Annotated in this window: 60 protein-coding genes and 1 pseudogene (1 of these 61 running past the window's edge); 13 read left to right on the plus strand and 48 right to left on the minus strand. The window is 44.6% G+C overall.

Annotated elements, in window-relative coordinates:
* The first annotated feature begins 361 nt into the window (after window positions 1-361).
* Window positions 362-736 (plus strand): DnaJ family domain-containing protein, encoded by a 375-nt coding sequence (locus BUA78_RS16445; RefSeq protein ID WP_072916734.1) that lies wholly within the window; start codon window positions 362-364, stop codon window positions 734-736.
* Window positions 737-738: 2 nt separating this feature from the next.
* Here BUA78_RS16445 and BUA78_RS16450 read toward each other — a convergent pair whose 3' ends face one another.
* Together BUA78_RS16450 and BUA78_RS16455 are read right to left on the minus strand one after the other, a co-directional pair.
* Window positions 739-1182, minus strand: a complete 444-nt coding sequence (locus BUA78_RS16450; protein WP_072916737.1) for a DUF3795 domain-containing protein — start codon at window positions 1180-1182, stop codon at window positions 739-741.
* Window positions 1183-1217: 35 nt separating this feature from the next.
* Window positions 1218-2750 (minus strand): YifB family Mg chelatase-like AAA ATPase, encoded by a 1533-nt coding sequence (locus BUA78_RS16455; protein WP_072916739.1) that lies wholly within the window; start codon window positions 2748-2750, stop codon window positions 1218-1220.
* A gap of 658 nt (window positions 2751-3408) precedes the next feature.
* On the opposite strand from BUA78_RS16455, the gene BUA78_RS16460 reads away from it, so the two are divergent.
* The gene (locus tag BUA78_RS16460) at window positions 3409-4116 is read left to right on the plus strand and encodes a vWA domain-containing protein (protein WP_207650513.1); all 708 of its coding nucleotides are present in this window, start codon (window positions 3409-3411) and stop codon (window positions 4114-4116) included.
* A gap of 124 nt (window positions 4117-4240) precedes the next feature.
* On the opposite strand, the gene BUA78_RS16465 is transcribed toward BUA78_RS16460, so the two are convergent.
* The gene (locus BUA78_RS16465) at window positions 4241-5680 is read right to left on the minus strand and encodes a polysaccharide deacetylase family protein (RefSeq protein ID WP_072916741.1); all 1440 of its coding nucleotides are present in this window, start codon (window positions 5678-5680) and stop codon (window positions 4241-4243) included.
* 159 nt (window positions 5681-5839) lie between these two features.
* Here BUA78_RS16465 and BUA78_RS16470 point away from each other — a divergent pair, with 159 nt between their 5' ends.
* The gene (locus BUA78_RS16470; RefSeq protein ID WP_072916744.1) at window positions 5840-6610 is read left to right on the plus strand and encodes a stalk domain-containing protein; all 771 of its coding nucleotides are present in this window, start codon (window positions 5840-5842) and stop codon (window positions 6608-6610) included.
* 302 nt (window positions 6611-6912) lie between these two features.
* Complete coding sequence (locus BUA78_RS16475; RefSeq protein ID WP_072916746.1) at window positions 6913-7260, plus strand: cupin domain-containing protein; 348 nt, start codon at window positions 6913-6915, stop codon at window positions 7258-7260.
* Between the two features lie 726 nt (window positions 7261-7986).
* Here the strand turns inward: BUA78_RS16475 and BUA78_RS16480 are convergent.
* Both BUA78_RS16480 and BUA78_RS16490 read right to left on the minus strand, forming a co-directional pair.
* Window positions 7987-9092, minus strand: a protein-coding gene (locus tag BUA78_RS16480) for an IS3 family transposase (protein ID WP_139257433.1) whose coding sequence is annotated in 2 segments (ribosomal slippage) — window positions 7987-8843 and window positions 8843-9092 — 1107 coding nt in all. Because the reading frame shifts where the segments join, the coding sequence is not laid out codon by codon here.
* Window positions 9093-9165: 73 nt separating this feature from the next.
* A complete protein-coding gene (locus BUA78_RS16490) occupies window positions 9166-10131 on the minus strand; it encodes a copper amine oxidase N-terminal domain-containing protein (RefSeq protein WP_072916754.1) in 966 nt (321 codons plus the stop codon).
* Window positions 10132-10312: 181 nt separating this feature from the next.
* Between BUA78_RS16490 and BUA78_RS20310 the strand changes: the two genes are divergently transcribed.
* Together BUA78_RS20310 and BUA78_RS16495 are read left to right on the plus strand one after the other, a co-directional pair.
* Window positions 10313-10480 (plus strand): hypothetical protein, encoded by a 168-nt coding sequence (locus BUA78_RS20310; protein WP_175549054.1) that lies wholly within the window; start codon window positions 10313-10315, stop codon window positions 10478-10480.
* An 82-nt stretch (window positions 10481-10562) separates the two neighbouring features.
* Window positions 10563-10664, plus strand: a pseudogene (locus tag BUA78_RS16495) (transposase); the annotation flags it as partial.
* 120 nt (window positions 10665-10784) lie between these two features.
* Here the strand turns inward: BUA78_RS16495 and BUA78_RS16500 are convergent.
* The 4 genes from BUA78_RS16500 to BUA78_RS16515 all read right to left on the minus strand — a co-directional run bounded on the left by BUA78_RS16500 (window position 10785) and on the right by BUA78_RS16515 (window position 15817).
* Complete coding sequence (locus BUA78_RS16500) at window positions 10785-13442, minus strand: ABC transporter permease (RefSeq protein WP_072916757.1); 2658 nt, start codon at window positions 13440-13442, stop codon at window positions 10785-10787.
* 13 nt (window positions 13443-13455) lie between these two features.
* Window positions 13456-14124: an ABC transporter ATP-binding protein gene (locus tag BUA78_RS16505; protein WP_072916760.1), complete on the minus strand. Its 669-nt coding sequence runs from the start codon at window positions 14122-14124 to the stop codon at window positions 13456-13458.
* Between the two features lie 105 nt (window positions 14125-14229).
* The gene (locus tag BUA78_RS16510; protein ID WP_072916762.1) at window positions 14230-15147 is read right to left on the minus strand and encodes a sensor histidine kinase; all 918 of its coding nucleotides are present in this window, start codon (window positions 15145-15147) and stop codon (window positions 14230-14232) included.
* Window positions 15140-15817 carry a response regulator transcription factor gene (locus tag BUA78_RS16515; RefSeq protein ID WP_072916764.1) on the minus strand — a complete coding sequence of 226 codons (678 nt, stop codon included), beginning with the start codon at window positions 15815-15817 and terminating at the stop codon, window positions 15140-15142. The genes BUA78_RS16510 and BUA78_RS16515 overlap by 8 nt, the downstream gene beginning before the upstream one ends.
* A gap of 697 nt (window positions 15818-16514) precedes the next feature.
* Between BUA78_RS16515 and BUA78_RS16520 the strand changes: the two genes are divergently transcribed.
* From BUA78_RS16520 to BUA78_RS16530, 4 genes are all read left to right on the plus strand, one after another.
* Complete coding sequence (locus BUA78_RS16520) at window positions 16515-17648, plus strand: aminotransferase class I/II-fold pyridoxal phosphate-dependent enzyme (protein ID WP_072916766.1); 1134 nt, start codon at window positions 16515-16517, stop codon at window positions 17646-17648.
* Window positions 17635-18522, plus strand: coding sequence for an MBL fold metallo-hydrolase (locus BUA78_RS16525; protein ID WP_072916769.1), 888 nt, complete (start codon window positions 17635-17637; stop codon window positions 18520-18522). Before BUA78_RS16520 ends, BUA78_RS16525 begins: the two co-directional genes overlap by 14 nt.
* A 62-nt stretch (window positions 18523-18584) precedes the next feature.
* Window positions 18585-18743 (plus strand): hypothetical protein, encoded by a 159-nt coding sequence (locus BUA78_RS20315; RefSeq protein ID WP_175549055.1) that lies wholly within the window; start codon window positions 18585-18587, stop codon window positions 18741-18743.
* 19 nt (window positions 18744-18762) lie between these two features.
* Complete coding sequence (locus BUA78_RS16530) at window positions 18763-19017, plus strand: hypothetical protein (RefSeq protein ID WP_072916771.1); 255 nt, start codon at window positions 18763-18765, stop codon at window positions 19015-19017.
* A gap of 90 nt (window positions 19018-19107) precedes the next feature.
* Here the strand turns inward: BUA78_RS16530 and BUA78_RS16535 are convergent, their stop codons facing one another.
* The 12 genes from BUA78_RS16535 to BUA78_RS16590 all read right to left on the minus strand — a co-directional run bounded on the left by BUA78_RS16535 (window position 19108) and on the right by BUA78_RS16590 (window position 29378).
* Window positions 19108-19476 carry a YraN family protein gene (locus BUA78_RS16535; protein ID WP_072916773.1) on the minus strand — a complete coding sequence of 123 codons (369 nt, stop codon included), beginning with the start codon at window positions 19474-19476 and terminating at the stop codon, window positions 19108-19110.
* A gap of 134 nt (window positions 19477-19610) precedes the next feature.
* Window positions 19611-21041 carry an NADH-quinone oxidoreductase subunit N gene (locus tag BUA78_RS16540; RefSeq protein WP_072916775.1) on the minus strand — a complete coding sequence of 477 codons (1431 nt, stop codon included), beginning with the start codon at window positions 21039-21041 and terminating at the stop codon, window positions 19611-19613.
* Window positions 21042-22556: a complex I subunit 4 family protein gene (locus tag BUA78_RS16545; RefSeq protein ID WP_072916778.1), complete on the minus strand. Its 1515-nt coding sequence runs from the start codon at window positions 22554-22556 to the stop codon at window positions 21042-21044.
* The gene (gene nuoL, locus BUA78_RS16550) at window positions 22553-24490 is read right to left on the minus strand and encodes an NADH-quinone oxidoreductase subunit L (protein WP_072916780.1); all 1938 of its coding nucleotides are present in this window, start codon (window positions 24488-24490) and stop codon (window positions 22553-22555) included. Before nuoL ends, BUA78_RS16545 begins: the two co-directional genes overlap by 4 nt.
* Window positions 24491-24517: 27 nt before the next feature.
* Entirely contained in the window at window positions 24518-24835 is a 318-nt protein-coding gene (gene nuoK, locus BUA78_RS16555; protein ID WP_072916782.1) for an NADH-quinone oxidoreductase subunit NuoK, read from the minus strand.
* Window positions 24819-25337 carry an NADH-quinone oxidoreductase subunit J family protein gene (locus tag BUA78_RS16560; RefSeq protein ID WP_072916784.1) on the minus strand — a complete coding sequence of 173 codons (519 nt, stop codon included), beginning with the start codon at window positions 25335-25337 and terminating at the stop codon, window positions 24819-24821. Before BUA78_RS16560 ends, nuoK begins: the two co-directional genes overlap by 17 nt.
* A 3-nt stretch (window positions 25338-25340) precedes the next feature.
* A complete protein-coding gene (locus BUA78_RS16565; protein WP_072916882.1) occupies window positions 25341-25838 on the minus strand; it encodes a NuoI/complex I 23 kDa subunit family protein in 498 nt (165 codons plus the stop codon).
* Window positions 25839-25843: 5 nt separating this feature from the next.
* Window positions 25844-26893 carry an NADH-quinone oxidoreductase subunit NuoH gene (gene nuoH, locus BUA78_RS16570; RefSeq protein ID WP_072916787.1) on the minus strand — a complete coding sequence of 350 codons (1050 nt, stop codon included), beginning with the start codon at window positions 26891-26893 and terminating at the stop codon, window positions 25844-25846.
* A gap of 21 nt (window positions 26894-26914) precedes the next feature.
* Window positions 26915-28015, minus strand: a complete 1101-nt coding sequence (locus BUA78_RS16575; RefSeq protein ID WP_072916789.1) for an NADH-quinone oxidoreductase subunit D — start codon at window positions 28013-28015, stop codon at window positions 26915-26917.
* 21 nt (window positions 28016-28036) lie between these two features.
* Window positions 28037-28489: an NADH-quinone oxidoreductase subunit C gene (locus BUA78_RS16580; protein ID WP_072916791.1), complete on the minus strand. Its 453-nt coding sequence runs from the start codon at window positions 28487-28489 to the stop codon at window positions 28037-28039.
* Window positions 28489-29034 (minus strand): NADH-quinone oxidoreductase subunit B, encoded by a 546-nt coding sequence (locus BUA78_RS16585; protein WP_072916793.1) that lies wholly within the window; start codon window positions 29032-29034, stop codon window positions 28489-28491. The genes BUA78_RS16580 and BUA78_RS16585 overlap by 1 nt, the downstream gene beginning before the upstream one ends.
* A complete protein-coding gene (locus BUA78_RS16590; protein ID WP_072916795.1) occupies window positions 29025-29378 on the minus strand; it encodes an NADH-quinone oxidoreductase subunit A in 354 nt (117 codons plus the stop codon). The genes BUA78_RS16585 and BUA78_RS16590 overlap by 10 nt, the downstream gene beginning before the upstream one ends.
* A gap of 713 nt (window positions 29379-30091) precedes the next feature.
* On the opposite strand from BUA78_RS16590, the gene BUA78_RS16595 reads away from it, so the two are divergent.
* Entirely contained in the window at window positions 30092-30331 is a 240-nt protein-coding gene (locus BUA78_RS16595) for a SelT/SelW/SelH family protein (RefSeq protein WP_084082481.1), read from the plus strand.
* A gap of 84 nt (window positions 30332-30415) precedes the next feature.
* On the opposite strand, the gene BUA78_RS16600 is transcribed toward BUA78_RS16595, so the two are convergent.
* The 14 genes from BUA78_RS16600 to ylxM form a co-directional block, all read right to left on the minus strand.
* Window positions 30416-31132, minus strand: a complete 717-nt coding sequence (locus BUA78_RS16600) for a 2-phosphosulfolactate phosphatase (RefSeq protein ID WP_238456857.1) — start codon at window positions 31130-31132, stop codon at window positions 30416-30418.
* Window positions 31133-31273: 141 nt separating this feature from the next.
* The gene (locus tag BUA78_RS16605; protein ID WP_072916797.1) at window positions 31274-33649 is read right to left on the minus strand and encodes a heavy metal translocating P-type ATPase; all 2376 of its coding nucleotides are present in this window, start codon (window positions 33647-33649) and stop codon (window positions 31274-31276) included.
* A 24-nt stretch (window positions 33650-33673) separates the two neighbouring features.
* Window positions 33674-33997, minus strand: coding sequence for a metal-sensitive transcriptional regulator (locus BUA78_RS16610; protein WP_072916799.1), 324 nt, complete (start codon window positions 33995-33997; stop codon window positions 33674-33676).
* 73 nt (window positions 33998-34070) lie between these two features.
* Window positions 34071-34745 (minus strand): ribonuclease HII, encoded by a 675-nt coding sequence (locus BUA78_RS16615; protein ID WP_072916802.1) that lies wholly within the window; start codon window positions 34743-34745, stop codon window positions 34071-34073.
* 104 nt (window positions 34746-34849) lie between these two features.
* Window positions 34850-35698: a ribosome biogenesis GTPase YlqF gene (gene ylqF / locus BUA78_RS16620; protein WP_072916805.1), complete on the minus strand. Its 849-nt coding sequence runs from the start codon at window positions 35696-35698 to the stop codon at window positions 34850-34852.
* 138 nt (window positions 35699-35836) lie between these two features.
* Window positions 35837-36394 (minus strand): signal peptidase I, encoded by a 558-nt coding sequence (gene lepB / locus BUA78_RS16625; RefSeq protein WP_072916807.1) that lies wholly within the window; start codon window positions 36392-36394, stop codon window positions 35837-35839.
* A gap of 54 nt (window positions 36395-36448) precedes the next feature.
* Complete coding sequence (gene rplS / locus BUA78_RS16630) at window positions 36449-36796, minus strand: 50S ribosomal protein L19 (protein WP_072916810.1); 348 nt, start codon at window positions 36794-36796, stop codon at window positions 36449-36451.
* Between the two features lie 116 nt (window positions 36797-36912).
* A complete protein-coding gene (gene trmD / locus BUA78_RS16635) occupies window positions 36913-37674 on the minus strand; it encodes a tRNA (guanosine(37)-N1)-methyltransferase TrmD (protein WP_072916812.1) in 762 nt (253 codons plus the stop codon).
* Window positions 37675-37692: 18 nt separating this feature from the next.
* On the minus strand, window positions 37693-38202 hold the full coding sequence (gene rimM / locus BUA78_RS16640) for a ribosome maturation factor RimM (protein WP_072916814.1): 510 nt from the start codon (window positions 38200-38202) through the stop codon (window positions 37693-37695).
* The gene (locus BUA78_RS16645) at window positions 38199-38618 is read right to left on the minus strand and encodes a YlqD family protein (RefSeq protein WP_072916816.1); all 420 of its coding nucleotides are present in this window, start codon (window positions 38616-38618) and stop codon (window positions 38199-38201) included. The genes rimM and BUA78_RS16645 overlap by 4 nt, the downstream gene beginning before the upstream one ends.
* Window positions 38619-38702: 84 nt before the next feature.
* Complete coding sequence (locus BUA78_RS16650; protein WP_072916819.1) at window positions 38703-38930, minus strand: KH domain-containing protein; 228 nt, start codon at window positions 38928-38930, stop codon at window positions 38703-38705.
* Window positions 38931-38953: 23 nt separating this feature from the next.
* Window positions 38954-39223 carry a 30S ribosomal protein S16 gene (gene rpsP, locus BUA78_RS16655; protein WP_072916820.1) on the minus strand — a complete coding sequence of 90 codons (270 nt, stop codon included), beginning with the start codon at window positions 39221-39223 and terminating at the stop codon, window positions 38954-38956.
* A gap of 52 nt (window positions 39224-39275) precedes the next feature.
* The gene (gene ffh, locus BUA78_RS16660; protein ID WP_072916823.1) at window positions 39276-40616 is read right to left on the minus strand and encodes a signal recognition particle protein; all 1341 of its coding nucleotides are present in this window, start codon (window positions 40614-40616) and stop codon (window positions 39276-39278) included.
* Between the two features lie 51 nt (window positions 40617-40667).
* Window positions 40668-41021, minus strand: coding sequence for a YlxM family DNA-binding protein (gene ylxM, locus BUA78_RS16665; RefSeq protein WP_072916825.1), 354 nt, complete (start codon window positions 41019-41021; stop codon window positions 40668-40670).
* Window positions 41022-41258: 237 nt separating this feature from the next.
* Between ylxM and BUA78_RS16670 the strand changes: the two genes are divergently transcribed.
* Both BUA78_RS16670 and BUA78_RS16675 read left to right on the plus strand, forming a co-directional pair.
* Window positions 41259-42638, plus strand: coding sequence for an aspartate aminotransferase family protein (locus BUA78_RS16670; RefSeq protein WP_072916888.1), 1380 nt, complete (start codon window positions 41259-41261; stop codon window positions 42636-42638).
* A gap of 84 nt (window positions 42639-42722) precedes the next feature.
* Entirely contained in the window at window positions 42723-43883 is a 1161-nt protein-coding gene (locus tag BUA78_RS16675) for an AlbA family DNA-binding domain-containing protein (protein WP_072916827.1), read from the plus strand.
* 121 nt (window positions 43884-44004) lie between these two features.
* On the opposite strand, the gene BUA78_RS16680 is transcribed toward BUA78_RS16675, so the two are convergent.
* From BUA78_RS16680 to fabG, 13 genes are all read right to left on the minus strand, one after another.
* Window positions 44005-45309: an amidohydrolase gene (locus tag BUA78_RS16680; protein WP_072916829.1), complete on the minus strand. Its 1305-nt coding sequence runs from the start codon at window positions 45307-45309 to the stop codon at window positions 44005-44007.
* Window positions 45310-45346: 37 nt separating this feature from the next.
* Entirely contained in the window at window positions 45347-46006 is a 660-nt protein-coding gene (locus tag BUA78_RS16685) for a class II aldolase/adducin family protein (RefSeq protein ID WP_072916831.1), read from the minus strand.
* A gap of 14 nt (window positions 46007-46020) precedes the next feature.
* A complete protein-coding gene (locus BUA78_RS16690) occupies window positions 46021-47277 on the minus strand; it encodes an adenosylhomocysteinase (RefSeq protein WP_072916834.1) in 1257 nt (418 codons plus the stop codon).
* A 10-nt stretch (window positions 47278-47287) separates the two neighbouring features.
* Window positions 47288-48331: an S-methyl-5-thioribose-1-phosphate isomerase gene (gene mtnA / locus BUA78_RS16695; protein WP_072916836.1), complete on the minus strand. Its 1044-nt coding sequence runs from the start codon at window positions 48329-48331 to the stop codon at window positions 47288-47290.
* A 9-nt stretch (window positions 48332-48340) separates the two neighbouring features.
* Complete coding sequence (gene mtnP / locus BUA78_RS16700; RefSeq protein ID WP_072916838.1) at window positions 48341-49132, minus strand: S-methyl-5'-thioadenosine phosphorylase; 792 nt, start codon at window positions 49130-49132, stop codon at window positions 48341-48343.
* A gap of 202 nt (window positions 49133-49334) precedes the next feature.
* Window positions 49335-50045 carry a GntR family transcriptional regulator gene (locus tag BUA78_RS16705; RefSeq protein WP_072916841.1) on the minus strand — a complete coding sequence of 237 codons (711 nt, stop codon included), beginning with the start codon at window positions 50043-50045 and terminating at the stop codon, window positions 49335-49337.
* Window positions 50046-50174: 129 nt separating this feature from the next.
* Window positions 50175-50372, minus strand: coding sequence for a DUF1540 domain-containing protein (locus tag BUA78_RS16710; protein ID WP_072916842.1), 198 nt, complete (start codon window positions 50370-50372; stop codon window positions 50175-50177).
* A gap of 115 nt (window positions 50373-50487) precedes the next feature.
* On the minus strand, window positions 50488-51417 hold the full coding sequence (gene ftsY, locus BUA78_RS16715; protein ID WP_072916845.1) for a signal recognition particle-docking protein FtsY: 930 nt from the start codon (window positions 51415-51417) through the stop codon (window positions 50488-50490).
* 149 nt (window positions 51418-51566) lie between these two features.
* Window positions 51567-55127 (minus strand): chromosome segregation protein SMC, encoded by a 3561-nt coding sequence (gene smc, locus BUA78_RS16720; protein ID WP_072916846.1) that lies wholly within the window; start codon window positions 55125-55127, stop codon window positions 51567-51569.
* A gap of 27 nt (window positions 55128-55154) precedes the next feature.
* Complete coding sequence (gene rnc, locus BUA78_RS16725; RefSeq protein WP_072916849.1) at window positions 55155-55892, minus strand: ribonuclease III; 738 nt, start codon at window positions 55890-55892, stop codon at window positions 55155-55157.
* A gap of 16 nt (window positions 55893-55908) precedes the next feature.
* Window positions 55909-57150 (minus strand): beta-ketoacyl-ACP synthase II, encoded by a 1242-nt coding sequence (fabF, locus tag BUA78_RS16730; RefSeq protein WP_072916851.1) that lies wholly within the window; start codon window positions 57148-57150, stop codon window positions 55909-55911.
* 113 nt (window positions 57151-57263) lie between these two features.
* On the minus strand, window positions 57264-57494 hold the full coding sequence (gene acpP / locus BUA78_RS16735; protein ID WP_072916853.1) for an acyl carrier protein: 231 nt from the start codon (window positions 57492-57494) through the stop codon (window positions 57264-57266).
* Window positions 57495-57567: 73 nt separating this feature from the next.
* A protein-coding gene (gene fabG / locus BUA78_RS16740; protein WP_072916855.1) for a 3-oxoacyl-[acyl-carrier-protein] reductase crosses the window boundary here: on the minus strand, window positions 57568-57671 show its final stretch. It continues 640 nt past the right edge of the window; 104 of the gene's 744 nt are visible here — the last part of the coding sequence; its start codon lies off the right edge, out of view; its stop codon occupies window positions 57568-57570.

Genomic DNA, 57671 nt, shown 5'->3' on the forward strand with positions numbered 1-57671 from the left:
TTTATATAACGCTTGACGAGGATTCATTGTGGTCGTCTTAGTTTCAGCTTCCGCTGACTTTTGACTTGACCTTATGCATCCATCATCTTCTGTTTAGTTTTCAAAGACCATTTTGCTTTGGCCACTCTCGCGACCGGAATCTTATCTTACCATCTCTCTCACTTTCTTGCAAGTGAAATTTTTGGTAGTTTGTCTTTCTCGTTGCCACCGCTCAGCGGCGACATTTGTTATCTTACCACTATCATTTCGTTTATGCAAGAACTTTTTTTAAGAATATCAATCTTTTTGCAGGGAATACTTTTTCAATGTCAAAATTATCATAAGTCTTCTTATAGAATACTAAATGAACGTGGGTGGACGAATGGATATATTAGCAGCACTCGCAGAAAACAAAATACGCGAGGCAGTGGAAAAAGGGGAACTAAATAACCTACCTGGTAGTGGCAAGCCTCTGCCAGTGGAAGATCTGTCCCATATACCTGAGGAGTTAAGGGTTAGCTACCGGTTACTTAAAAACGCTAACGTTTTACCTGAAGAAATGGAACTAAAGAAAGAAATCATTACTCTACAAAAACTAATTGATTGTTGCCACGAAAATAAGGATAAAAGACAGTTGGTTAAAAAACTAAATGAAAAAATTCTTAGATTTGATATCATGATGGACCAAAGAAAGACCTACTCTTCAGCTCTCACCTATTATAGAGATAAAATATATACCAAGTTTATTGGAGATTAGTCCTAGTATCGAGGAATCCGTTTTTGTTCGTTGTAAAATTCAACAACCCCAATTTCTTTCATGCGATTATTTTTTTGTAGCCATCGTTCTCTTAGCATCGGGTTGTTTTGTCCGGAGCAAGGATACTCCTTACATTGAAAACAAAAGTCTACCTCTTTTTCCTTATGACAGGTCTTGGCAATACAATCTACAGGACAAGCTGACGCATCATTCCTGCAACCAGCACAGGAGGCTTGGGAAAAGGATGTCAGAATCTCTTTAAATGACTGATAATCGGAAAAGGCTGGATTATGATCACTCATTATTTTAGCCAATCTTTCATAATTCCCTAGTAAATTTAGCAATTTAGTACTATGTTCTTTAATCTCTCCCTGTGAATATCCGGCACATCTCCGGCAATCCAATCCACAAGGGGCAATTTCTTTGACGATCTGTTGATATTCCATTTTAGTATTCCCCTCACTATTGACGATCTAATAATTCAAACTCTAAACAACCGGTCCAATCCTCTATACTGTATTGCTTCTGCTATATGGTGGGGTAATATTGCTCCGCTGTTGTCAATATCCGCAATAGTTCGTGCTACTTTCAAAATTCTATTGTAAGAACGAGCGCTAAGAGACATCCTAGTAAAGGCTTCTTTGAGCAAGTTGGTCCCCGACTGATCCAGCTTGCAAAATAGTCGTACCTCCTTGGTACCCATGGCAGCATTGCAGCTTATAAGTCGCTCCTTAAATCTTTCCCGTTGGATTGCCCTAGCCTGTTCAACCCTCACTTTAATTTGCTGGGATGATTCACCGGGTGCTGTTTCATTTAACTCAGAATAGGATATTTTAGGCACCTCTAAATGAATATCAATACGATCCAATAACGGCCCGCTAATTCGGTGTAAGTATTTTTGTACTTGAAAGGGCGTACAGGTACACTCCTTTTCCTTATCAAGCTGATATCCACAGGGACAGGGGTTAGCTGCACCAACTAACATTAAGTTAGCTGGAAAACTTACGCTGGCTGCCACTCTGGAAACATTAACACACCCATCCTCCAGTGGTTGTCTTAGCGCTTCTAAAGTATTTTTATGAAATTCCGGCAGCTCATCCATAAACAATACTCCATGATGGGCTAAACTTATTTCCCCCGGTTTAGGCACCCGCCCCCCGCCCACAATGCTTGTCGAAGATGAAGTATGGTGCGGGGCTCTAAAAGGGCGTTTCCTTACCAAGGGATTTTGAGAACTTAACTGTCCCGCTAAACTATGAATTTTTGTAACCTCAATGGCTTCCTCAAAGGTTAAATCGGGAAGAATAGAGGGTAGTCTACGAGCCAACATGGTTTTCCCGCAACCGGGACTCCCCAGCATTAAGAGGTTATGTCCTCCGGCGGCGGCCACTTCTAAGGCCCGCTTAGCTGCCAGTTGACCCTTTACATCAGCAAAATCTAAGTTCTCCCCCTCGGAACATGAAAGAAAAACGTCCTCCTCTACTATAGAAGGTTGAAGCTCCGCCTCACCCCTAAGTGCTACAGCAAGCTCTGCCAAGGTCTGAATGCCAAATATCTCCACATCCCGAACCAGAGCTGCTTCTGGCGCATTTTCCAGCGGAACAACTACTTTTTTGATTCCCAGTTCTCTAGCAGCTAAGACGAGGGGAAGTACTCCATGAACACCTCGCACCGAACCATCCAAAGATAGTTCACCGATAAATAGCAAATCAGCTACTATTTCCGGATTAATTTGTTCAGTAGCAGCCAGAATGCCTACGGCAATGGGTAAATCAAAAATTGGCCCTTCTTTTCGTAAATCAGCTGGGGCTAGATTTACAGTAATTCTTTGAATAGGAAAATCCAAACTAGAATTTTTAATGGCTGTGCGAACTCTATCCTTGGCCTCTCTAACCGCAGCGTCGGGTAGACCAATAATTTCCAGGCAAGGCAGACCATGCGACACATCTACCTCTACCCTTACTTTCTGCCCATTTAAACCCAGTAATGCTACACTATCAATAATAGCCAGCACAGAAATTCCCCCGGAGTAAATAGTTGTAATATTGCTATAATTCAACAGAAGTACTATCATACCTTTATTTCAAAATCTGTTGAATAGTAAATTCTAAAGCAAAATATCTTCTCTAGGGAGAGAAATTAGGACAAGTATTCCGGGTGAAATAAATTATTAGAGAGGCGGCTACACATTTTGGCGTTGAAATAACAGTAAATATGGCTTATTGCCCTATTATTTTAGATGCGTGAATGATTTCATTGTCTAAATCCTCGCGTCCAACCTCAATTAAGTGTTTCCTTTCATATTCCAAAACTAATAATTCGCCAGCTCCCTAAATCTCTACGTTTAGAAGCAACCTCTCTATAGTCAAGTTTTCGCCTATGAAAATCTCTCTGCTGTAATCACTATATTTCCTTAATGGTCTAACCATAATTAACCTCCAGGAAAAAGATTAAAGATATATCGACTTTTTCTATATTTTTTGACAATCCTTTTAATAATCTTCAAGGGAAGAAGGAAAATTACTCTGTTTGTCTAATTAAATTACTTGGAAATTAGCTTTAATCTTTCTGTTAAGTCAAATACTTTCATAAAATAAAACACCCTTATGGGTGCTTTTGTGTTTTATGGGGAATTCGACAATATTCGAGTAAGAGAGATGGAGGGAATATTATTGTCTATTAGTCTTGTTAAAGAAACAGCTACTAGAAAGCTCGATTTAAGAAAAGAGACCCTAAAAATATCACTGGTAAAAAAATCTTTAACCAGTGTAACAGCTAGAGTTGGAGTCGTACTAGATAAGTCTGGTTCAATGAGAAAACTTTATAAGGATGGTTCTGTACAGGACGTGTTAGAAAAGTTATTTCCAATCGCTTTAAATTTTGATGATAATGGTGAATTGGATGTTTGGTTGTTTAATGATGAATTTATTCGCATGAAAGAGCCAGTTACCCTAGATAATTTCTATAATTATATTGACGCTAAAGTTATGAGTGGTGTTATTGAAAAGTTTTGGGGACAGACAAAATATGCCCCTGTAATGCAGGATGTTTTTAATAAATACTGCATCGAGGACCCATCACCACTACCTACTTTTATAATATTTCTAACTGATGGGAACAACTCAGATAAAAATAATACTAAGAAAATTTTAAAAGAATCATCTGCCCATAATATTTTCTGGGAATTTGTTGGAATTGGAGACGAAAAATTTGAATTCTTGCAAAGATTAGATAGCCTTAGCGGGAGAACAATCGATAATGCTAATTTCTTTGATGTCAAAGACATTGCGTCCCTAAGTGACGAACATTTATATGACAAACTCCTCTATGAATACCCCCAATGGGAAGCAGAGGCCAAAAGAGTGGGTATTTTAAGATAAGTCAGGAATACGGGAAACAATACATGAACAATTCCTAGCAATATAACAGAAATTATCAAAAGACTTAGAACATCAAAGGGACGACATCTAAAATAATGTCGTCCCTTTTGTAACACACGGCAATTTAGTCCTTATTTTTTTCTTGCAGATCTAACTCAAGCGACTTCTGCAACATATTATTAGCAAGGTGCTTTTGACCTAAAGCCTCATAAGCTTTACTTATGTTATAAAAATAAAGTGATTTCGTTTTATCAAATTCGATAGCTTTTTGGAAATCAGAAAGTGCTCTCTCATAATTTCCACTTAAATAATAGACATACCCCCTACTATGATAGGCATCGGCATAATCATTTTTTAACTCTATAGATTTGTTACAATCAATTAATGCTTTATCAAGATCCTGCAATTTGGCATAGGCATAACCTCTTTTATTATAGGTAGACGCCAAATATGGAAAGGTAGGATCTATATCAATGACAGTATTTAAATCCTGAATAGCTTCTGCATATTTTTCAGCCTTAATATAAGCCGAAGCCCTGTTATTATAGGGATAGGAGAATTGGGGGGCTAAAGTACAAGCGTTTGTATAATCCGATATCGCCTTCTCATACTGACCGAGTTCATTATAGACCCAACCCCTACCATTATAGGCCTCAGAGAAGTTCGGATTTATCTCTAGTGCTTTGGTATAATCATTGATAGCTTCACGATGATTGCCAATGTTTTCAAAGGCCATGCCTCTTTGTAAATAAGCATTAGCATCATTTTGATTTAAATCTATAGCTAAAAAATAATTTATAATGTTACCATCAAATTGTCCTGGCTTCATTTTAAGCAGAGTATCAATAGTATGATTACTCATGCTTCCGTAAATATTTATCCTTGGCAACTGGTATAGGTTATCTTTTGAGGATGAAATGTCAGTATGAACTGTGACAGCCGACTTATAGCCAGCCTTTCTAACTAATTCGATAACATCATCGTTATAATCACCATAGGGGTAACAGAAATCAGTTACTTTTTTATTCAACATTTCCTCTAGCTTTTGTTTTGATCCCTCAACCTGCTTTTGTAACAATGAACTGTCCAGCTTTGATAAATATGGGTGAGTTTCAGAATGACTTCCTACTTCAACCCCCTCATTCATCAGTTTTCTCAACTGCGTCCATGTCATATGGTTGGGTGTATCCACCATATCCGTAATGATAAAAACAGTAGCGGTATAATTGTATTTCTTCAATATTGGGTAAGCCTTTTCATAAAATGAGACATAACCATCATCAAAGGTTAGCGCAACAAGCTTATCCCCTTCTTCTCGTTTAAAGTTACTGTCCAGTAGTTGTGATACCGTAACAGACTTATACCCCTCTTTATTTAAATGATCTATTAGCCGCTCAAAATCCTGTTCCGGAACATAAAGACCATGGGGTCCCTGGCCAATTTCATGCAACAAAAAGATATGTGTGTTACCATTGACGGTAGTAGAAACTTGATCCTTTGACTGAGCAGAAAGAGGTTGGATAAATAATAAGATCAAAAAAAGCATTAGTGTGGTGACTCTCAAAAAAGAAGCACTTCCTTATCAATTTACTATCTTTAATAATTTTTATATGAAGCTCCAAAATTCCTCTATTTTCTAACCTTTTTTACAAAACTTGCTATGCTAAAAAGGAATCAGAATGATACCTGAAGAAATTAAAAGAAAACAAACATTGGGGGATATATGCTAAATCATATGAAAAATATAACATTTTTTGGTATGCTGGTTGTATTGGGGTTATTTTTATTTGCCGTTCCTGCTTTAGCTAATGATATTGTTATTCCAGTGGGAGAAGAAAATAGTATAGTTAATGACCGGCCATATCTAATGGATGTTCCATCTTTCCTAATGAATGGCAGAATATATGTTTCCTCCCGTTCCTTAGGAGACTATCTACAAGCAGACGTGAAATGGCTAGATAAAGTAGACTATCAGAGTATTACCTTTACTAAAAATGACCATCATGTTGTTTTTTTACTAAATGAAAATAACTATTTAGTTAAACATAAGGAGTTTTATTCTAACTTAGAAAAAATGGACACCTGCCCATTATTAATTGGCGAGAAATCATATATTCCGGCTAAATTTCTATTAGAAAATTTAGGCTACAAGGTAACTCATAATACAGTTGACAATTCTGTCAGGGCAATATTCACGGGTGAGTTTTCCAAGGAAGGGTTCACTATTCCATTAGAAACATCAATTCAAAGCGTAAAAGCATATCCGGCTGACATTCTACTAGAATTAGTCATTGAAAATAATGGTGATTTAAATAAACAGTTAACGGATGTTGCATATATTCTAGATTCAAAATCAATTGATCCACTTCCTATCATCAACCAGATTCAAACTGATTTTATGAAGGGAGATTTAAATACTGCCTCGAAGATTGAAAATAAGGTCTCTTTACACTTGCTGTCAAATGATACTATCTTATTAAGAATATGGAGATGATAATTGTATCGACTTCTATTAAGTAGGTTGCTATTTAGGTGGAGTAAATCTGAATTATCCTTAACAATCAGTTAATATTTATGGAGGTGTTGGGACTTCCATGAATGATCATAGGCTTGGTTTATTTTGCTTGGGATTTGGTATAAGCAAATGAGAGTTATTAAGAGGCTCTATTATGATGTTAGCCATACCCCATTAAATTGACTGAACATCTTCCAATTCATGACATTAAAGAACGACATCATTAGGTGGTCATCCCTTTTGGTTATCAATAAATATCGTAAAAAATGAGGAGGTATACTATGTTTATAAATCATGTCAATAATATTGAGAAAATTACCATGAATGCTCCTGGAGTAAACGGAGCCACTAAACAAACTTTAATCGGTCCGGCTCAAGGTTGGGAGGGCTGGGTGATGCGCCAGTTTTCTTTGGCCGGTGGTGGACATACGCCACGTCACTCACATCCCTGGCCTCATATTAATTATGTACTAAGTGGAAAGGGTGTCTTATTCTTAGGGGGGCAAGAACATACATTAGAGCCTGGTTCTGTTGCTTATGTTCCTGGTGACGTAGAGCATCAGTTTATGAACAAAGAAGAACAAGAACTTTCGTTTATTTGCATTGTGCCTGAGGAAGGCGATAAATAAAAGAGGTCGAATAAAGGTATTTATTACTGAACTAATAAAAACAGAGTTAATTATTACACTGTAAAAGGTGTGCTGATAACACGGAATCACTGGATAAGTTAGAAGAACGAGGTATTGAAAAAATACTTACGAAGGTACTTTAACTAGGAGTTATTCGTGTTTTAGACATAGAAAATGCTTCCTTATATAGACAGTTTTTTTATTTCATCAGTCCTTCCCTAAGGGGTGGAGCTTTTGTTTTAGTACGTTAAGTTTAGAATTGACCTTCTCGGACAATATCAGTCCACTTATTTAATCGATACTGGTTGGTCACTTCCTTAGTATTCAACTCTAAACCTCCTTTGAAGTTTTTCGAGTTCACTCGAAAAACTCTACAAACTCTAATTTAGAGAATTGTCCCACTGAATTAGGGAAATTTCCATACACTGACTTATTGGACGTTTACTTTATGTTTTATAGGGGATTGTAGTAGCAAGCATTATCATGGGTGTGGTTAAGAAGGTAGCAAGAAAATAAGCATGACAAAATTTCTAACATTATTACAGAAATTATCAACAGACTCGTGACATTTAAGGGACGACATCATAGATTGTCGTCTCTTTTTGTATATAAAAAAGACCTGTGAGGATTTTAAGCCCCACAGGTCTTAAGAATATGCAATTACTCCTCATCGTTAGTTTTACCATTATGACCTGCCCCCAGGTTTTGTACCACAGGGAATGTTAGTCACGAAACTTGTTCACAGGTTTTTGTAGCCAGATATGTAGCATATTCTACTGGTGTTTTGTTGCTCAGTCCGCTATGTGGACGAACTGTATTGTATTCATGACGCCACTCTTCAATAATTCGACGAGCCTCACTTACACCTCTGAACCAGTGTTCATTAAGGCATTCATCTCGGAGTTTTCCATTAAAGCTTTCTACATGGCTATTTTGCATTGGTTTACCGGGGTCTATAAACAATTGGATAACTCTATGTTCATAGGCCCATTGATTCAAGGTTAGTCCTGCAAATTCAGGTCCGTTATCAGAGAGGATTTCTTTGGGATAACCTCTGTAAATAGCAATTCTATCTAATACTCTTGTCACACGCTGTCCTGTTATTGAAGTATCCACTTCGCAGGCCAGACACTCTCGAGTTGCTTCATCAATCACTACAAAAACTCTAAATCGCTGCCCAGTTGCCGTCGAATCACTAACAAAATCCATAGACCACCTTACATTCGGTTGAGGCGTAACTGTGTGGGGGCGGCCCCTTCCAGAGAGAACACGTTTTCTTTTGCGGCGACGAACAGCGAGGCCAGCAAGCCGGTATAGCCTATATACTTTCTTGTGGTTAACTTTCTGTCCTTCACGCTGAAGTAAGGCATGAATTCGTCTATATCCAAAGCGACGCCACTTAAAGGCAAGTTCAGATATTCTCGTTTTCAAGGCCTCGTTCTCTTCTGATGCAGAAGGAACATATCTATGACTGGAGCGTCCGATACCAACAAGCCTGCACGCTCTACGTTCACTCATACCAAAAGTATCTTGGAGTTCTTTAACAAGCTTTCGCTTGCGAGCAGGCTTTACTTGTTTTTTTCAATAACCCACTTTAGAGCCTGGTTGTCGAGGGTTAGTTCACCTACGAGTAGCTTAAGCCTGCGGTTTTCTTCCTCTAGCTGCTTGAGTTTCTTCGCATCACTTGCGTCCATTCCGCCATATTTAGATTTCCAGCGATAAAAGGTTTGTTCGCTAATGCCATGTTGCCGAAGAATGTCAGCGACCGGCATCCCATTCTCATGGGAGTTAAGTATTCCAATAATCTGCTCCTCGGTGAAACGTTTTCTCATAACTGTCCCCTCCTGACTTAGTTATACTACATCAGGACTAACATTTCCTTTGGATCAGTTTTCGGGGAGCAGGTCAATTATAGTAAACTATATAATCCTTTATTAAAACTTTATCTCCATTTCTCGCGATTATAGTTACCCCATTACCAATTCCCTTTTCTTTTTGGGCAGCCTCTACATCTGTATCTGTAACAAGTTTTACAGTAATACTAAATCTATTATTTTCAGGTTTGATTGGTCGCATATTATTTAATGGACTTTGTACACTTATATACTCCGTATTCTCACATGTTCCACTAACTACAAAGGAGGCTTGGTCGGTTACATTTGGAATATCCTGGTCTAATGTTATTACCGGTTTTTTGTACTCGGTTTCTTCTTTTGTATTGGTTCCATAAGCCTCCCAATAATCCTCAGACTCACGCTCTTCTATTGAATAATAACCTGCTCCTCCTTGAGAATCCTTGGTCTGTGGTTTATCCTTTTTTGTAGTATCTTTCTTATCTCTTATGTCTTCTTCTTTAACATCTACAGCATTTTGCTTATCTTTTGTGGTTTCTTGCTTAACATCTGCAGCATCGTCCTTTTCTTTTACAGGAATGTAGGTAATCAGGACTGTTTGGGATAGGCTATCCCACTTTACATCACACCCAAACTGCTCCATTACGATTCTTATGGGCAGGTATAATCTCCCATTTTTACTTTGGGAGATAGATTCATTATCTATTTTCATTCCGTTTTTTAAAATATATGATTTACCATTGGGAATCTCTATATAAATTCCATTCTTTTCCGCAATTGCAACTTCTATTTGGTTTAACCAATCCACCTTTGCACCAAATTTTTCAAGAGTGGCCTTAAAAGGTACTTGAATGCAGTTGTTCTCGTCTAAGAAAGGATATCCTGTTATTTCACTAAAATCTACATTTTCTCCATTAATTGAAACTTGTATTTTATCCTGCACCTCTGCCGCCGAAACCGCCGGAATCAGGCCTATTAAAATTACAGCAAAAATAAACACCAGACTTTTTCTAACCACTCCATCATCCTCCTTAATAAAATTCTAATTAGTAAATTTATACAATATACTAGTTCTTCATTAGTATCTATATTCCTTTTATTATTTCTAGTTGATTTATATTTTGATTTATGTAAATTACTACTTGTTCTGCAGTAAAACAATTCACTTTTTAGAGGCACGTCAAGAATATGGTTAAGTAATGATGAAAAGACAATGCGCGATTGGGGTTCATACTAAAATCGATGACCAGGGTAATCCCCGGGCAACAGTAACATTCAAGTTCATCTTTGCCAGGGATGTTATGAAAACCGACAAGCGTGTGGATAACAACCTTGGCCAACTAGTATTTGCCGAGGTGATTTACTAGTTTAGAAAGTGACCTTCTCCCCAAAAACTAGTCCACCAAAAATGTTAGTTTTATGGCAAAATAAGTTAAAGGGGAGAAGAAGATGAAGAAATCAAAATTTACCGAAGAACAAATTGCTTTTGCTTTGAAACAAGCCGAACTGGGTACACCCGTAGCAGAAGTAATTCGAAAAATGGGGATCACTTCAGAGGGGCCTGGCTCTTGCCTCTTTTATTACCTTTGGAGCACACCGCAGCATCAATCATCACCATCTTTTCTCATATCTGTTGGTCGATACATAAACGCCAATTACTGATTTTATCAACTATTCTGTTTCCCTCAAACGCTCAACAATGGATTGTCTGGAAACAGTGCGGTACACCATCAGCGGCACGGCAATACCGAGTACGGTAAAAATCGGCGCGATAGATAGGATAGGTAAAACCGTAAACCGATACGTAAAGAACCAGAATATGCTGGCCAGTACATTGGATAGCAACGGACCAGCCGCGATGCTAAGCAAAAGTGATACAGTCACTGCCCCCAGAGCGTAATACAACCCCTCCCAAGTCAGCATGGTTTTCAACTGGTTACCTGTCATTCCGATGGACTGGAGCATCGCAAACTCACGGCGGCGTGTCAGAATGCCCGTCAAAATCGCGTTGAGAAAATTGAGCACGCCTACAAGCCCGACGATAAAGCTCAGCACGCCTCCCAGTATCAAGAACATATTGCGGAAAGAGTCGAACTCCGCAGCATAAGTTGATTTGCTCTCATAGTCGAACTGCAGCATCTGTTCATTCGTCAAATCAGATAGGAAAGTTTCCATATCGGCAGTACCCTCGTCACTGACATCGCAAGCATAATACATGATGTTGCTGGTGCCGCTGTCCTGAATAAATGTCTGGTCATTCATGACAAACTCATCAGCTCCGTAATAACGATAGCTGAGGGAATGCGGCACCGTAATCAAGGCTGCCACTTCATAGTCAATATCCCGATAAGTTTTTGCCCTGTACCGGAAAGGCCGATCATCCAGCATATTCCCGGGATCAAGAATTTTGCCTGTCTCCGGATCATAGTACTCGTACTCTTCCACATAGCGGAGCGTGACGGTATCACCAATCTTCGCCCAGTTAGAATCCATCTGGGGATTGCCGTAGTCATCATCGGAATAGACCGCCGCGACATAGCGTCCACCCGATTCATGGAGTTTCGATAAATCGCCCTCCAGCACCTGGAGCTTGCCCAGGGCGTAGCGTTCCATACCGAAAAGCTGTACCTGGTCGGCCAACAATCCCGCCTCATTTTTTTGGGCAACGGCAACTGAATTGTCCAAGGTTTCCTGATCATTCCACGCCCCATACATGGCGCGGTAATAGTCCTCGGTGACAAATTCCTCCACCGGACTGCTTTTGCCGTATACACGCCCTCCGGCTTCAATACCAGGATTAGCCTCTAATTCAGTAATGATTTCCTCGGGCAAGGCTCGTTCCGCAGACCACATATTTCCTACCTGAAAGTAGCCCGCATCCGCTACTATAAAATCCGCAGCCATTTTGGATAAATATTTATCCATATCAAAGCCATTTATAAAGGTGACTGTCATATTGAGCAGCAGCACAGCCAGGGACAGCGACGCTACTGTTATTGCCGTCTTGCTGCGATTGCGCCCTAGGTTCGCCCATGCCATTCTGGGCAGCGACGCGCCTGACTGCGCCTTGCGTATCGTTTTCTTATTCGCCATTTCCTCAGTGTAGAGCACAGCCTCCACCGGGGATACTCTTGCCGCCATCCGGCCCGGCCTGCGGCAGGAAATTACCACCGTAACTAAAGCAAAAAGCGCGGAACCAATGAAAATCAGCGGACTTGCCGATACCGTGTCCTGTACGACGCCGTTGAGTCGGGATAAAACCACCGGAGTCAGCCGAGTCCCCACGCCATAGCCAACCAGCAATCCAAGGGGGATTCCAATCAAGGACAGCAAAAGTGCCTGCTGCCTGATGATGCGCTTAATCTGCCTACCGGTGGTACCGATGGTTTTCAGTAGACCATAGAAACGGATATCATTTGAAACGGAGATTTGAAATACGTTATAGATAATCAAATAGCCCGTGAAGATAATAATCAGCAGAAGACCCGCGATTGCGACAACGGTAATGGGATCTATATTATCGGCAAGCTGAGAGCCGGTGTACCCCCAGTTCACACCCGTCGGGATATAATTGTCCCCCGCCGAGCTGTTTTCCGTCTGATAGCCGTGATTTGCAAGAATTTTGCTCAAGTCCTGTTTTATGTGCAATGAGCTGCCCAGCATGACGTCCAGATTCCATGATCCTGTCATGCCGTCATTGCCGATACCGCTTCCTATTCCGACCTGATCATAGATGGCTTGCGCGCGGCTGTGGGGAATAAGGACATGGTTGGCAACAATCGCCTCGTCATATTCCCACCAGCCGCTCAGGACAAAGGTTTCTGTTACCTCCGTGCCATCCACGTCAAAGGTCATGGTAAACTCATTTCCCAATACCGGCTCAACACCCAGCAGTTCCAGAACCCGCGTGTCGGTAGCGGCTTCTTTGCTGTCCTCAGTAGGCAGCCGGCCTTCTACCGGATCGCAGTACATCCAATGCGCCTGGTTTATGTCGCTGTATCCAATTTCCACATGGGATTTGAGGAAAGGCGCGTTTTCCGGCATACCCACAAAACGGCGCAACCCATACTGTTCAATGAGCGGATCGTTTTTTATTTCCTCGAACTGCTTCAAAGTCAGATATTTGAATCCGCCGTGGCTCCAGCCTCCGACTTGCCGGAAGTTGGCCTGCTGAAAGGAATCGTTGATAGACAGCGCCACTGTGAACAGGGACGTAAACAGTACGGCGGTCAGGGCAATGGCAAGAATAGCAATCAGATTTCTTGATCTTGCCGCTCTCATGCTTTTCACACTCAGACCGCGAATACATTTTCTGTTTGCTACATTCATGCTCCGCACCTCCTTATCGAGCGACGATCAGACCGTCTTCAATACGAACGATGCGGTCGGCCAGTTGGGCAATTTCTTCGTTATGGGTAATCATCACAATGGTTTGGGAAAATTTCTGACTCGTAACCTTTAAAAGGCCCAATACATCCTGACTGGTTTTGGAATCCAAATTGCCGGTCGGCTCATCCGCAAGGACAATGGCGGGCTTGGCAGCCAAAGCGCGTGCAATAGCGACCCGCTGCTGTTGTCCGCCGGAAAGGTTGTTGGGCAGGTTTTGCAGCTTGGACTGAAGGCCCAGTGTTTCGATAATGCTGTCCACATAGGCGCAGTCCGGTCTGTTGCCGTCCAATTGGATGGGCAGCACAATATTCTCATAAACATTGAGTACCGGGACCAGATTGTAATTCTGGAACACAAAACCAATCTTGCGGCGGCGGAAGATGGTCAGCTCTTCATCCTTCAGGGAGAAGATGTCCTTGCCGTCGACCGTAACCATACCACCGGTGGGGCGATCCAGTCCACCCAGCATGTGCAGCAGCGTGCTCTTACCGCTGCCTGATGTGCCGACGATTGCCATAAATTCTCCTGTTTCCACCTGCAAATTGACCCCGGCCAGCGCGTGAACAGTGTTTTCACCGGTGCCGTAAATTTTTTTCAAATCATGTGTCTTTAAAATGGACATGATAGGTACCTCCGTCTGTATGGTTCGTTACAATACAGACTTTATCATACGTTTCTTTCCAGAATCTTTCCGGCGGACAAGCAATTCTAACAGTATTGTAAGAATTCAAGCTTGTCGGGGCAAAAACATGGAAAATACAGCACCGCCGCCCAAAGACGATGCCACTTTAATATATCCGCTCTGCCCAGCTAGAATCTGGCGAGTCAGATATAAACCAATCCCCACGCCATCCTGTTTGCTGACAGATTGGGAGCGGTAAAAGCGAGAAAACACCTTTGCCTGCTCAGCCTCCGATATCCCGATTCCCGTATCTACTACATCAATGCGGCAAAACAGATCGTATTCCTCGACTGAAAGTTTTATGCTACCGCCAACGGGCGTGTATTTGACAGCGTTATCCAGCAGATTGCAGAGGGCTTCTGTGGTCCATTTATAGTCAAATACCGCACGGGCATCCGTGGCATTCATGGTCAGCCTAATCTCTTTTTGCGCAGCTTTGGGCGTAAACTGATCCGCCGCTTCCTCCAGCATAGGGGCAATGGCATTTGAAACCGGATGAAGGGTAAAAACACCTATTTCCAGTCGTGATAGCTTCACTAAAGATGCAATCAAAAAGCTCAACTTTTCCGCCTGCCCCCTCAGCGCCACTACACAAGTCATGCTCTCTTCCGGCAGATTCTGCTCTTCCAACAGCTGCGCATAGAGCAGAATATTAGCAACCGGCGTTTTTGTCTGGTGAGATATATCCGCTAACAGCTCCTTGATTTTTTCTTTCTCAGTCGTTAAGTTGCGTGCAGATACCGCGGAGGCGGTTAAATACCGGCTTAATCTGCTTTCCACCGCCGAAAGTAGGCTTTCGTTAAAGGCGTTTTCTATAAAGCTTCCATCCATCGCGCGATCCAACATTTGGTTAAGTGTTCTTATAATTTTTTGGGTTTTACGGTGCTCTAACAGCACGATTGCCAAGCAAAGAAGAATGGCTGTCAACGCAATGACAAACAGGACAAGATTCCATTCATTCATCCTGCTTCACCACCCATACATAGCCCAAACCGTAGACGGTTTTGATATACTTGGCCGCACCCAGCTTGTCCCGTAGCCGTTTAACCGTGACGGAAAGCGCATTTTCGTCCACATATTCCGCTCCGTCTGTCCAGACACGATCCAGAAGAGTTGCCCGGTTTAAGGTTACTCCTTGGTTTTCCACCAGCAGCCGAAGGAGCTTCTGCTCCGTTTTGCTTAGCTCTACCGGAGTATCCGCCTTGTAGAACTCCATATACTCAAAATCAAACCGATAGCTGTCAATGACAAACGACTTGGACACACGGGCCAGTTCACGGCGCAGCTGGGTCTTTACTCTCGCACGAAGAATCGCCAGACTAAAGGGTTTTGTGATATAGTCGTCCGCACCGTGCTCCAATCCCATAACCACATCCATCTCGGTATCATTGGCGGTTAAAAGAATCACCGGAACAGGTTTTCTCCCTGTTTTAATTTCGTGAAGCAGTTCCAACCCGCTGCCATCAGGAAGATTGATATCGAGCAAAACCAATTCCGCCGCACCACCAGTAAGCTGTTCACGGGCAGATTTTAAATCAAAACACGGCATAACCTGAATATCCTGATCTTTTAAAGCAAGGCACAAACCTTGGTTCAGGTTGCGGTCATCTTCGACAACCAATACTTGTTTCATCACTTACCCCTTTCGCCTTTAATCTAATCGCACAGGTTTAATTGGCAGCAGCAGACCAGCCTTGAACGCTACTTCAGTCAAATCCTTGTCGACAATTTTTTATGCATAGTTGCATTTTGCTAGATGTCTCTAAAATAGGATTATAGCTTACGAATTCTTCAACCACTCCATAAACTCTGGCAAGCAGTTCTCCCCATTATTACATCTTACTTCTACACTCTGGCCTTTTCACTCCATGCATAAAAAGCGAACCTCAGTAAAGGTCTTGCAGTCAATCACCTCAAAGCTCATAGGCTGGGGCTGAAACTGAAAGGTGTTTAGTCTGTCACTACCTCGGGAGTATGCTACGTCAGATCATACCGGCAAATCAAATGACTATTCGGAATTTGGCAGAGAAGATAGCTTCCACCACTACTACTCACTAGGCAATTTTCATAAATTTCCCACCAAAATTTGATAATTTACCATAATATTTTAATCTTGTTTTAATATTGCAGTGATACAATCTAGACAATCCTCTTTTTAATATAGATTCCCTCTTCTTGTTGCACCGCATTATTAGCGGTGTTTTTTCTTTTTGCTTCTGTCTAGGATCACTAGGGAATGATGTAATTACCCTTATTTATCTTACTTTCTAAAGGATTTATCAATCTAATTCTAGAAGATGAACTAAAATGTGACAAAGGAGATTCTGTACGTGAAACTGCCCGACTTTAAACTGGAACGATATTTTGCTAAGTATGAATTTAACTCCCCCTACCTGCTTTGTTGCTCGGATTGTGAATCTTTCACCGTCAAAGAGATCCTAGAGTTGGCTGATGCCTCTGCCGCCGACGCTTTAGAAAAACTCTGGCTGGGTTACACCGAATCCCAAGGTCATCCTGAATTACGGGGGACTATCGCTAATTTATACCGAGAAGCCTCAGAGAAAAATGTTCTTGTTTGCTCTGGTGCCGAAGAGGCTATTTTCATTTTCATGAACATTGCCCTAAATAAGGGAGATCATATCATTGTCCAGTACCCTTGCTATCAATCTCTCTTTGAAATTGCCCGTTCTATTGGTTGCGAAATTACTCAGTGGGAAATGAAGGAAGAAAATAACTGGCAACCAGACTTAGACATTTTGAAAAACAACATCAAAGCTAACACAAAGGCAATCATTATTAATTCACCTCATAACCCCACTGGCTATTTAATGAGCCAAGACATGTTACAGAAAATTATCGATTTAGCCAGGCAGAAAAACATTCTCCTCTTCTCCGATGAGGTTTACCGAGGCTTGGAATATAATGTAACAGATCAATTGGCAGCAGCCTGTGATATTTATGAAAACGCAGTTTCCCTGGGAGTTATGTCCAAAACCTATGGTCTAGCCGGTTTAAGGATTGGTTGGATTGTCACTCGCAATCAGGAAATCTATCAAAAAATGGCTTCCTTTAAGGACTATACATCCATTTGCAACAGTGCTCCCAGTGAATTGCTAGCCATCCTGGCCTTAAGGAACCATCAAAAACTAGCACTTCGCAACTTGAAGATTATTGAAAACAACCTACAGCTTCTTGACCAATTTTTTACTAAATATAAGCATTTGTTCAACTGGCAAAAACCAAAAGCTGGTCCCATTGCTTTCCCAAGTATCAAAGGAGATAGAAACGTGGCAGACTTTTGTCATGATCTGGTAACTAGCAAAGGCGTACTTTTACTACCCGGAAATTATTACGATTTTGGCCAACGTAATTTTCGAATTGGCTTTGGTAGAAGAAACCTGCCTCAGTGCCTAGCCGGACTGGAGCAGTATGTCTCTGAGGAGGTTTCCCATGGCTCTGATTAAACTGACTGATGCGGTATTCGTATTGAAAGCCCCCACCAATATTGGGGTGATTAAAGCTGCTGATGGTTCGGCAGTGGTAATAGACACCGGAATTGATGAGTCTGTTGCCCGCAAACTGCTCCGGGAACTGGAGCATGAGGGTCTTCAGATAAAAGCCATCATCAATACCCATGCCCATGCTGATCATATTGGTGGCAACTCCTTCATCGTATCTCGTACCGGGGCTGTTATTTATGCCTCGGAGGCAGAAACTGCCCTTCTTGAGAATCCACTGTTGGAACCCTCTATGCTCATCGGAGGAGCTTACCCCTGGAAAGAGATGCGCAATAAATTTTTGCTGGCCAAACCCAGTACGGTAAGTGAAAAGTTAACGGACGGTACGGTAACAATCAATAACATTCCCTTGGAAATTATCCCCCTAGCCGGTCACAGCCTGGGGCATATTGGTGTGTTGTATGACGGTGTGCTTTTTACCGGCGACGCTTACATTAGTGCCCTTGCTTTAGAGAAATACAGTATTCCCTATAACGTTGATATTCCAACCTATCTGTCCAGTCTGGAAAAACTGGACAGCATACAATGTCAATGGTTTGTTCCTTCCCACGGTGACCCGGCTCAGGATATTTCCCGTGATCTCGAAAACAACCGTACCACCGTGCTAAAGCAAATTCAGTTACTGGAAGATTGGCTGCACGAACCCCAAACAGCGGAAGAACTACTGGTAAAGTTGTGCTCTCATCTAGATACTTCTGCCGCTAACCCCAGCCTATTCTTTTTATATCGTACAGCGGTGTTAGCCTATCTGAGTTACTTATATGAAACTAACCGCGTCAAAACGACCCTGCAAGATAATCGTTTGCTTTGGTTAAAGTAGCTTTTCATTTTTGTTGCTTCATGTTACCATAGGCTAAAATAATTCTCAGGAGTGATGTACCAGTGCAACGGGAGCGCCCCAGTCTATCGAAATCTTTACGGGTCACGGGAATATTATTTATTATCATTAGTTTCTTCGTGGATCGAACTGTTGAATTTGGCCTGCTGGGGATTGGCTTTTTTGTGCTAGGAACCATGCAGTTTAAATGGCCTAGAAAATAATTCAGTTAGGAGGTATCCCATGGGTGGCGGACCTAATTTAAACTATCACCGTTCTGATTCTCCCCCGGACTGTTATGAAGAAATCTGTTATGGATCTCGTGGTAAAGCCTGTTTGCGCTATGGCTGTACCCCGTCCTGTGTAGCTTGTGCTTATTCTCGGCCCAAAAACATACCTGCCTGCTTTGAGAGCTTACCTGGTTTTCCAGATGATTGTGTATCGCCCCATTTTGTTGCGGCCTGTAAGAAGTTTTGCAAATATGCGCAAATTACTTAATCAATTAGGAAAACTTGGCTTGTGACATAGGCAGAAGCCTTAGTTTTTCTTATACTTTCATCAATAGAAATTTTATTCTTTATGAAAGTGTCAAAAAGCATTTTTAATGTGACGAAGCTCTTTTTTCTCCCCGTTAGGATTAAACTCTACGGCTATCACGTCAAATCTGCAAGGACTGTCGGCAAGCTTAGGACGGACCAGCAAATATTGCTGAGCTAACATCCTAAGCTTATATTGTTTCCTCTGGGTTATACTCTCTTCTGGCAGACCGTGGCTATTGCCAGCCCGGGAGCGTACCTCCACAAAGACCAGCGTACCACCTTCGTCCTTGGCTATAATATCTAATTCCCCGATGCGGCAACGGTAATTCCTTTCCAGGATCCGCCAGCCTAAACCATAAAGATATCTTGCTGCCTCTTCTTCCCCTCTGCTGCCCAAGCCCTTTCTGTAGAAAGTCACCTCAAAGACCCCTTTGTTTTTTTACCATTGGGTTTCTTTCATTGCCTTCACTTTTCCTTTGAACTTTTCCCGTAACCTTAGAAAAACAGAAAAAAATCTCCCGTCACCTGACAACGGGAGATTTTCGTTACTGCTTATTTCAAGAAAAAGGAGATGGCTGCACTGTTGGCCACTTCCGAGAGAGGGTTGGGGTAAATGCCCAAGAAAATGGTAGCCACCATGGTAATAATTAAAGTAATGTTGGCTGCACTGCCCATTTCAATAGGAGCCGGATCTTTGGGATCATCCCGAAACATCACCAAAACTACCCGGAGGTAATAATAAACCGAGATCATACTCATAATCAGCCCCAGATAAACCAACCACAGATACCCGGATACGACCGTACTGAATAGATAGAACTTACCCACAAAACCCGCCAGAGGTGGAATACCCGCCATGGAAAGTAGACAAATCAGCATAACTGCCGCTGCCAAAGGGGCTCTTTGCACCAAGCCAGCGTAGTCGGCAATTTCGTCACTCTTGATTTTGTTGTAGACCACTGCCACCACCGTAAAGGCTCCCACCGTGGCAAAAACATAGAGGAAGGAATAAAACATAACGGCTTTAATTCCTGCCGGGCTGGCCGTCACCAGCCCCACCAGAAGATACCCGGCCTGGGCAATACTGGAATACGCCAGCAGTCTCTTGATATTGGTCTGGGGAATAGCCACCAGGTTGCCAATAATCATACTAAGAGCTGCCAGGACTGCCACCAGTATATCCCATTGCTGATGAACGCCGGCGAGGCCGGCCACAAATAATCTTAGTAACGCGGCAAAGGAGACCGCCTTGGAACCTACTGCCAGGAAGGCCGTGACCGGGGTCGGTGCTCCTTCATAAACATCCGGTGACCACATATGGAAAGGCACCGCAGACACCTTAAAGCCTAACCCGGCTACCAGCATCACCATTCCTGCGATGAGTAAGGGGCTGGCCTGCCCTTGCAAAGTAGCATGAGCAACCTCTAGGATAACAATCGTTCCGGTGGCTGCATAGATCAAACTGAAACCATACAAAATCACGGCGGAAGATAAGCCTGCTTGCAGAAGATATTTAATACCCGCCTCCAGAGATTTGCCATCCTGAGAGCGAAAGGCTACCAAGATGATAAAGGAGATCGTCATTAACTCTATGCCCAGATACAGGGAAATAAAGTCCCCCGCCGAGGCAATCACCATCATCCCCAGCGTGGCAAAAACAATGGTGGAATAGTATTCAAAGTGATTCCCCAAATGCTCATTTACATAACGCAGGGAACCAAAAATAACCAGAATGGCCGTACTAAGACAAAGAATTTTAAAGAACATGGCGTAGCGGTCTACCAAGTACATGCCGTTTAACAGGACCCCTTGTTGATCCCAATTGAGCACTGTCAGACCCAACACTGCCAGCAAACCAAAGAGAGCAAAGGCACCGATACCCCGCCGGGATCGGGAGGGAACCACCAGGCCCAGCACAAAGGTAGCTAAACCTAGGATAAACATACTCAGTTCAGTGGTTAAAAGCGAGAAATCAAAATGCATCTATCTCCCCCCTATCTGCAGGGTTTCCTGAATATGGGCCAGGATTGGTGCCACGCCGCTGTTGACCATATCAAAGAGCAAGGAAGGAAGAAGTCCACCAATCACCAGTACACCGCCTAACACTACAAGTGGTACCAGTTCTGCTCCTCGTAAATCTTTTACCTGACGGTATTCCTCCCTAGCTGGACCAAATAACGTATTGGCTCCGGCACGCAGGACATACAAAGCGGTAATGATAATCCCGGCGATGGCCAAGACGGCCAACCAACCAAAGACCCGGAAGGATTCCACAAAGATGGTAAACTCCGGTACAAAACCAATTAAACCAGGTAATCCCAGGGAAGCCATGCCTGCCATCATAAAGCCTACGGAGAGTCTTGGCGCCTGGTGCGACAGTCCTCCCAGGTCGGGAATCCATCGAGTGTGGGTTTTTTCATAGATGAACCCAATCATGGAAAAGAACAGGGCCGCCATCACGCCGTGCGCAAACATGCTGGCTACCGCACCGTTAACTCCAATCACTCCCAGGGAGGCTACCCCCAGTAAGACATAGCCCATGTGAGAGACCGAAGAATAACCTACAACATATTTCAAATCCTTTTGGGCTAGCGCCCCCATTGCTGCGTAAGCCACCCCAATCACACCCAGTACCGCAATATAAGGTGCCCAGAACTTAGCTCCCAGGGGTAATACATAAATGGCGATGCGGATTAAACCGTAGCCGCCGATCTTTTTCAGTACCCCGGCGTGAATCATTGATACCGCGGTGGGAGCACCAGCATAACCATCCGGTGACCAAGAGTGCAGCGGCCACATAGAAAGTAAGGAACCAAAGCCGATTAACATTAAGCCAAACATATAAATCTGAAAATCCTCTGGGAAGGGCACTCTGGCCAACCCCTCAAAGCTCATATTCGCTTGGCCGGTAATCAGAACCGACTGGATAAAGGTAGCAATCACGCCCACCAGCAAAAAGGCTGAACCAATGAGCAAATAGATGGTTAATTTCATCCCGGCATATTCCTTGGTCACCCGTTTGGAGCTACCCCAAATAATCACCATGATATAGATGGGAATAACCACCACTTCGTAAAACAGCAGGAAGATAAAAAGATCCTGTGCAATAAAGGTTCCCATGACACCCGCGATTAAGATGAGCAAGTAAATCATTAGTTCCTTGGCCCGGTGAGTGACATTCCATGAAGCGAATACTGCGGCAAAACCAATAAGGTTGGTCAGCAACAGCATGGGTAAACTCAGACCATCCACCGCCATGAAGTAAGTAACACCTAAGTCTTTAATCCATGGTACGGGGCCTCCAAAATCAACCCATTGTAATCCCCCCACAGATTGATCATAGCCAAAGTAAACATATAGACTTAACAGTAAGGCGGCTCCGGTTCCGATGGCTGCAATCCATTTACAAAGCTTTTCTTCTTCCTTGGGCACAAAGACAATGACCAAAGCCGCTACTATGGGGGCCAGCAGGGTTATGGTAAGGATTGGTAAACTCATGAGTGTACACCTCCCATACTACCGGCTAAGGTGGGACTACCAAAGGCCAACACTACAGTAATCACCAGCAGTGCCAGGAAAAACACCAGCGCATAGGTTTGAATTCTCCCGGTGTGGAAATAACGCAACCCCTGCCCGGACAGTTTCGTAGCACCTGCCAACCCATTCACAATATTGTCTACTACATGAATATCAAACCAGTAGAATACAGCGGCACTGGCATCCACTACCTGCCTGGTAAACCATTGGTACAGTTCATCGATATAGTATTTGTGGTAGGACAACTTATAAAGGGGCTGGTATCGCTCGGCCAGCTGCTTGGCCAACTTCTTTTCTTCATCCTGATAATATAACCGATAGGCTAAGCCAATCCCGGCTACAGCCAGGGCCACCGAGAAGAACATCAGGCCGTAATTTGGTTCCCCATGATGGGGATGTCCAAAGTGAATCCATTTACCCCAAACATTGGCCCAGGGTGTGCCGATCAAACCACCTACCGCAGCCAGCGCTGCCAACACCAATAAGGGGAAGGTCATACTCAGGGGTGATTCATGGGGATGATTCTCGGGCTTTTCCTTCCCAAAGAAAGTTAGGAAAATCATACGCCACATATAAAAAGCTGTGAGCAGAGCCGTAAAGGAGGCCAGGAAAAACAGCAGATACCCTAAAGCATGACCCTGTCTGGCATACTCCAGTGTCACCACTAATATTTCATCCTTGGACCAAAAACCGGCAAAGGGTGGAATCCCGGCAATCGCCAAGCCACCAATGACAAAGGTCCAGCCGGTGATCGGCATCTTCTTGATCAGCCCACCCATTTCCCAGACATCGGCCTTATCGTGCAAAGCATGTAACACCGAGCCGGCCCCTAAGAACATCAGGGCTTTAAAGAAGGCGTGGGTCCACAGATGGAACATGCCCGCAGAGAGACTGCCTACCCCTAAGGCCAACATCATATAACCCAATTGGGATACCGTAGAGTACGCTAAAATACGTTTAATCTCCCGCTGGGTAATAGCAATGGTTGCCGCAAAAATCGCGGTAAAAGCACCGATAAAGGCTATTACCTCTGCCGCACCGGGTACTTCTGAGAAGAGGAACAAGGTGCGACCCACCAAGTACACCCCGGCTACCACCATGGTAGCCGCGTGAATCAGGGCAGATACCGGCGTGGGGCCCTCCATGGCATCCGGCAGCCACACGTGGAGTGGGAACTGACCAGACTTACCAATGGGTCCGATAAATACCAGAATGGCAATGAGCGTTAAAAGCCCCAGGGAGATACCATATTGCTCGTAATGGGGCACTCTCTCAGCCAAGCCTGCCAAATCTAACGTGCCAAAAATAATCTGCAAAAATAGCAGGCCCAACAACATACCAAAGTCACCAATTCTCGTGGTGATAAAAGCTTTCTTCGCTGCCTCCCGGGCAGATATCTTAAAAGTGTAGAAACCAATTAACAGGAAGGAGCATAGTCCCACCAGTTCCCACAGGATAAACATTTGCAGTAAGTTGCTGGAGATTACCAAACCCAACATGGAGGCTGCAAAAAGCGACAGATAAGAGAAAAACACTGAATATTGTGGGTCTCCATGCATATAGCCGGTGGAATAGATTTGGATGAGAGTCGCCACCATGGATACCATAAACAGCATCATGGCTGATGTAGGATCAAGCATAACCCCCACATCCACAGTAAAGCCTTCCATGCCAAACCACCGGAGGGAATAAATTAGAGGTCTTTCTATAAATCCTGGATTTGTAAACACCCCATAGGCAACGGATGAGGCCAAAACAAAAGAAGAAAACATAGCTGCAATCGAAACCGCTCCGCTAAGCTTAGGCCAGGGCCTCGTGAGAAAAACAATAATAACAAAGGCTAACGCCGGCAGCAGGGGCACTAACCAGGCATGCGTTAAAGCAAAATCAACCATTCCTTACACCTTCCTTCCGGCCTGTGATTACCATTTCATCCAGTTGAAATCGTCCAAATCCACGGTGTGGCGATTGCGATAAATCGCAATGATGATGGCCAAGCCTAATCCCACTTCGGCGGCTGCCACGGTAATCACAAAAATGGCAAAAATTTGCCCAATAAAGGCCTCCGGGGTGAGAAACTTATTAATCGCCACCAGGTTTATATTAACGGCTGTCAGCATAATTTCAATCGAGATTAAGACCGCAATGGCATTTTTCCTGGAAAGAGCACCGTATAATCCAATGGCGAAGAGCGCGGCACTAAGCACCATAAAATAAGAGGGATTAAGAGCCGTTCCCATTGGCCTTCACCTCCTTCACCAACAACAGGGCACCAGTCAAGGCGACCGTTAATAAAATGGCTGCCACTTCAAAGGGAATCACAAAATCGTTCAATAAAATAGGAGCCAGGGCTTGCACCGTTTGTGCTGGAACCTCTTGTCCTGAGACAACCAACTGTGACTTGGCGGTTAGCAAGCCAATCACAATAAAGAGACCTCCCACCAACGGTGCAGCTAGCTTAAAACGCCAGTTGATGGGGTTAGAGTGTTCCATATTGGGCCTTTGTACCAGCATCACCCCAAAAACAAGCATGATACAAACCGCGCCAGCATAAACCAGTACCTGCACTGCTGCCACAAAGTCTGCATTTAAAAGCAGAAAGGTACCTGCCACTCCGATAAACATAACAATTAGCCAAAGAACACTATGCACTAAGTTTCTCAGGGTAACCACCAGCAAAGCAGAACCAAGTATCATCCCAGCCAAGAGAACAAAGGCAAGTAAACTATAAACATTGTCCATCTTTTAGGTTCCCTCCTTGTCTGCTGTTTCTGGTTTTAAGGCAGCCTCTTGTGCTGCCTTGGCGGCCTCCGCAGCAGCTTTTTCTGCTGCCGCTTTACGAATTTCTTCTTTCCTTTGCTCTACTTGTTCTGGCTTAACAAATTTGATTTTAATATCCGGACGGTTATACTGCGTTAGTTCAAAATCCTTGCTGAATTTAATGGCATCCTTTGGGCAAGCCTCCTGACAGAGACCGCAGAAAAGGCAATATTGCTGGTCAAAATCATAGCGGGTAACCACCTTTTTCTTATCCACCGCTTCTGTTTCCAGCTTAATTACTTTGTTGGGGCAGGCATTGACACACATATTACAGGCAATGCATTTATCATAGTAAAATTCCGGCTTGCCATAAAAACGGTCTGGTAGGGGCAACCGCTGCTCAGGATACTGTACAGTAACTTTCGGCTTGAAGAAGCGCTTGAGAGTTATCCCCAGTCCCTTCAACAGTCCTTTACCTTTCACTTGCATCACCATCCTAAAGAGTGGTACAGATATTTACCGATGCCAGTAACAAAAATATTGGCGATTGAAAGAGGCACCAGTACCTTCCACCCAAATTCCATTAATTGGTCTACTCTAACCCTGGGATAGGTCCAGCGGAACCACATAAACAAGAAAATCATCAAATACACTTTGAGCAAAAACCAGATCCAGGAGGGAATAAAGGTGAGGCCAAAGGGCGCCAACCAGCCTCCTAAAAACAACGTTGTGGCCATCACCGAGACCAACACCACATTGGCATATTCCGCCAGAAAGAACATAGCGAAACCCATACCACTGTATTCCGTAAAGGGTCCACAAATAATTTCCGATTCACCTTCTACCAAGTCAAAGGGGGCACGGTTCGTCTCTGCCACCGCAGCAATGAGATAAATCAAAAAGCCCAGAGGCTGTAGAAAAATAAACCAGACATTTTCCTGTGCGTGGATAATGTCACTCATATTGAGTGTGCCCGTGAGAATGATCACGCCAACGATGGATAAGATTAAAGGCATTTCATAACTGACCATTTGAGCCACCACCCGCATACTACCAATAAGGGAGTACTTGTTGTTAGAGGCCCAACCAGCCATCCAGATAATCACGGTAGATAAAGAAGCCAGGGCTAGAAAATAGTAAACACCAATATTCATATCGATGGCGACCATGCCCTTGCCAAAGGGTGCCACAGCAAACACCGCTAAGGGTGGCATAAAGATTAAAATCGGTCCCAACAAAAATAATTTTTTGTCTGCATCCTTGGGAATAATGAATTCCTTACTGATCAGCTTTCCAATATCAGCGGTGGTTTGCAATAATCCCATGGGTCCTACCCGGTTAGGACCTATCCGGCACTGCATATAGGCAGAAACCTTTCTTTCCATATATACCAGCCAGAGGGCGCTGACGAGAATATACACCAGGATGGCACCTAATTTTAAAAACATTACCAAGAAATCAGTTGCCCATTCGGACAGTCCGCCCGATCCCAGCAGGGATCTGATGCCCGCTGCCATACTGACAAACAGGTTCTCCATCTTGCCTCACTCCCAACTTATCTAGGCGTCAACTTCTCCCAGAACGATATCAATGCTCCCTAGAATGGCGATGGCATCTGCTATTTTCCAGCCTTTCAACATCTCATCCAAGTAACCTAAATTAACAAAGGAGGGACGTCGAAAATGGACCCGGTAGGGATTGGTGCTGCCATCACTCACTACATAGGTTCCCATAATTCCCTTGGAGCTTTCAATTTCAGCATAGGCCTCACCGGCTGTAGGCTTGATCACTTTGGGAACTTTTCCCTTAATAGGACCCTCCGGTAATTGATCCAAGGCATGGCGAATAATTTTAGCCGATTGTTCCATTTCTAAAAGGCGCAGGTAGTAACGGTCGAAACAATCTCCCTTGCTACCCACTGGTACTTCAAAATCAAACCGATCATATACGCTGTAGGGTCTGGCCTTCCGCAAATCATAGTTTACCCCGGAAGCCCGCAATACTGGGCCGGAAAGGCTCATTTCAATGGCTTTTTCAGCCGATATGATAGCTACATTTTTGGTTCTGGCCTGGAATATTTCATTCCCTGTAATTAAGCCGTTATATTCATCAAGGGCCGTTGGGAAGTAGTCTAAAAACTGGCGACACTTATCAATAAATCCATCCGGTATGTCATCGGCCACACCACCCACACGCATATAACTGGGGGTCAGGCGGGCACCACTAATCATTTCAAATAAGTCCATGATATCTTCCCGATCCCGGAAGGTATAAATAAATCCGGTCAATCCGCCAACATCTGCTGCATACGCTCCGGTAGCCACTAAGTGGCTGGCAATACGAGCAAGCTCCCCTACAATCACCCTGATATACTCCGCGCGTTCCGGTACTTCTACGTTCATTAATTTTTCCACAGCATGGACATAACCCCAGTTCATCAGCATCCCGGCCAGATAATCAAGGCGGTCAGTATAGGGAATAACCTGAGTGTACGTTCTAGACTCGGCAAGTTTTTCGATACCCCTGTGCAGATAGCCAGGTATTGGTACCGCCTTAACCACTGTTTCACCGTCCAGGGTTAAAAGAATTCTAAATACTCCGTGGGTACTGGGGTGCTGCGGTCCCAGGTTTAATAAAAATTCTTCCGTCTTCAAAGTCAAGCTTTCTCACCTCTTTCCTGGCTATGACTCCCTACCGCCTTCCCACTGATAATCCTTACGCAGGGGATGTCCTTCCCACTGGTCATCCAGCAATATTCTTCTTAAATCCGGATGTCCCTCAAAGGTAATGCCCAAGAGATCATAGACCTCTCGTTCCTGCCAGATAGCACCACCCCAAATAGGTACCATGGAGGGTACCACTGGGTTATGCCGGTCTAGCCTGGTTTTAATGTGCAGCATATGCGGCTGTTCAACAATACTAACGTTATAAACAACCTCGAAGTAATCTCGATAATCCACACCGGTTACATTGGTAAGGTAGTTAAAGTGATATTTTTCTTTGATCTCCCGCATGAAAGCCACTAATTGATCTACCGTTACGGTAATACTCCCAGACCCGGATTCGGCAACCTCGATACCTGGGTACCGCGTCTTTAATTCCTCAATAATCTCCTCAAGGGGTTTGGGGTTCATTAATTTTTCACCACCTCAGGATTAATAATCTTCTCTTTTAGTTTCATGAAAGCATGAATCACTGCATCTGGCCGTGGTGGACAACCGGGCAAATAGACATCCACCGGAATAATTTTATCTACCCCGGGAACTACACTATAGGAATCCACAAAGGGCCCACCGGAAATAGCGCAACTGCCCATGGCAATGACGTATTTCGGTTCGGCCATCTGTTCGTAAAGTCGTACCACAAAGGGGGCTGCTTTTTTAGTTACCGTCCCACAAACCAGCATCACATCCGCTTGTCGTGGAGAGGCCCGCATAACCTCATAACCGAATCTGGACATATCAAATCTGGCCATATTGGCTGCCATGAGTCCCTCAATAGCGCAGCAGGCTAACCCGAAGCCCATCGGCCAAAGGGAGTTAGCCCGGGCTAAGTTTAGTAGTTTTTCCAAGGGTCCCACGGATACCACTCTGGTAAGTTCGCCAATCTCCGCGGGTTCTGCCCCAATTTTTTTAAGTCGCTTGACGGTTTCTTCATACATTTCGTCCTTTATTTCCATTCAAGGGCACCTTCCTTCCAGGCATACCAGAGTCCTAACACGAGAATAAAAATAAAGATAAACATTTTTACCAGACCGGCAAATCCTAAATTTTCAAAGCTCACTGCCCAGGGATAAAGATAAATAACTTCCACATCAAAAATGACAAACATAAGTGCATAGGTAAAATATTGTGTTTTAAATCTGATCCAACTGGGACCTTCTGTGGGTAAGCCGCATTCATAAGTTTCTAACTTATACTTATTTTTGGACCGGGGGTGAATAAGAAAACTGGTTAACAAACCACCTGCTCCAAACACAAGGCCCACCACTAAAAATAAAGCAACACCAACCCAATCTGACAAGGCGATCTCTCCTTTCTTTTTAAGTTTATATTGTCTTAATTTTCTAACTATTCTACATTGCTTATTTATAAACCTTGCATCCATTAGTTTCTATGCAAATTTAATACCAAAATATCGGTACTTTATCAGTGATAAGATACCCCATTAAGCAGGCAAAAAAACATAAATGTTCCATTTCAAAACAATCATGTCAGAAATAATCTATTTTTGTTCATTTAGGGAACATAATACTATACTTCAAATTTATAACAGATACACTCTAAGGGCAGTGAGCTACATCACAGCAGGAAGATATCTGGCTGGGCAATTGGAAAAGATACCCACTAGAGCATAGCCTAAAGATTATAGGCAAACAAGCAGGTGGAAGACAAGGTTGCCCTTATGAATAAAATATCGCCTATAATTTTTAGCCGAAACTCGTAATCACGTCTGATAAGATATCATGGAAATTACTCTTTGCAAATTCTCCCTATCTAAAAAATATAATAATATGTAAAAATTACACAAATGTTTATCCAATCTTAATATTTAATTAAATAATCACAAATTGCCCTATAGTTTTTATAACCTAGCCGGTTACGCGATAAGATCAAAAGAAATCACTCCTAACCTCCGTACATTCAGACATTACGGGGAGTTGGTTATAAATTTGTCATAAAGTAGTACTTACGTTATAATTACCCTATCAAATAATCAAACAGGAGGAATCAAAAATGGCTGAGCAAGTTAAATTATCTGTTGAATATTGTACTTCTTGAGGTTACCGACAAAAAGCAGTCGGTCTGGCTGAAAAACTTTTGCAGATTTACAAAAATAAGATCAGTTCCTTTGAAATAATTCCTTCCACCGGTGGGGTATTTGAAGTTCGCAAAAATGGAGAACTTCTTTTTTCCAAAAAGGAACTGGGCAGATTTCCGGAAATGGCAGAAATAGTAGCTAAGTTAAATCTATAAAAATAAAGTTTCAAGGCACCAGTCCTTGAAACTTTATTTTTTAACCTCTATTTTTTGCTTTACCAGATGGTGACCATTAGCCTGCTATTTGGCCAACAGGATTTTTCCCTCTCGATATTCCGGCACGATATTTAGCCTATCCTTTTGAAAACAATACACGATATCATACATTCGGTTTAGGTCGTATAATCGTTTACCATTTCGGCTTTCAACGGCTGTCTCTATCAATTGATCCTTCGCTTGACTATACATTAGCAGCGCTCCGCGAGCTGCATCTGACAGCTCCACTTCTCCCATTTCAGTTAGCAAACGAACTAATAATCCCGCACAAAGCGTGTCTTCTAGGGAGAAAAAACCCTCTGTTCCAGCACAGACAATTAAAATATCTTTCCCATATCCTTTTGCCTGTTGGCAAACAGCCGTTGCGTTTAAGAATGAGCCAATCAAGGTACGATACGCCCCTTCTGTGGCCTTGATGGCGACAGTTCCATTGGTAGTGGTCATAATAATCGTTTGATTCCTTACTTTCTCCTGTGAAAATTCAAAAGGAGAATTTCCCAAATCACAACCATCTATTCTGATGGACTGTCGTTCGCCTGCAAATAAAACAGGTCCTATGTGGTTAGCCAGAGCGCGAGCATCTTCAATGCATAATACTGGAACTATTGTTTTACACCCATTTGACAGGGAAGTGACGATAGTGGTTGTTGCTCGAAATATGTCTAACACGATACAAACAGTATTAGAAAGGTTCATCCTGGTAACGTCTTTCGGTAAGATCGCTACATCGACCTTCAGCAAGCTACATCATCTCCTTTAGGCACTGCATAGCCAACATCATTGATTGCCTTCGCTAATTCTTCCCTGCCAACTACATTCGTCACCTTGGTTTTACAGTGCAGTTTATTCCTTCAACTATTAAGGTATGATTCATTCTTGCCCTTACTGCGGGTTATATCTTTTTAGCAACAAAGAATTTGTTACTACAGACACCGAACTGAAGGCCATTGCCGCACCACCCATAATGGGTGTCAGTAACCCAAATGCCGCCAGGGGAATACCAATTACATTGTAAATGAAGGCCCAAAATAGGTTTTGACGAATTTTGCTTAAAGTGCGGCGCGATAATTTTATGGCCATCGCAATGGTGGTTAATTCACCCCGCATCAGGGTAATGGAGGCGCTCTCAATGGCCACATCTGTACCGGTGCCAATAGCTAACCCCACATCGGCAATTGCCAAAGCAGGAGCATCGTTAATTCCGTCACCTACCATCGCCACAATTTTACCGGTATTCTTCAATTCTTGTATCACTTCAGCTTTGTGCTCCGGTAGAACCTCCGCTATCACATGCTCAATCCCTACCTGACGGGCTATGGCCTGGGCTGTACGTTCCTGGTCTCCAGTCAGCATGTATACCTCCATGCCCATGCCCATAAGTTCTTGGATGGCTTCCCTGGCATGGTCTTTCACCGTATCTGCCACCGCAATGGCTCCTGCTAATCGATCATCGACGATAGCAATCATAACTGTTTTTCCCTCTTCTTCCCATTCATTCTTGGCTGCCAGGATAGAAGAAATATCTATATTGAGGGAATGGGCTAGTGTTTCATTGCCAACATGCCAGATGCTTTGATCTAAATGATAACGAATCCCCTTACCCGGTAAGGCTAAAAAGTCGGTGACTTCCATGAGTTGAGTTCCACGCTCGACGGCAACCTTAAGAATTGCCTGTCCCAGAGGATGTTCCGATTTTTTCTCTCCAGAAGCAACAGACTGTAAAAGCTCCCCTTCAGTAAAGGGTGCCATAACTAGTACGTTCGTTACAGTAGGTTCTCCTTTGGTGATGGTACCGGTTTTATCCAGCACGATGGTGTTGACTCGACCGGCTCTTTCCAGGTGCTCGCCACCTTTAATTAATATTCCCTTTTCAGCTCCGACACCGGTTCCCACCATAATGGCCGTGGGAGTTGCCAATCCCAATGCACAAGGGCAGGCTATTACCAATACCGTAGTCATATGAATCAAGGCCTCTGTAATACCAGCCCCCGAACCATACCACCCGATAAAGGTCAGTAATGCGATCACCACCACCACAGGTACAAAAATACCGGAAACTTTATCAGCCAGCCGTTGAATAGGAGCCTTAGAACCCTGGGCTGCCTCTACCATGCGGATAATTTGAGCTAAAGCAGTGTCCTTACCAACCTTGGTAACTCGAAAAGTAAAACTACCTTGCTTGTTCACAGATGCACCTACAACTTCGCTGCCGGGGCCCTTCTCCACAGGTATACTCTCGCCGGTCAACATGGATTCGTCCACGGAGGAAAATCCCTCAATAATTTCACCGTCCACCGGTATTTTTTCTCCCGGACGAACCAAAACGACATCACCAGCTTGAACCTCGTTAACAGGAATATCTATTTCTACACCATCGCGCACAATTCGTGCTGTTTTGGGTTGTAGACCAATTAATTTTTTAATGGCTTCGGATGTTTTTCCTTTGGCCACGGCCTCCAGGTACTTGCCCAGCAAGATAAGAGTTATCACAATGGCAGCGGATTCAAAGTAGAGGTCGTGCCAACCCTTTAAAACAGCTACCACGCTGTAGAAATAAGCTACCGATGTGCCCAGTGCCACCAGTACATCCATGTTCGCCCCACCTGATCTTAAAGAATGGTAGGCACCCCGGTAAAATTGCCAGCCGGCCAAAAACTGTACTGGGGTTGCTAAGATTAACTGGGTCCAGGGATTAAGCATAAACTGGTGCCAACCAAACATCATGGCAACCATCATCCAACCTAGGGGTAAGGATAAAATCGCCGCTACACTAAATCGAATAACCTGCAGACGAATTTCCTTCTGCCGAGCTTGCGCTTCTCGATCTTGGTCATCTTCCTGAACCCAATTTGCCCCGTAGCCAAGGTTCTCTACTGCTTTCCGTACTTCAGTAGGTTCCGTTAAACCAGGAATATATTTTACAGTGGCCCTGCCGGTGGCTAGGTTTACCGTGGCCTCCTGTACACCAACCAGAGCATTTAGTTTCTTCTCCACCCTTGCTGAGCAAGCGGCACAGGTCATGCCTGAGATGGCAAGTTCTATCCTTTCAACCGGCACATTGAAACCTAGCTCACGAATCCTGGAAATAAACTCTGCTACGCTGCTTTGTTGGGCATCATAGGTGATCGAGGCTTTTTCCGACGCCAGATTAACACTGGCCTCAGAAACACCGGGCATCTTTTGTAAAGCTCGTTCTATCCGAGCGGAACAAGCCGCACAGGTCATGCCTTTTATAAAAATAGTAATCGTTTTATTCATAATTTATCACCACCATCATTATTTTTATCGCATCATCTTAAATATAGTCTTCAATACCTCATCAATAACCTGTTCATCGCCTGCCTGAAGTTGTTCTTTAACACAGGATTTCATATGCTTTTCCAAAAGCAACTTAGAAACACCGTGCAAAGCAGCATTTGCCGAGGCAATTTGGTTTAATATTTGATCGCAGTAGGCCTGTCTTTCAATCATTCCCTTGATGCCTCTCAGCTGGCCTTCGATGCGGTTAATTCTATTAACAAGTTCCTTAATGGTCTTCTCATCATGGTGGCTAACCCTAACGTCAGCAGAGTTGTCCTGGCCACACAAACAATTTTTATTGTTCATGTTAATCTCACCTCCACTTATATAGTATACCCCCCTACCCTATATGTCAATGCTGCTAATGTTAAGGAATATTTTATACGAGTTTTTCTGCAAAATATTCATTCTTGAATAATTCCTGCTGTTCAACAGTGGCCCGGGCCATAATTTTTTTAAGAAAACTGGCTCGATGCAATGGCGTAGGACCAAACTTCAACAAGGCTTCTACATGTTCCCTGGTACTATAACCCTTGTGTTTGGCAATCCCATAACCTGGAAAGCGCTCTTCCCATTCCAGGCATTTTCTATCTCGATATACCTTTGCCACAATGGAAGCCGCTGCAATGCTGTGGCAAAGGGCATCCCCATGAATAATTTTTTCCTGGGGTGTCTCCAGGTCTACTGTTTCCCCGTCAACTAGCAAATACTCCGGGATTACTGGTTTACCATCTCTGTCTTTCAGCTCATGTATTGCTATTTTCATAGCTAATCGGCTAGCTTGCCTGATATTAATCATATCTATCAAACGGTTATCCACTTCCCCAATGCCCACGGCTAGGGCTCTTTCCATAATAATACTATGTAGTTTCTCTCTTTTTTTAGGGGTAAGTTTTTTGGAGTCGTTAACACCATCAATCAATAAACCCTCTGGCATAATCACGGCCGCAGCAACCACACTCCCCAAGAGAGGACCTCTGCCTGCTTCGTCGCAACCGGCTACATAGGCAACACCGTTCTGCCAAACTCTTTGTTCAAAATCCAATGATACCATGCGTACTCTTCCTTCTTTAATTAAGAATCGGGCATAAAAAAATCCCCCGTAAGAATATCTTCTCTTCCAGAGGATTTTTACCTTCTTTTATGTTTTCTGATCCATTAGGGCAAATCCAGTGTATAACGCCCCAGGATACCATCTCGAAATTCTTTTAATACTAGGTGGGCAGCTTTAAAAGTATCCACTTCGCCCCCTGCTATCAACATACCACGACGTGCTCCAATATTCGTTAACAAAGCAGGTAATTCCGGAGCAAGTTCGGTTAATTTATATCTTTCCTTCAATTTTTCGGGATTGTTCTCCACCAACCACCCCAACAGCTTAATGGCTACTTCATAAATATCAAAAACCTGCTCCTTAATGGCACCTGTCACGGCTAGTCTAAAACCTACTTCAGGGTCTTCAAACTTTGGCCATAAGATACCTGGGGTATCCAATAAATCCAGTGCTCCCTCGGTACGAATCCATTGCTGCCCCTTGGTGACACCCGGCAGATCACCTGTTTTGGTAGCTTTACGCCCTACCAAGCGGTTAATGAAAGAGGATTTACCGACATTGGGAATTCCCAGTACCATGCAGCGTATCGCCCGGGGCCGACGACCCTTGGCTGCAAGCTTAGCCATTTGTTCCGCTACTAAGGCAGCGGCTGCCTTGGGCACTTCCTTCAACCCCTCACCCTTGATGGTATCTACGGCAATGGCTTTGATTCCTGGCTGATCCAACTTCTTCAACCACTGTTTGGTTATCGTTGGATCAGCTAAATCACTTTTATTAAGGATAATTAATCTTGGTTTATTTCCTACTATTTCACCAATCATAGGATTGCCGCTGCTTACCGGAATGCGTGCATCCAGCAGTTCGAAGGCTACATCCACTAACTTTAGTGCTTCCTGTACCTGACGCCTAGCCTTGGCCATATGACCAGGAAACCATTGAATCTGTATCTCCACGTAACGGTACCTCCATATACAGTTGCTTACCCGTGACTTTTACCTCTGAAAGTGAAAAGAAGCTTCCGTAAGAGTTTACCCAAAACCGCCCCTACGAAAGCTTATTTACACTTCCAGTTTCTCTAATGGTATCAAGTATTATTTTGCCAGTCCCAGTCTGTTATACGGCCAATAGATAACCTCTGCATTGCCGACAATTAATTCTTTATCCAGGAAACCCCAAACTCGGCTATCATCACTGTTATTTCGGTTATCTCCCATCATAAAGTACTGGCCTGCGGGAACTACCTGGGGACCATAATCTTGAAACTTAAGTCCTTGGGGCAGGTAATCTTCCGGCGTGGGTTTATTGTTGATATAAAGTACACTATCCTTGATTTCAACAGTATCCCCGCCAGCGGCAATAAGTCTTTTGACAAAATTACGACTGGGATCTAAGGGAAACTTAAAGACCACAATATCACCCGGTTTGGGTTCCCTTAGTAAATAAGTAACTTTGCTGACAATAATCCTATCACCGATCATGAGTGTAGGTTCCATGGAACCCGAAGGGATGTAAAAAGGTTCCAAGATGAAGAGTCGTATCACTGCAGCCAACAATACCGCAATAACTACAGATTCCAACATTTCCCTAAGTGCTGATTTTTTTGGTTTATTTTCTGATTCAGCTGTTTGCTGAGGGTCCTTCTGCTCCATAGTAATACCTCCCAAAAAGCTAAAAAAGGGACTGGAAGCCAGTCCCTCTCTAGTTTAGCGAGTGGTAAGTTCTTTAATACGAGCTTTCTTACCACGTAGAGCACGCAGATAGTAAAGTCTGGCTCTCCGCACTTTACCGCGACGAACCACTTCAATTTTATCAATCTTAGGAGCATGCAGAGGGATGGTTCTCTCTACACCAACGCCATAGGTAACACGACGAACAGTAAAGGTTTCGCTCATGCCACCGCCACGACGACGGATAACAACACCTTCGAATACCTGAATACGTTCACGGGTACCTTCAATAACCTTGTAGTGTACTTTTACTGTATCACCAGGTTTGAAAGCGGGAATATCTTTTTTAATTTGTTCTTGTTCTAAAGATTGGATGAGGTTCATTGGACCTAACCCCCTTCCTCGCCTAGACGTTCATACCTGTCCCAAGGCAGCGGACCGCCCGTAATTCAACAAATGTTATTATATCATAGACTCCCCTAAGGGGCAAGAATTTTTCATCATAACGATGGTAAATCCAAGGATTGTAACAGCTTTTTCAACTCGAGCAGCACTTTCTTATCTTCTTTGGTTAATGTCACTTCTTTAAGCAATTCAGGGCGTCGTTCCAGGGTTCGTAGGAGAGATTGCCGTCTGCGCCATTTGCGAATGTTTTCATGATGCCCGGACAAAAGAATTTCTGGTACCTCATACCCTCGGTACACCCTCGGCTTAGTATAGTGGGGATGCTCTAACAGCCCGTGGTAAAAAGAATCTTCCTCTGCACTGGCTGCCTCTCCCAAAACGCCAGGTATCATCCTAGCCACGGCATCTACCACCACCATAGCCGGCAGCTCACCACCGGTGAGTACATAATCGCCAATGGAAATTTCATCCGTCACCAGGGCTTCCCTTACTCTTTCATCGATACCTTCATAGTGTCCACAGACAATCACCAGGTTCTCTTCCTGAGCTAATTCTTTGGCATATTCCTGGGTAAAGGGTTCCCCCTGAGGGCACATCATAACCACCCGACCCATTTTATCTCCTCGGATGCTCTTTACGTAATCAAAACATTCAAATAGAGGTTCTGGCCCCATGACCATCCCAGCTCCACCACCACAGGGGGTATCATCTACGGTGTGATGTTTATTGCGAGAAAAATCCCTAATATTAATCGTATTGATTTGCAGCAGGTTTTTCTCTTGGGCACGCTTGATAATACTGTGGCCAAAGGGACCGTCAAACATGTCGGGAAACAGCGTTAAAATATCAACGTACATGGTTTTTCACCTATCTAATTATAGTAAGCCCTCGGGCAATTCTACTTCCATTTTGCCGCTGGGCAGATCGATTTTTTTAATAATAGATTTGAGGGCTGGTATTAATAGATCTTTTCCCTCAGGCCTTTTCACCTCATAAACGTCGTTGGCACCGGTTCTCAGGATATTGGACACTGTCCCTAATACCAACCCATTTTCATCAATCACTTTGAGTCCAATGATCTGAAACTGATAATAGCTACCTTTAGGCAACGGCGTCAATTCTTCCGGTGTGATTTGTAACAAGCCACCCTTTAATTTCTCTGCGCTAGTCATATCTGGAATCTCTGCAAACTTTAGAATAACAAATTTTTTATGTTCCCAGGCTTTTTCAATAGCATACTCCTGCCTCTGTCCTTTTTGCAGCACCAGAATTTTTTTCATTTTGAAAAAACGTTCAGGAAAATCAGTGGCAGGTATCACCCTCACTTCGCCATGAACCCCCTGGGTATTGACGATTTCCCCTACCGTAATATACTGTTCTGTCAAAGCGACCCCCCCGGTTGCAGCGTACGTATTTCAACTATCTTACCGTCTTCTACGATGATTTCTGCGTTCATTAATTTCTGCCAGTCATCACCTAGCTGAACCTCTACCAGGCTTTCCACCTGACCGTGCAGCACTTCGTTGCCATTCGCTAAATTGGCAACTTCTTTTATTTTATCCAACAGTTTCACTCTGGTATCCAGACGCTTTTGTTTTTCCTGTTCTATTTGCACCAGGGCTTTCTCTACACTGTTGGGATTTTTCTGAGCAAGTTCTTGCAGTCTACGATTTTGCAATTCTAACTGTTGCAGTTCCAATTCCATTTTCGCCACACCTTGCTGCAACTCCAAAGCTAAATCCTTTTTGTAGCTATCGGTAATCCGAACCTTAACCATCACAGGGCGTGTAATCGTAAGCAAGAAAACGTACCCCCTACGTTTAAAACTTCTAAAAGTGAACGTAAAGGAGGCTATCAGCCTCCTTTACTTTACCGGGATATCCGGCTAAATAATTTCTACAACAACTTTCTTACGCTGCTTGGTAGCAGCGGCCTTGACCACCGAACGAATGGCTCGGGCGATACGCCCTTGCTTGCCAATCACCTTGCCCATATCTTCAGGTGCTACACGAAGTTCAACCACCACGGATCTTTCTTTTTCCACCGTGGTTACTTCGACCTGCTCCGGTTGGTCTACCAGGGCTTTAGCTAAAATCTCAACCAATTCTTTCACGGTTATAGACCTCCCCCGTAACCTTAGGCCTCTTTGCTCTTGGCCTGGCTTGGGATAATGCCGGCTTTAACAAATAAAGACTTAGCGGTATCAGAAAGCTGAGCGCCTTTCTTGATCCAATCTTGAGCCTTAGCCTCATCAATCTTAACCACGGCAGGTTGCTTGACGGGATCGTAATAGCCAATCTCCTCAATAAAGCGACCATCGCGAGGGGAACGGGAGTCGGCAACTACTATACGGTAAAAGGGGTTTTTCTTGGCCCCCATACGTCTCAGACGAATTTTTACAGCCACTTGTTATTTCACCTCCTTAAACAGGTTTAAAATCTATATTGTAAGAACAAATTTATTGCAAGAATGGTAATTTCATTTTGCCTTTTTTGCCGCCTTTGGTCATGTTGGAGATTTGTTTCATCATTTTTCTTGTCTGCTCAAACTGTTTTAGGAGCTGGTTAACATCCTGTACCCTAGTACCACTGCCCCGGGCAATCCGCTTTTTACGGCTGCCATCAATTTTTTCGGGGTGTTGGCGTTCCCAGGTAGTCATGGAATAAATGATGGCTTCTACCTGTCCCATCTCTTTTTCATCCACCTGCTGATCCTTCAGTTGCTTGGTTAATTTACCCATGCCAGGAATCATACCTAAAACCTGTTCCAGAGGACCTAACTTTTTCACCTGTTGCATTTGCTCTAAAAAGTCTTCCAGGTTAAATTCAGCCTGGCGAATTTTCTTATTTAACTTGGCAGCTTGTTCTGCATCAAAATTGGCTTGAGCCTTCTCAATCAAAGTCAGTACATCACCCATGCCCAGGATACGATCAGCCATGCGGTCTGGATGGAAGGGCTCTAAGGCATCTAACTTCTCACCCATACCGGCAAATTTAATGGGTGTACCGGTTACCTTACGTACCGAGAGTGCCGCTCCACCCCTGGCATCACCGTCCAGCTTGGTCATGATAATACCATCTAGACCTAGCTTTTGATTAAAAGTATCTGCCACATTCACTGCTTCCTGACCGGTCATGGCATCCACCACCAGTAGGATTTCGTGTGGCTTTACAGTACCCTTAATATTGGCCAGCTCATCCATTAACTCTTCGTTAACATGCAGACGACCAGCGGTATCAATAATAACTAAATCCCTGCCCGTGCTGTTGGCATTTTCCACGGCACTCTGAGCAATCTTGACAGGGTTTTCTTGTCCCATGCTGAAAACGGGAATGTTCAGTTGCTCACCTAGTACTTGAAGCTGCTTAATGGCCGCAGGACGATAAATATCACCAGCCACCAGCAGAGGACGGCGTCCCTGTTTACTTAATAGCTTGGCCAACTTACCCGCTGTGGTAGTTTTACCAGCCCCTTGTAAACCGACCAACATAATGATTGTGGGTGGTTTTGAGGCAATATTAATTTTAGCCTGGGTACCCCCCAGTAGTTCAGTCAACTCATCTTTGACAATTTTAATAACCTGTTGGGCTGGACTAAGGCTCTCCAGCACATCCTGACCAATGGCCCGTTCTTTTACCTGAGCCACAAATTCCTTGACAACCTTGAAGTTAACGTCTGCTTCAAGGAGAGCCATCTTGACTTCCCGCATGGCCTGGCTAACATCATCTTCTGTAATGCGTCCTTTGCCTTTGAGGGATTTAAAAATATCGTCCAGGCGTTCGCCCAAACCTTTAAACATACTCAGTGCCTCCTTCCCCTAACAAATAACTGGGAACCAGAACTACTCCGATTAGAACCGTTGCCAATTATCCAACACTGATTGTAAGATCTGTTTAGATTTATCCAAACCATCGGGTGCAACACCCGTCTGGTAGTCATGTATGAGGGTTGCTATTTCTTCCAGTGAGCGATAATCGCCACTTAGTTTCCTTACCAACCCCAATTTCTCCTCATAAGTATTGAGGATTTGTTCGGCTCTTTTTAACGTATCGTGAACCGCTTGACGAGTTACAGCAAACTGTTCAGCAATTTCACCCAGGGACCAATCATCCCCATAGTATAGCTCGACAAATTTCTGCTGTCTCTCTGTAAGCAGGCTACCGTAAAAATCGAAAAGAAGATTTATTTTATGGAACTCTTTCAAGTGTACTCACCCTTTTTTATGGTATAAAGGACTTTCACTTTACAGACATTTATTATTTTACAAAAATCTTGTCTTACTGTCAAGGGGTAGTAGCTGACGGCTGATGGAATCTTTTAACTGTCAGCTAAATCTTTTGTGCTATTTCCCCTGCCCGTCCACATACTTTATTACAAGGAATTTCTATGGGAGGTGCAAGAATTGTCTCAACAAAACTGCCAATGTGGCTGTTGTGGTTTAATGGGCTTTGAACAAGCCTTGGCATTACCAAAGGAGCAAATAAAAGAGCTACACAGCAAGTATCTCAATGCCAGCTTGGTTACCCTGTTAAGCCTAATAAATTTTGATACTCCTTTTGTTTCCGCCAGCGGTGTTTCTGTTTACGATGCCGCGGGTAATGAGTACCTGGATTTTCTAGGTGGTTATGGTGCCCTGAACCTTGGCCATAATCATCCGGAGATTTATGCCGCTTTACAAAAGGTACAGTCATTACCCAATATTCTCCAGGCCTCGATAAGTGGTATAAGTGCGGCCCTGGCCCATAATTTAGCACACCTGGCACCGGGTCATCTCAAACGCAGTTTTTTCTGTAACAGCGGAGCGGAAGCAGTGGAAGGGGCTTTAAAGCTCTCTCGGATCGCCACTGGTCGTCAAAAATTTATCTATTGCCATCACTCTTTTCATGGTAAAACCTTTGGTGCTCTCTCAGTAACCGGTAGAGAAAAGTATCAGGCCCCTTTCCACCCATTACTTTCACAAACTATGTCTGTCCCCTATGGGGATCTCGCTGCCCTAGAGCAGGCATTAGCCTCTGGTGATGCTGCCGCTTTCATTATAGAACCGATTCAAGGAGAAGGAGGCATTGTGGTACCACCTCCCGGTTATCTAGCCAAGGCCAAAAGAAAATGTGCCCAGTACGGAACTTTGTTCATTGCCGATGAAGTACAAACAGGCTTTGGCCGTACCGGAGATTTCTTTGCTTGCCAAGCCGAAGATGTCGTGCCGGATATCCTATGTATAGCTAAGTCCCTGGGAGGTGGCGTTATGCCCATGGGAGCTTATCTAACCAGTGATGAAATCTGGCGTAAAGCCTATGGCACCATGGAAAAATCTCTTTTGCATACCTCTACCTTTGGCGGCAATACAGCAGCCTGCGCTGCTGCTTTGAAAACGATTGAAATCATTGTAGATCAGAATTTAGTCCAGCAGGCTAAAACTAAGGGAGCTTATTTTCTTGAGGAATTAAAAAAATTAAAAGATGAATATCCTCTGCTGAAGGATGTTCGCGGTCGTGGGCTGATGATCGGTTTGGAATTCCAACAACCCCCAACGGGTGAAAAGAAATACTCTTTTACATTTACTATGAATGTAGTCAATAAACTGGCCCAGGAATACATGGGCAGTCTCGTAGCCGGAGAACTTTTAAACAAACACCGGATTATTACCGCGTACACCTTAAATAATCCTAACGTTATTCGTCTAGAGCCACCACTTACCGTTACCCAGGAGCAGCTGGATCGGGTTTTAACCGCCCTAAAAAGTATTTTGTCCAGTCATTCAGGATTCCTAAGCATGGTTGGTTCCAGTGCCAAAAACGTTTTGTTAAATATGAAAAAATAAGTGTATGCCGTCACCCTATGGATGACGGCTTTACTATGAAGGTAGGAACTATGGTAAAATAAAGAAAAACCCACGGAGGAAGCTATGCTTAACCCATTTGGTAAGCCACTGGAGCAGTTGGAAGAGGTGGACCTGGACAGGTTAATAGAAGAAGAAATTTCCGAAGGGCTCTATGTAGAATACAAGGAAGATTTTCCTACTCATTTAGCTAAGATTGTGACCAGTTTTGCCAATACCTTTGGCGGCTGGATTGTTATCGGTGCTGATGCCCGCAACCCAAGAAATGTACCCACGTCCTTTCCAGGTATTGATACTTCTCATGACCCCAAAGATCGATTCAGAAATATCTGCCAGGGCAACATTACTCCGGTACCCCTATTTTCTTCTAAACTAATTCTCAAGTCAGACAATAAAAGCCGGGGTATTCTGGTGGTGCGCATTCCTGAAAGCACCTATCCGCCACACCTCACCAAAGATGGTCGTATTTACCGACGCAATATGGAAGGTTCCGACCCACTGGCTGAAACGGATCGTCATATCCTAGACCGCCTCTTCGAAAAAACAAAGCTTAATAAAACCGAAGTAAAAGCCTTTATCACCAGAAAGCTGCAAAAGAGTGACCAAAGTGAAGTTCTCTTTAAAGTGGTATGTTGTCCGGTACCCTTAAACCTTAAGCTAATCGACCCCTTCTTTGTGCCTGAGCGGATTTCCCGCCTAAAAAAAATGGCCAGGAATATCTGGAAGAATACCCTGCCCCGTAACATTCGTTTTGAACCTGAAGGCTTTGCCTTTGAAGGTGGTGATCACCGGCTGGAAATTCTGCGATCCGGTGTTATTACCTATGTTTGTCCCATCCCCACCGCTGTTAAGACCATTGACCGGGAGGATGAGCCTCACCAGTTGGCTTTTCTCGACTATCTGGCAGTGCAGGTGGCTCTACTGCGCACCATCAAACTAACCAGAGAAGTCTACCGTTTTACTGGCTATATGGGTTTGTTTGTCCCCAAGGTGGCCTTAGAAAACATTCAGGGTAAAGGTCTGGACGACCCTAAATTCTTTAACTTCTATAAAAACTTCCCGCAACCCCAGTGTAAATATGCCGATATCATACTACCCTACGGCTTTAGTCCCCAGGAGGCCAAAACCATGGGAAATCCAAGGCAAGTGGCTGACCCGCTGTTAGGATATATCTATCGCTGCTTTGGCTTTGAAGCATTGGATACGCACTCGCTCGCCCGGAGTTGAGGTTAGCTGTCAGCAATCTTTTACGAACCGATGTTAGTAGCACAGACCACAGCCCTGGTTTGTGCTACTCTTTTTAGTAGTAGAAGTGGAGGAAGGTCGAACACGCCCCTACTCTCTCCTGTTACTTCTCACCCGCCAGCCTTGCCGCCCGCGTCCTTACTTCATACATCACACGCTCTTCATCGATGGTCAACACCAAACGATCCTGCATAATGACTTTACCATCAATAATAACAGTGCTCACATCAGAAGCATTAGCGGCATAGGCAATGTTAGCCACCAAGTTATGCTGAGGGCACATATGGGGTTCTCTGGTATCGATTAGAATAATATCTCCCCGCATACCCTCTTTAATTAAGCCTACCCTGTCTCCCAGTCCCATACATAATGCCCCGTCTATGGTGGCCATTTGCAAGGCCCGGTAAGCTGGCACGGCTTCCGGATTCATGGTGGCAACCTTTTGCAAGAAGGAACCAACCCTGAGTTCTTCCAGCATATCTAGGTTGTTATTACTGGCAGTTCCGTCGGTACCAATCCCTACTGTCGCCCCTAAATCAATCAGCTTCGCCACAGGAGCGATACCGCTGGCGAGTTTCATATTACTCTGGGGATTGTAGGCAATTCCCATAGCCTTTTGGGCTAAAATCTCCAGTTCCTCTTCATCTAGATGGACACAGTGGGCAGCCAATACAGGAAACTTAAATAAACCTAAGCTATCCAAATGTTTCACAGGGGTTTGGCCATACTGTTTCTTAATATCTGCGACCTCGGTAAGGGTTTCCGCTACATGAATATTAATACCCAGTTTCAGTTTCGCTGCTAGATTCATGACCTTATCCAAATATTCCGGAGGGCAGGTATAGGGTGCATGGGGACCAAGCATAACGGTGATTCGACCGTCCGCTTTACCGTTCCAGGTCCTGGCTAAATCCTCTGCCGCCGCCAGGGCGTTATCTGCATTGGGGGCGATACCAATCATCCCCCGGGATAACATAGCCCGCATACCAGTCTGCTCAACTGCTCTGGCCACACTATGCATAAAATCATACATGTCGCCAAAACAGGTGGTGCCGGACTTGATCATTTCTAAACAAGCCAGCATGGCTCCCCAGTAAATATCTTCACTGGTCATTTTGCCTTCAAAGGGCCAGATTTTTTCCGATAACCACTGCATCAAAGGTAAATCATCTGCATAGCCCCTGAGCAGAGTCATGGATGCATGGGTGTGACAGTTGACAAAACCAGGCATTGCTACCTGTCCGTCGGCCTCAATGATTTCATCCATATCAAAGGAACCGGATGCCGACCCTGGAAGTCCCACATGGGTGATCCACCCGTCTTCAATTAATATTTCGCCGATATCAATGATGGCATCCGGGCCTTCCATCGTTAGGATTGTCGCCCCGCGGATCAGTAGCTTCTTCAAAATTCATCTCTCCTACTCTACCCCTGTGGGGTGCACTCTATTTTTTAGGCTGTCCATAAGAATTACGATAAACTTGGCTTAATGCTAATACATCCTGTTCTGGGATAATCATTGGCATTCCCAGGTTCCGAGCCCAGGCGTAAATTTTAGCAGACTTTTCCACCACTTGGCAGACGGTGAAAGCCTCATCCACATGACGGCCAACCCCCACTAACCCATGATTGGCCATTAAAACAGCGTAACGATCGCCCAGTGCTGCCACCACATGTTGAGCTAATCCTTCCGTTCCCGGGAGGGCATACTCCGCCACTGCCACGGCTCCTCCCACCAGCATAGCGGCATCTTCCACCACTGGCAGTATCGGCTCACGGACTACGGCAAAGGCCGTCGCCACTTCGCTATGGGTATGCACCACGCCAGCTACATCATGCCGCGCCTGGTAGATAGCCAAATGCAGTGGTGCTTCACTGGAGGGTTTGCGATCACCCTCCAGTACCTTACCCTGCAGGTCTAAGACCACTATGTCGGAGGGCTGAAGATTGGCATAGTCCATCCCGCTAGGGGTGATGACCATTACACCTTCCTGCCGCACCAAAGCAGAGATATTACCCCAAGTACCCGCTACCAGGCCACTGGTCAGCATTTTTTTCCCGAGCTCTGCTACCTTCAGCCTGGCATTTTCGATTGCAACACTCATTGTTACTCCCCCGCTTAGGTGGTGTGGTTCCATTCGCTAATATAAGCTTGTTGTTCCGGTGTCAGGGAATCAATGGTAACTCCCATGGATTTTAACTTAATGTTGGCCACACGGTCATCAATTTCCTTGGGCACTACGTAAACCTGCTTGGTCAATGCTTTAGCATTCTCCAGTACATATTTAGCACTTAACGCCTGCAAAGCAAAGGACATGTCCATGATTTCGGCAGGATGTCCATCCCCTGCTGCCAGATTCACTAAACGCCCTTCTGCCAACAGATAAATCTTTCTGCCATCCTGTAAGGTAAATTCTTCAATGTCTTTTCTCACAATACGACGGGAGATGGCTACGTTCGCTAAATCAGATTTATTAACTTCAACATCGAAATGTCCGGCATTACATAAGATGGCTCCGTCTTGCATTAATTCGTAGTGATTACGGGTAAATACATCTTTACAGCCAGTTACGGTAATAAAGATATCTCCTAGTTTTGCAGCCTCCAAACTGTTCATAGGATGGAACCCATCCATATAGGCTTCAATGGCCTTGACCGGATCTACTTCCGTAACAATGACCTTCGCTCCCATTCCTTTGGCCCGCATAGCAATCCCTTTACCACACCAACCATAGCCTGCCACCACCACAGTCTTACCAGCAATAATTAAGTTGGTAGTCCGCATAATACCCGACCAAACGGATTCACCAGTCCCGTAACGGTTATCAAACAGATATTTGCACTGAGCATCATTAACGGCAATCATGGGGAAACGCAGGTCTCCTTGCTTGGCTAGAGAACGTAAGCGCAGTACGCCGGTGGTGGTTTCTTCACAACCACCGATAACCTTAGCGGCTACTTCAGTCCTCTCGGTGTGCAAAAGCTGCACCACATCACCACCGTCATCAATAACAATGTCCGGTTGGTCGTCAATTAGATGTAAAAGGTGATCTTTATATTCTTCATCGGTGGCATTGTACCAGGAATAGACATTGAGACCTGCCACTGCTAAGGCAGCAGCCACATCATCTTGGGTAGAAAGTGGGTTAGAACCGGCAATGGAGACCTCTGCTCCACCGGCCTTTAATACTTCCGCCAAATAAGCAGTTTTTGCTTCCAGGTGAATAGATACCGCCACCCGGTAACCTTTAAAGGGCTGCTCCTTCTCAAACTGCTCGCGGATAACATTTAATACCGGCATATGTTGACGAACCCAATCAATTTTTAAACGTCCGGACGGGGCTAAGTTAATATCTCGAATAATAGACTTGGACATGTTTTGCCTCCTATTTGGTATTCTTACCACAGATCTTCGCTAAATTTTCCACATAGGCTGGGTAGACTACACCCATTTCTGTAATAATGGCCGTCACCAAGGAGTTGGGGGTTACATCAAAGGCGGGATTCCAAACCTGCACTCCCTCCGGGGCCATGGGTTGTCCCCCATGATGCGTTACTTCTTGAGGGTTCCTCTCCTCAATGGGTATTTCCTCTCCAGCGGAAAGACACATATCAATGGTGGATAGGGGTGCTGCCACATAAAAAGGGATATTATGGTATTTAGCCAGTACGGCAACTCCATAGGTGCCAATTTTGTTGGCCACATCTCCGTTAGCGGTAATCCGGTCTGCTCCCACAATCACACAATCAATTTTTTTCTGAGCCATTAAATAACCCGCCATATTATCCGTGATTAAAGTAACGGGAATCCCTTCTTGAACCATTTCCCAGGAGGTTAGCCTGGCCCCTTGCAAAAGTGGCCTGGTTTCATCCGCAAATACGCTAACCTGCTTGCCCTTTTCTTGGGCCGCCCGGATAACCCCTAGGGCGGTACCATAACCGGCTGTGGCCAATGCACCGGCATTGCAGTGAGTGAGTATTCTGGCCCCTACCCCGAGGAGCTCTTGACCATATTCACCCATCCGACGATTACTCTGAACATCCTCCTGGTAGATGCTATGGGCCTCTTCCAGCATCATGCCAAGTAGTTCATTAATATCCTGTTCCGGAGCCGTACTCACTCGCATCATCATCCGCTCCAAAGCCCAGCGCAGGTTTACGGCGGTAGGTCTGGTGGCTCCCAGTTCACCGGAAATAGCTTCTAGTTTTTCCAGGAAAGTTTTCCGGTTGGTGGCTTCGATTTGTTTCGCCCCCACTACCAAACCATAAGCCGCTGCAGCACCAATGGCCGGTGCCCCACGAACTGAGAGGCGTTTAATCGCTTCAGCCACAATCCGGTAATTATCGCAATCGATATATTCAATACTACCGGGCAGCTTGGTCTGATCCAGCAGTCTTAAATGGTTATTTTCCCAAATGATGGCATCCATTTGCTAAGTTCACTCCTTATTTAACTTTTCCATGGCATCCTGACACAGGCAACCCCTTTCGGGATCCAGTAAGCTAATGGCCTTCATCGCCAGTTTTCTTAGATTTTCTGCATTGGCAGCCATTACTTCCAATACTTCTTGGTGGGTTAGTTTAGTAGGTGAAATGCCCGCCCCATAGTTGGTAACCATTGAAATATTCGCATAGCACATTTCTTTTTCTCGGGCTAATACCACTTCCGGCACACTGGTCATACCTACTAAATCGCCGCCCAGTAATTTATACATCTTGATTTCTGCAGGGGTTTCAAAACGGGGTCCTTCGCTGGTTACATAGGTACCGTACTTATGATAAGTTACTCCTAACTCTGCCGCCGCATTACTTAAAACTTGGCGAAGTTCCGGGCAGTAGGGGTCAGTCATGTCGGTATGTACAACACCTTGTTCCCCACCTTCAAAGAAGGTGTGTTGACGAACCTTGGTAAAATCCAAGAACTGATCGGCAAACACAAAATGTCCAGGACCCATGTTTAAGTTTAAAGAGCCCACTGCCGCTGTGGCAAAAATGCTCTTCACTCCCAGTTCTTTTAAAGCAGCAATATTGGCCCGATAATTCACCAGGTGAGGTGGCACGGAATGGCCGGCACCATGTCGGTTGAGAAAGGCAACGGATCTTCCCTGGTAATCACCAACCTTCAATCCTACCTCTCCGTAAGGTGTGCTCACCTTCTCGTCCCGGATGTTGGTTAAAATATTGGGGTCGTAAACGCCAGTTCCCCCAATGATAGCGATACGTATGGTCATATTGATTTCTCCTTTTCCCACAATATTTTTAGAAAAACTTGGCTTGCTTGTCTGCCCGCCTGCCAGTGACCTTTTAGGTTATGACCCACGGGGTCGCCAAGTCTTTAGACGCCGGAAGCTTAGTTTTCCCTAACATATCGAAAAGTTTATACTTTCAATATGCTAAAGTTAGCATGGTTTATACAAACTTGAGTTATTCTCTTTACTGGCTATGATTTCCTTCATTAGTAATGTTTTTTGGGTTACGCTTTTTAAAATAGGCTCGCCGGGAATTCTCAATATGCTCCCGGGCCAGGCTCTCTGCCAGGGAGCCATTGCCTATTTTGATGGCCTCCAGCAATTGTCTATGCTCTCGATTAGCCTCTTCTATACGCCCTGGATGACTGTAGCCCACCCGGGTATAGCGATTGATGTGCTCCACTAAAGTAATAATCATACTGTAGAGTCTCTGGCTGTCCGCTGCCCGGTAAATCACGTCGTTAAAAGACTGGTGTGTCTGTTCAAGTTTTTCCATCTGAGAACCTTTAGCATATTCCTCTATCTTTGCTAGCAATTCCGTTAATTGCTCTAGTTCCTGTGGCTTAATCTTTTCCGCCGCCATACGGGCGCATAATCCCTCTAGGACCGCTCTGATACGATAAATCTCCATAACCTCGGTATCGGAAACCTGCGTTACCACCACACCCACCCGAGGAAAATGAGCCACCAAACCTTCTAACTCTAACACTCGAATAGCTTCTCTCACCGGTGTCCGGCTAACCCCCAACAACTCCGCCAATTTTCTTTCTATCAGACGCTCACCGGGCTGCATGTAACCATTTAAGATGGCTCTTTTTAACTGCTCGTATACCTTATCTCTGATTTGTGGTTGGGCTACGGTTTCGATTGGTGTAAATTTAAATTGATCCTGCAAACTCAATCCCCCTTGGTATACGGGTATGTCTGGCTTTTCATATTATTATTATATAACTTACTGTAATACACAAGGGACATAATAAAAACCCATGTACAAACATGGGTTTTTAGGAGTAGCTCTTTACTATTACTTAGCGTTTTTAAAAGTCTGGCAGCAAGTTTCATCATTGCTGCTAGCGGGTGTTGCAGACAGGCTTTGTAAGCTAGCGTTGGGACCGAAACCGCCACCTTCAGCATCGTTTTGTACAATGATTTGTTTGGCAGTACAGTGGTTTTCCTGGGTCCAATACTTGCAGTTATTAACGGTGCATGCTACTTCCGGCATATAATCTCCTCCTTATAGTAGATTCAAAACTATGATTTCTATTCTCTAGACTTTTTATGCAAAAAAAAGAATCTTTGGTCCTAAACCAAAGATTCCTAAAATCAGTTATTTGCTTTTACTCATCATCGTTTCTTCTGCCGTACAACGCATCGATAAAATCTTTAGGATTGAAGGGCCGTAAGTCGTCCATTCCCTCCCCAATACCAATTAATTTGACAGGGATGGCCATTTCGGTGACGATGGCGGTTACTACACCACCCTTAGCTGTGCCGTCCAATTTGGTCAAAGCAATGCCCGTTACATGAACCGCTTCACTGAAAATCTTAACCTGGCTTAAAGCATTCTGACCGGTGGTGGCATCCAAAATCAACAATACTTCATGGGGAGCCCCTGGCATTTCCCGGGCCACAATTTTATGAACCTTTCTTAGTTCATCCATCAGGTGACTTTTATTATGTAAACGACCTGCTGTATCAATTAAAAGAATATCGGCCTTGCGGGAACGGGCTGCATGAATGGCATCATAGGCCACAGCACCGGGATCGGAACCTTCCTGGTGTTTGATAATATCCACACCTACCCGTTCCGCCCAAATCTCCAGTTGATCGATGGCCGCAGCCCGGAAGGTGTCGCCGGCGGCCAACATAACTTTTTTTCCCTGCGCTTTATAATTATGGGCCATTTTTCCAATGGTCGTTGTCTTACCAACACCATTTACCCCTACCACCATAATTATCGTGGGGCCCTCAGGGTTTATTTTGATGGGGGAGGTTTTTTCTCCCATCAGATACTCTAATTCCTCCTGGAAAATATCCTTTAGCCGCGCAGCTTCTTGCACGTTCCGGGCCTTAACCCCTTTCCGCACACGCTCCACCAACTTCATGGCGGTACTGACTCCCACATCAGCCTGAATCAATACCTCTTCCAGTTCTTCATATAAATCCTCATCAATACCCTTACGTCCGGTAAAAACCTGGTCAATTTTTTCTACGAAGGTTTCCCGGGTCTTGGTTAAACTTTCTTTCAAACGGCCAAAAAAGCCCACTTTCCGATACCCCCAGTACTTTAACGAATATTAGTAAAACTGGCTTGTTTACCTGCCCGTGACCTATAGCCTGATGCATGCGGACAAAGCCTGTCCCTACTATAATGCCAAAGAAAAGGCGCTGTCAACCATGGTAGGGGGTAGGTACCCTAGGCCAGTCTTTTACGGTCTGGCTTCTCCTCTAAGGACATGGACAGCAGGCGGGTGACCCCAGCCTCATCCATGGTGACTCCGTAAAGAGTATCCGCCTGTTCCATGGTTCCTTTACGGTGGCTGATGACAATAAACTGAACTTCTTCCGAAGTACGAGAAAGGTAATTGGCAAACCGATTTACATTGGCTTCATCCAGTGAAGCTTCGATCTCGTCCAGAACACAGAAGGGACTGGGCTTATAGCGTAAGATGGCAAACAGCAGCGCGATGGCCGTCAGTGCCCGTTCTCCTCCAGACAATAAAGACAGATTCTGGTTTTTCTTCCCCGGGGGACGTGCTGTTATATCGATACCACAGGTAAGGGTATCCCCTTCCGTCAGTGACATGGTTGCACCACCACCCCCAAATAACTGTTGGAATACCACACTGAAATTCCCATTAATCTCCTGAAAGGCAGTGGTAAATTGACTGGACATCAAGCGGTTTAATTCCTCAATTACTTGTTGTAGAGATTTTTTGCTATCTTCCAAATCAGATCTTTGTTGCTGCAAAAATCCGTGTCTCTCACTAACTTCTTGATATTCGGCCTCGGCAGCCGCATTAACAGGTCCAAGAGCTGTAATCTGTTCCCGTAGTTCAGCCAACTGGCTGCGAGCCTGCCGCTTGCTAGCTACCGCCTCTACTGTTAACTCGGAAGGGTTATGGACTCCCAGTTCTTCTAATCGGGTGGTTAATAATTCCAGTTCAGTTTGCAGACGGGTCTGCTGCAGTTCCAAATAATGTAATTTATCACTTTTTTGTTGCCAGTGCTGTTGGAACTCTTGTAAGGATTCTTCGCATCCTTTGACTGCTGCTATGGCAGCTACCTGCCGACTCTGCTGGTCCTGTAGGGCTTCCTGGGCTGTTGTATGCTGCCCTGTTAATTCCTCTGCAGCCCGCTCTAACTGTACCTGTTGCTCTTGGAGTTCCCCGGTTCTTTTTCTGGAGTTCTCCAATGATTTTTCCAGAGTGGCCTGGGCCAACTTACGATTTCTAATATCCTGCTCCAATCGATCAGCAATTTTTTGTACACCAATTAATTCTTGGCGTAGCTCTGCCTGACGAATCCTCTCCCGGTGGACAACATTCTCCAATTCAGCCTTTTTCTCCCTGGCTGCTGTCAATTCTTCCTGGGTAACGGCCAACTTAGTCTGCAGTCCAGCAAGTTGCTGCTCAAAATCTGCTAGTTTTGCGGCGGCCTCTGTTTCTGTCTGGTGCCATTGCTGGAATTCCAGCTCTATACTAGCTTTCTCCCAATGGCCTTCCTCACTACGGCGATTTACTCGGGTTAAATCTTCCTGAGCCCTGTTTAGCTCCATCTCAGCAGCTTGCAAGGCAAGTCCCAGAGTAACCAGCTGCTCTTGATATTGTTTAAGCTCATGCAGCCCTTGCTGGTGCAGTTGCTGCCTTTGGGTGACCTGCCCTGTCAATTGGTGGATTTCCTGGTGCAGTTGCTTGACAGTGTTAGCCAATTCATCCCGCTCCCGGCGAATATGCAGCATGCCTCCTGTATTTCGGGCCAGCCCACCCCCAGAAAGGGATCCTCCGGGTTGCAACAATTCGCCTGCCAGCGTTACAATACGCACCCGTTGTTGTAGCCTTCTGGCTACCGTAATAGCATTTTCAATGGTATCTACTACTACCAAACGGCCCATGAGTAATTCCACCACTGAACGGTATTTAGTGTCTACCTCTATCAAATTCGCCGCCAGGCCAATGACACCGGTTAATCCCGATGCTTTTTTTTCCCACTCTCCGGCAGGAGTCGGGCGTAAGGAATCCAGGGGCAGAAAGGTAGCTCTGCCTAAACCATGCCTCTTAAGATATTCGATGGCTTCTTTGGCCTGGGAGGAAGTTTCGCAAACCAGGTTCTGCAAGGCTCCACCCAGAGCCGCTTCCATGGCTGTTTCAAAACCCTTCGGAACCCTGATGATATCTGCTACCGCCCCGCACAAACCGCTGATCCGTTCTCTGCCTTGTTCTGCGGCTTTTAGCAATTCCCTTACCGGTTTCATAAAACCACTGTGAGAGCTAAGGTTTTCCTCCAAAACCTTAAGTCGTGAATGTTTGGCCACCATTTCTTCCTTTTTGACAGCCAGTTTACTTTGCAAAGCAGCCAACTCATGTTCTATTTGCTTAATCTCTTCTTCCTGAAGTAGCTTTTGCGATTTTAGTTGTTCATTTTTGTTGGTAAGCTCTGCTGCCTGAGCGCTGGCACCTTGAATGGCCCTTTGAAGTGCTGCTTCGTTTTCCTTAGCTTCTTCTTCGCGTTTTTCTAAATGTTTAAGGCGCCCCGCTAGTTGTTCTTTACGATCCGAGGCTTGTTGCTTACTATTTCGTTGATTAGCCACCAGATTCAATTGATCAATTAATTCTGTGTTCAGATTTTGGAATAATTCTTGCTTTTCCTCCAGCTGTTTCTCCAACTGTTGTAGTACTTCATCTTCGGTGGAGGTTTTTTCTACCCAGACCTCTGCCTGTAGTTTGTTCAATTTCTCCTGTTCCGCTGCCAACTCTAAAGTAACGCCCTGTAAAACTTCTCTGGTTTCGTCAAGTTCATTTATCATTCTCTGCTGTTCAGCAGCGTGATTGCCTAGTTGTTCTTGAATCAAAGCCTTTTGACTACTATTCTTCTCTTTTGCCGATTCAATGGTGAAAAGATGTTCCCTAGCCTGAACAATTTGGTTTTCAACAATTTGCAAAAAGTTTCTAGCTTGTTCCAGTCGCTCCTGTAAAGCCGGGCGTTCATCTACAAAATCTGCTTTTACTTGCTGTAATTGCTGGGCAATATCTGCTGCCTTGGTTTGCAGATCGTCCCACTCTCTTTTATAAAGGGATAATTCTACCCGCCAGGCCTGGCTTTGTAGTGTATTATACAATTTTGCCTGCTCTGCTTGCGCGGCCAGTGGCTCTAAGCGGCTGCCCAGTTCATGTATGATATCAGAAACTCTATTTAAATCCTGCTCTGCAGAGGATAATTTTCGTAAGGCCTCTTCTTTACGATGGCGATATTTGACAATGCCGGCCGCTTCCTCAATGATATGTCTTCTTTCTTCGGGCCTGCTGCTCAAAATCTCATCTACTTTACCCTGCCCGATAAGAGAGTAGGCCCCGCGGCCTAATCCAGTATCCATAAAAAGAGCTTGGATATCCTTTAGCCTGCAGGGCACCTTATTGATTAAGTATTCACTTTCACCAGAACGATAAAGCCGCCTGGTAACCGCTATCTCCCCGTAGGGCAGAGAAAACAGTTTAGCGGTATTGTCCAGTGTTAAGGTTACTTCCGCCATTCCTACAGCTTTACGTTTGTCGCTGCCGGCAAAAATAACATCCTCCATGCGGGAACCCCTAAGCGAGGAAGCCCGCTGCTCCCCCAAACACCAACTAATGGCATCAGAAATATTACTTTTCCCACTGCCGTTGGGACCTACAACCACAGACAAGCCCGAGTGCAATTCCAACTTAATACGGTCGCCAAAGGACTTAAAACCCTGTATATCAACTCTTTTTAAACACAATGTCTCCTGCCCCCTGTTGTCCGCCGATTACTTGTTGCCCCCGTTCTGTCTGGAAGCATTTTTAAACGATTCAAGTCTGCTAAAGGCATCTTTGGCAGCCCGCTGCTCCGCTTCTTTCTTAGAGTGACCACTGCCTTTACCAATAATCTCCCCACGGTATAAAATACCCGCTGTGAAGGTCTTATCATGGTCGGGACCCGTTTCGTTCATAATCATATACGTTACAGGTTCCGGTGAGGTTTGCTGTAAGATTTCCTGCAGCTCCGTTTTATAATCCCGATCCAGCCTACCGGCCACCACATCCTCTAGAATGGGATTTAGGCAATGTAGAACAAAAGTTCTTGTCACCTCTAAACCCTGATCTAAATAAACAGCACCTAACAAAGCTTCAAAGGCATCAGCCAGTATGGATGACCGCTCCCTGCCGCCGGAGCGCTCTTCACCACGCCCCATGCGCAAAGAACGCCCTAAGTCCAACCCTCGGGAAACTTTGGCTAAGGAGGGTTCACAAACAGTTGCTGCTCTCATCTTCGTCAGTTCGCCTTCGGTACGTTCCGGGAAGGATTTATACAGATGCTCGCTGACAATAAGTTCTAAAACAGCATCGCCAAGGAATTCCAACCTTTGGTTATGAGATAAACCGTGTCCCCTGCTCTCATGAACGCAGGAACTGTGTGTTAGAGCCTGCAGCAGCAGGGACGGCTGGTGCCAGTGGAAGCCCAGTCTATGTTTTAACCGATTTAATTGTTCATCCTGCTTTGACAAATGGATCACCTGAAATCTATGGAATAAACTTTCTAAAGGCTAGCGTAACGTTATGACCGCCAAACCCAAAGGAGTTGGAGATGGCCACATCAACGTTCATCTGACGAGCATGGTGCGGCACAAAATCCAGATCACACTGAGGATCGGGGTTTTCTAAATTAATCGTAGGGGGAACCAAACCATCTCTAATGGCCAAAACCGAGGCAATTCCTTCAATGGCACCGGCAGCACCCAACATGTGACCAGTCATGGATTTGGTGGAAGAAACCACTAACTTGTAGGCATGTTCACCAAATACTTTTTTAATGGCACCCACTTCAGCCACATCTCCCACCGGGGTAGAAGTACCGTGAGCATTAATATATTGTACATCCTCTGGTTTTAGATTGCCGTCTTTTAGTGCCATTTCCATGGCACCAATGGCTCCGGAACCCTCTGGGTCCGGGGCAGTAATGTGGTAAGCATCGCAGGTACTGCCATAGCCGACAATTTCTGCGTAAATGTTAGCACCCCGTTTTTGAGCATGTTCCAAGGTTTCCAACACCATAACGGCCGCACCTTCACCCATTACAAAACCATTCCGGTCGACATCAAAGGGCCGACTGGCTTTCTCGGGTTCCTCATTATTGGTGGACATCGCTTTCGCAGCACAAAAACCGGCCACTGCCAGCGGAGTAATCGGTGCTTCGGTACCCCCGCTGATCACGACCTCTGCATTGCCCCGTTGAATGAGTTTAAAGGCATCACCAATGGCATTGCCACTGGAGGCACAGGCGGTAATGGTGGTAATGTTAGGGCCTTTCAAGCCAAATTTAATGGCAATTTGACCCGCTGCCATGTTGGCAATCATCATCGGAATGAGGAACGGGCTAATTCTGCTAGGCCCCCGGTTGACCAAGACTTTACATTGCTCCTCAAAGGTTTCCATGCCACCAATGCCGGAGCCAATAATCACACCGGTACGATCCTTATCAAGGGCTTCCATATCCAGAGCAGCATCTTCAATGGCCATTGCGGCGGCCACCACACCGTATTGGGAAAACTTATCCATCCGGCGTGCTTCTTTTTTATCTAAATACCGAGAAAAGTCAAAATCTTTAACCTCTCCCGCAATTTGCGTACTGAATTCGGACGGGTCAAACCTGGTTATTCTAGCAATTCCAGACACTCCGTTGGTCAGAGCGTTCCAGAACTTGTCCAGCCCGGTACCCAGGGGAGAGATAACTCCCATGCCGGTTATCACAACCCGTTTAGACAAAATAATTTCCTCCTTACGTTAGAAAAGCTGATTATGCTTACTATTTAGAAAGCTAATTATGTGAGTTGAGAAAAAGTCCCGGTATAAAAAATGCCGGGACTTTAACCATCGTATTACTGGCGGTCCTGAATAAATTTAACGGCATCGCCTACGGTGCGAATTTTTTCTGCCTCTTCATCGGGAATTTCGAGACCAAACTCTTCTTCCAAAGCCATTACTAGCTCCACGATATCAAGAGAATCAGCACCCAGATCATCAACAAAGGAAGCTTCCATAGCCACCTCAGACTCTTCCACACCCAGTTGATCTACAATAATTGCTTTAACCTTATCAAAAGTTGCCAACTCATTCACCCCCCTCCGGGATATCATCTATTTTTATCATGAATTCAAATCGAGGAAAAACTAACCCTCGAAGCTACATTACAATGCCACCGTCCACCGCGATAACCTGCCCAGTGATGTAGCCACAAAAATCGCTGGCCAGAAAAGCTACCAGACTAGCCACATCTTCCGGTTTAC

Source organism: Desulforamulus aeronauticus DSM 10349, from assembly GCF_900142375.1.
Classification (GTDB): domain Bacteria; phylum Bacillota; class Desulfotomaculia; order Desulfotomaculales; family Desulfotomaculaceae; genus Desulfotomaculum; species Desulfotomaculum aeronauticum.

What these genes read in the sequence shown, in the direction of transcription:
- BUA78_RS16445 (WP_072916734.1), top strand. Translation starts at nt 362, where the DNA reads ATGGATATATTAGCAGCACTCGCAGAAAACAAAATACGCGAGGCAGTG.
- BUA78_RS16450 (WP_072916737.1), bottom strand. Translation starts at nt 1,182, where the DNA reads ATGGAATATCAACAGATCGTCAAAGAAATTGCCCCTTGTGGATTGGAT.
- BUA78_RS16470 (WP_072916744.1), top strand. Translation starts at nt 5,840, where the DNA reads ATGCTAAATCATATGAAAAATATAACATTTTTTGGTATGCTGGTTGTA.
- BUA78_RS16475 (WP_072916746.1), top strand. Translation starts at nt 6,913, where the DNA reads ATGTTTATAAATCATGTCAATAATATTGAGAAAATTACCATGAATGCT.
- BUA78_RS20310 (WP_175549054.1), top strand. Translation starts at nt 10,313, where the DNA reads ATGATGAAAAGACAATGCGCGATTGGGGTTCATACTAAAATCGATGAC.
- BUA78_RS16500 (WP_072916757.1), bottom strand. Translation starts at nt 13,442, where the DNA reads ATGAATGTAGCAAACAGAAAATGTATTCGCGGTCTGAGTGTGAAAAGC.
- BUA78_RS16505 (WP_072916760.1), bottom strand. Translation starts at nt 14,124, where the DNA reads ATGTCCATTTTAAAGACACATGATTTGAAAAAAATTTACGGCACCGGT.
- BUA78_RS16510 (WP_072916762.1), bottom strand. Translation starts at nt 15,147, where the DNA reads ATGAATGAATGGAATCTTGTCCTGTTTGTCATTGCGTTGACAGCCATT.
- BUA78_RS16515 (WP_072916764.1), bottom strand. Translation starts at nt 15,817, where the DNA reads ATGAAACAAGTATTGGTTGTCGAAGATGACCGCAACCTGAACCAAGGT.
- BUA78_RS16525 (WP_072916769.1), top strand. Translation starts at nt 17,635, where the DNA reads ATGGCTCTGATTAAACTGACTGATGCGGTATTCGTATTGAAAGCCCCC.
- BUA78_RS16530 (WP_072916771.1), top strand. Translation starts at nt 18,763, where the DNA reads ATGGGTGGCGGACCTAATTTAAACTATCACCGTTCTGATTCTCCCCCG.
- BUA78_RS16540 (WP_072916775.1), bottom strand. Translation starts at nt 21,041, where the DNA reads ATGCATTTTGATTTCTCGCTTTTAACCACTGAACTGAGTATGTTTATC.
- BUA78_RS16545 (WP_072916778.1), bottom strand. Translation starts at nt 22,556, where the DNA reads ATGAGTTTACCAATCCTTACCATAACCCTGCTGGCCCCCATAGTAGCG.
- nuoL (WP_072916780.1), bottom strand. Translation starts at nt 24,490, where the DNA reads ATGGTTGATTTTGCTTTAACGCATGCCTGGTTAGTGCCCCTGCTGCCG.
- nuoK (WP_072916782.1), bottom strand. Translation starts at nt 24,835, where the DNA reads ATGGGAACGGCTCTTAATCCCTCTTATTTTATGGTGCTTAGTGCCGCG.
- BUA78_RS16560 (WP_072916784.1), bottom strand. Translation starts at nt 25,337, where the DNA reads ATGGACAATGTTTATAGTTTACTTGCCTTTGTTCTCTTGGCTGGGATG.
- nuoH (WP_072916787.1), bottom strand. Translation starts at nt 26,893, where the DNA reads ATGGAGAACCTGTTTGTCAGTATGGCAGCGGGCATCAGATCCCTGCTG.
- BUA78_RS16580 (WP_072916791.1), bottom strand. Translation starts at nt 28,489, where the DNA reads ATGAACCCCAAACCCCTTGAGGAGATTATTGAGGAATTAAAGACGCGG.
- BUA78_RS16585 (WP_072916793.1), bottom strand. Translation starts at nt 29,034, where the DNA reads ATGGAAATAAAGGACGAAATGTATGAAGAAACCGTCAAGCGACTTAAA.
- BUA78_RS16605 (WP_072916797.1), bottom strand. Translation starts at nt 33,649, where the DNA reads ATGAATAAAACGATTACTATTTTTATAAAAGGCATGACCTGTGCGGCT.
- BUA78_RS16610 (WP_072916799.1), bottom strand. Translation starts at nt 33,997, where the DNA reads ATGAACAATAAAAATTGTTTGTGTGGCCAGGACAACTCTGCTGACGTT.
- BUA78_RS16615 (WP_072916802.1), bottom strand. Translation starts at nt 34,745, where the DNA reads ATGGTATCATTGGATTTTGAACAAAGAGTTTGGCAGAACGGTGTTGCC.
- lepB (WP_072916807.1), bottom strand. Translation starts at nt 36,394, where the DNA reads ATGGAGCAGAAGGACCCTCAGCAAACAGCTGAATCAGAAAATAAACCA.
- rplS (WP_072916810.1), bottom strand. Translation starts at nt 36,796, where the DNA reads ATGAACCTCATCCAATCTTTAGAACAAGAACAAATTAAAAAAGATATT.
- trmD (WP_072916812.1), bottom strand. Translation starts at nt 37,674, where the DNA reads ATGTACGTTGATATTTTAACGCTGTTTCCCGACATGTTTGACGGTCCC.
- ffh (WP_072916823.1), bottom strand. Translation starts at nt 40,616, where the DNA reads ATGTTTAAAGGTTTGGGCGAACGCCTGGACGATATTTTTAAATCCCTC.
- BUA78_RS16670 (WP_072916888.1), top strand. Translation starts at nt 41,259, where the DNA reads ATGGGCTTTGAACAAGCCTTGGCATTACCAAAGGAGCAAATAAAAGAG.
- BUA78_RS16675 (WP_072916827.1), top strand. Translation starts at nt 42,723, where the DNA reads ATGCTTAACCCATTTGGTAAGCCACTGGAGCAGTTGGAAGAGGTGGAC.
- BUA78_RS16685 (WP_072916831.1), bottom strand. Translation starts at nt 46,006, where the DNA reads ATGAGTGTTGCAATCGAAAATGCCAGGCTGAAGGTAGCAGAGCTCGGG.
- BUA78_RS16690 (WP_072916834.1), bottom strand. Translation starts at nt 47,277, where the DNA reads ATGTCCAAGTCTATTATTCGAGATATTAACTTAGCCCCGTCCGGACGT.
- mtnA (WP_072916836.1), bottom strand. Translation starts at nt 48,331, where the DNA reads ATGGATGCCATCATTTGGGAAAATAACCATTTAAGACTGCTGGATCAG.
- mtnP (WP_072916838.1), bottom strand. Translation starts at nt 49,132, where the DNA reads ATGACCATACGTATCGCTATCATTGGGGGAACTGGCGTTTACGACCCC.
- BUA78_RS16710 (WP_072916842.1), bottom strand. Translation starts at nt 50,372, where the DNA reads ATGCCGGAAGTAGCATGCACCGTTAATAACTGCAAGTATTGGACCCAG.